The organism is Bdellovibrio bacteriovorus, from assembly GCF_001592755.1.
Lineage (GTDB): Bacteria > Bdellovibrionota > Bdellovibrionia > Bdellovibrionales > Bdellovibrionaceae > Bdellovibrio > Bdellovibrio bacteriovorus_E.
This window is the reverse complement of sequence record NZ_LUKF01000002.1, coordinates 176,939-224,607: the sequence shown is the minus strand read 5'-3', so window position 1 is coordinate 224,607 and position 47,669 is coordinate 176,939. Positions and strand designations below refer to the sequence as shown.

The 47,669-nt window shown below is 45.4% G+C and carries 37 protein-coding genes and 1 tRNA gene (1 of these 38 cut by a window edge); 23 read left to right on the top strand and 15 right to left on the bottom strand.

Going from position 1 to position 47,669, the window contains the following annotated elements:
* Nucleotides 1-235 precede the first annotated feature (235 nt).
* A complete protein-coding gene (locus tag AZI85_RS03855) occupies nt 236-1,438 on the top strand; it encodes a hypothetical protein (protein WP_063242832.1) in 1,203 nt (400 codons plus the stop codon).
* A 54-nt stretch (nt 1,439-1,492) separates the two neighbouring features.
* On the opposite strand, the gene AZI85_RS03850 is transcribed toward AZI85_RS03855, so the two are convergent.
* Nucleotides 1,493-1,963 (bottom strand): hypothetical protein, encoded by a 471-nt coding sequence (locus AZI85_RS03850; RefSeq protein ID WP_063242831.1) that lies wholly within the window; start codon nt 1,961-1,963, stop codon nt 1,493-1,495.
* Nucleotides 1,938-2,366, bottom strand: coding sequence for a hypothetical protein (locus AZI85_RS03845; RefSeq protein WP_155723911.1), 429 nt, complete (start codon nt 2,364-2,366; stop codon nt 1,938-1,940). The genes AZI85_RS03850 and AZI85_RS03845 overlap by 26 nt, the downstream gene beginning before the upstream one ends.
* 195 nt (nt 2,367-2,561) lie before the next feature.
* On the opposite strand from AZI85_RS03845, the gene AZI85_RS03840 reads away from it, so the two are divergent.
* From AZI85_RS03840 to AZI85_RS03830, 3 genes are all read left to right on the top strand, one after another.
* Nucleotides 2,562-2,816 (top strand): hypothetical protein, encoded by a 255-nt coding sequence (locus AZI85_RS03840; protein ID WP_063242829.1) that lies wholly within the window; start codon nt 2,562-2,564, stop codon nt 2,814-2,816.
* Nucleotides 2,817-2,975: 159 nt separating this feature from the next.
* Complete coding sequence (locus AZI85_RS03835; RefSeq protein WP_063242828.1) at nt 2,976-3,851, top strand: hypothetical protein; 876 nt, start codon at nt 2,976-2,978, stop codon at nt 3,849-3,851.
* A gap of 79 nt (nt 3,852-3,930) precedes the next feature.
* Nucleotides 3,931-4,344, top strand: coding sequence for a DUF3617 domain-containing protein (locus AZI85_RS03830; protein ID WP_063242827.1), 414 nt, complete (start codon nt 3,931-3,933; stop codon nt 4,342-4,344).
* On the opposite strand, the gene AZI85_RS03825 is transcribed toward AZI85_RS03830, so the two are convergent.
* From AZI85_RS03825 to AZI85_RS03815, 3 genes are all read right to left on the bottom strand, one after another.
* On the bottom strand, nt 4,345-5,664 hold the full coding sequence (locus AZI85_RS03825; protein ID WP_063242826.1) for a chloride channel protein: 1,320 nt from the start codon (nt 5,662-5,664) through the stop codon (nt 4,345-4,347). It abuts the gene before it with no gap.
* Between the two features lie 90 nt (nt 5,665-5,754).
* Nucleotides 5,755-6,891, bottom strand: a complete 1,137-nt coding sequence (locus AZI85_RS03820) for a mechanosensitive ion channel family protein (RefSeq protein ID WP_063242825.1) — start codon at nt 6,889-6,891, stop codon at nt 5,755-5,757.
* 24 nt (nt 6,892-6,915) lie between these two features.
* Nucleotides 6,916-7,707 carry an undecaprenyl-diphosphate phosphatase gene (locus AZI85_RS03815; protein WP_063242824.1) on the bottom strand — a complete coding sequence of 264 codons (792 nt, stop codon included), beginning with the start codon at nt 7,705-7,707 and terminating at the stop codon, nt 6,916-6,918.
* 173 nt (nt 7,708-7,880) lie between these two features.
* On the opposite strand from AZI85_RS03815, the gene AZI85_RS03810 reads away from it, so the two are divergent.
* From AZI85_RS03810 to AZI85_RS03800, 3 genes are all read left to right on the top strand, one after another.
* Nucleotides 7,881-9,434 carry a S8 family serine peptidase gene (locus tag AZI85_RS03810; RefSeq protein WP_063204585.1) on the top strand — a complete coding sequence of 518 codons (1,554 nt, stop codon included), beginning with the start codon at nt 7,881-7,883 and terminating at the stop codon, nt 9,432-9,434.
* A 576-nt stretch (nt 9,435-10,010) separates the two neighbouring features.
* A complete protein-coding gene (locus tag AZI85_RS03805) occupies nt 10,011-14,831 on the top strand; it encodes a hemagglutinin (RefSeq protein WP_063242823.1) in 4,821 nt (1,606 codons plus the stop codon).
* Between the two features lie 41 nt (nt 14,832-14,872).
* Complete coding sequence (locus AZI85_RS03800; RefSeq protein ID WP_063242855.1) at nt 14,873-15,688, top strand: enoyl-CoA hydratase-related protein; 816 nt, start codon at nt 14,873-14,875, stop codon at nt 15,686-15,688.
* Here AZI85_RS03800 and AZI85_RS03795 read toward each other — a convergent pair.
* The 3 genes from AZI85_RS03795 to AZI85_RS03785 are packed head-to-tail and all read right to left on the bottom strand — an operon-like array spanning nt 15,685 to nt 18,432.
* Nucleotides 15,685-16,500: a DUF6279 family lipoprotein gene (locus tag AZI85_RS03795; RefSeq protein ID WP_063242822.1), complete on the bottom strand. Its 816-nt coding sequence runs from the start codon at nt 16,498-16,500 to the stop codon at nt 15,685-15,687. The two genes, AZI85_RS03800 and AZI85_RS03795, sit on opposite strands and share 4 nt — an antisense overlap.
* Nucleotide 16,501: 1 nt before the next feature.
* The gene (locus tag AZI85_RS03790; protein ID WP_063242821.1) at nt 16,502-17,080 is read right to left on the bottom strand and encodes an inner membrane-spanning protein YciB; all 579 of its coding nucleotides are present in this window, start codon (nt 17,078-17,080) and stop codon (nt 16,502-16,504) included.
* Nucleotides 17,077-18,432, bottom strand: coding sequence for a dihydroorotase (locus AZI85_RS03785; RefSeq protein WP_063242820.1), 1,356 nt, complete (start codon nt 18,430-18,432; stop codon nt 17,077-17,079). The genes AZI85_RS03790 and AZI85_RS03785 overlap by 4 nt, the downstream gene beginning before the upstream one ends.
* 115 nt (nt 18,433-18,547) lie before the next feature.
* Between AZI85_RS03785 and AZI85_RS03780 the strand changes: the two genes are divergently transcribed.
* Nucleotides 18,548-19,525, top strand: coding sequence for a hypothetical protein (locus AZI85_RS03780; protein WP_253720827.1), 978 nt, complete (start codon nt 18,548-18,550; stop codon nt 19,523-19,525).
* Between the two features lie 3 nt (nt 19,526-19,528).
* Complete coding sequence (locus AZI85_RS03775; protein WP_063242819.1) at nt 19,529-20,263, top strand: HEAT repeat domain-containing protein; 735 nt, start codon at nt 19,529-19,531, stop codon at nt 20,261-20,263.
* Here AZI85_RS03775 and AZI85_RS03770 read toward each other — a convergent pair.
* Nucleotides 20,260-20,772, bottom strand: coding sequence for a hypothetical protein (locus tag AZI85_RS03770; RefSeq protein WP_063204577.1), 513 nt, complete (start codon nt 20,770-20,772; stop codon nt 20,260-20,262). The two genes, AZI85_RS03775 and AZI85_RS03770, sit on opposite strands and share 4 nt — an antisense overlap.
* Nucleotides 20,744-22,186, bottom strand: a complete 1,443-nt coding sequence (locus tag AZI85_RS03765; protein WP_063242818.1) for a hypothetical protein — start codon at nt 22,184-22,186, stop codon at nt 20,744-20,746. Before AZI85_RS03765 ends, AZI85_RS03770 begins: the two co-directional genes overlap by 29 nt.
* Before the next feature lie 196 nt (nt 22,187-22,382).
* Between AZI85_RS03765 and AZI85_RS03760 the strand changes: the two genes are divergently transcribed.
* Together AZI85_RS03760 and AZI85_RS03755 are read left to right on the top strand one after the other, a co-directional pair.
* Nucleotides 22,383-22,459, top strand: a tRNA-Met gene (locus AZI85_RS03760).
* 286 nt (nt 22,460-22,745) lie between these two features.
* Entirely contained in the window at nt 22,746-23,441 is a 696-nt protein-coding gene (locus AZI85_RS03755) for an SDR family NAD(P)-dependent oxidoreductase (RefSeq protein WP_081110901.1), read from the top strand.
* Between the two features lie 47 nt (nt 23,442-23,488).
* Here the strand turns inward: AZI85_RS03755 and AZI85_RS03750 are convergent, their stop codons facing one another.
* Entirely contained in the window at nt 23,489-24,151 is a 663-nt protein-coding gene (locus AZI85_RS03750) for a glutathione S-transferase family protein (protein WP_063242816.1), read from the bottom strand.
* A 225-nt stretch (nt 24,152-24,376) separates the two neighbouring features.
* On the opposite strand from AZI85_RS03750, the gene AZI85_RS03745 reads away from it, so the two are divergent.
* The 5 genes from AZI85_RS03745 (at nt 24,377) to AZI85_RS03725 (ending at nt 30,805) form a co-directional block, all read left to right on the top strand.
* On the top strand, nt 24,377-24,844 hold the full coding sequence (locus AZI85_RS03745; RefSeq protein WP_253720826.1) for a hypothetical protein: 468 nt from the start codon (nt 24,377-24,379) through the stop codon (nt 24,842-24,844).
* 81 nt (nt 24,845-24,925) lie between these two features.
* Entirely contained in the window at nt 24,926-25,264 is a 339-nt protein-coding gene (locus tag AZI85_RS03740) for a hypothetical protein (protein WP_253720825.1), read from the top strand.
* A gap of 42 nt (nt 25,265-25,306) precedes the next feature.
* A complete protein-coding gene (locus AZI85_RS03735) occupies nt 25,307-25,735 on the top strand; it encodes a hypothetical protein (protein ID WP_063242815.1) in 429 nt (142 codons plus the stop codon).
* Between the two features lie 170 nt (nt 25,736-25,905).
* Nucleotides 25,906-30,348: an RHS repeat domain-containing protein gene (locus AZI85_RS03730; protein WP_063242814.1), complete on the top strand. Its 4,443-nt coding sequence runs from the start codon at nt 25,906-25,908 to the stop codon at nt 30,346-30,348.
* Between the two features lie 13 nt (nt 30,349-30,361).
* A complete protein-coding gene (locus AZI85_RS03725; RefSeq protein ID WP_063242813.1) occupies nt 30,362-30,805 on the top strand; it encodes a hypothetical protein in 444 nt (147 codons plus the stop codon).
* A 123-nt stretch (nt 30,806-30,928) separates the two neighbouring features.
* Here AZI85_RS03725 and AZI85_RS03720 read toward each other — a convergent pair whose 3' ends face one another.
* Nucleotides 30,929-31,708 (bottom strand): tRNA-uridine aminocarboxypropyltransferase, encoded by a 780-nt coding sequence (locus AZI85_RS03720; RefSeq protein WP_081110900.1) that lies wholly within the window; start codon nt 31,706-31,708, stop codon nt 30,929-30,931.
* A gap of 147 nt (nt 31,709-31,855) precedes the next feature.
* On the opposite strand from AZI85_RS03720, the gene AZI85_RS03715 reads away from it, so the two are divergent.
* The 3 genes from AZI85_RS03715 to AZI85_RS17610 all read left to right on the top strand — a co-directional run bounded on the left by AZI85_RS03715 (nt 31,856) and on the right by AZI85_RS17610 (nt 35,359).
* Nucleotides 31,856-32,122 carry a hypothetical protein gene (locus AZI85_RS03715; RefSeq protein ID WP_063204566.1) on the top strand — a complete coding sequence of 89 codons (267 nt, stop codon included), beginning with the start codon at nt 31,856-31,858 and terminating at the stop codon, nt 32,120-32,122.
* Nucleotides 32,123-32,310: 188 nt separating this feature from the next.
* Nucleotides 32,311-35,025, top strand: coding sequence for a hypothetical protein (locus AZI85_RS03710; protein ID WP_063242812.1), 2,715 nt, complete (start codon nt 32,311-32,313; stop codon nt 35,023-35,025).
* 166 nt (nt 35,026-35,191) lie between these two features.
* A complete protein-coding gene (locus tag AZI85_RS17610; RefSeq protein WP_155723910.1) occupies nt 35,192-35,359 on the top strand; it encodes a hypothetical protein in 168 nt (55 codons plus the stop codon).
* Between the two features lie 28 nt (nt 35,360-35,387).
* On the opposite strand, the gene AZI85_RS03705 is transcribed toward AZI85_RS17610, so the two are convergent.
* Nucleotides 35,388-35,654 carry a metal-sensing transcriptional repressor gene (locus tag AZI85_RS03705; RefSeq protein WP_063242811.1) on the bottom strand — a complete coding sequence of 89 codons (267 nt, stop codon included), beginning with the start codon at nt 35,652-35,654 and terminating at the stop codon, nt 35,388-35,390.
* Between the two features lie 41 nt (nt 35,655-35,695).
* On the opposite strand from AZI85_RS03705, the gene AZI85_RS03700 reads away from it, so the two are divergent.
* The 4 genes from AZI85_RS03700 to AZI85_RS03685 all read left to right on the top strand — a co-directional run bounded on the left by AZI85_RS03700 (nt 35,696) and on the right by AZI85_RS03685 (nt 43,187).
* Nucleotides 35,696-36,997, top strand: a complete 1,302-nt coding sequence (locus tag AZI85_RS03700) for an ABC transporter substrate-binding protein (RefSeq protein WP_063242851.1) — start codon at nt 35,696-35,698, stop codon at nt 36,995-36,997.
* A gap of 146 nt (nt 36,998-37,143) precedes the next feature.
* Nucleotides 37,144-39,999, top strand: coding sequence for a tail fiber domain-containing protein (locus tag AZI85_RS03695; RefSeq protein WP_063242810.1), 2,856 nt, complete (start codon nt 37,144-37,146; stop codon nt 39,997-39,999).
* A complete protein-coding gene (locus AZI85_RS03690; protein WP_063242809.1) occupies nt 39,989-41,425 on the top strand; it encodes a fibrinogen-like YCDxxxxGGGW domain-containing protein in 1,437 nt (478 codons plus the stop codon). Before AZI85_RS03695 ends, AZI85_RS03690 begins: the two co-directional genes overlap by 11 nt.
* 94 nt (nt 41,426-41,519) lie before the next feature.
* Nucleotides 41,520-43,187, top strand: coding sequence for a glycoside hydrolase family 13 protein (locus AZI85_RS03685; RefSeq protein WP_063242808.1), 1,668 nt, complete (start codon nt 41,520-41,522; stop codon nt 43,185-43,187).
* Between the two features lie 12 nt (nt 43,188-43,199).
* On the opposite strand, the gene AZI85_RS03680 is transcribed toward AZI85_RS03685, so the two are convergent.
* Both AZI85_RS03680 and AZI85_RS03675 read right to left on the bottom strand, forming a co-directional pair.
* Nucleotides 43,200-47,246, bottom strand: a complete 4,047-nt coding sequence (locus AZI85_RS03680; protein WP_063242807.1) for a tail fiber domain-containing protein — start codon at nt 47,244-47,246, stop codon at nt 43,200-43,202.
* Nucleotides 47,247-47,352: 106 nt separating this feature from the next.
* Nucleotides 47,353-47,669: the 3' portion of an ankyrin repeat domain-containing protein gene (locus AZI85_RS03675; RefSeq protein ID WP_301335684.1), read on the bottom strand. Its footprint extends 4 nt past the window's final position; the window shows 317 of its 321 coding nt (coding positions 5-321); the start codon falls outside the window, past its right edge; the stop codon is at nt 47,353-47,355.

Genomic DNA, 47,669 nt, shown 5'->3' with positions numbered 1-47,669 from the left:
TGGTCTCAAAGAGAGGCCCGCAATTGTCAGTTATCGTCTAAAGACTAGTCAGCGCAAGATACACAAAAGCGCATTTGATTGGTTTTGACGAAACATTGGTCGTGGCACCGCCGTTGCTTTAGTACAAGTCAACCCCCCATGGCGGCCAGGACCCTCCCCCCCCAATCCTGGTCGCTTTTTTTTTGCCCAAAATTTCTATATCCTTATTGCTGTTAAACATCGTAAGGAGACTCCCATGCAGTTGAAACCTCTTGGTCTACTTCTTTTGGCAGCGTTGATGACTCAAGGCTTACCGCAACATGCGTTCGCACAAGCTGATAGTTCACAGATCGAAGCTGAAGAAGCCACAGCCGACGCTGAAGCCGCCAAGGCCGAAGCCAATGAAGCTAAAAAACGTGCGGAAGAAGACCGCCGTCGCCGTGATAAAGCGCGCTCTGAGGCGCAATCCGCGATTAATAAGGCTCGTTCCCTAGAAAACGAATCTAAGAAAGAACAAGCCGAGTCGGAAAGGGAGTCTGCGAAACTGAAAGCAGAAACAGCAGACCACGAGCGCCAAAAAGCCAATGCGGAGAAAGAACAAGCCGCAGCGGAAGCTCGTATCAAAGCCGCCCAAGAAAAAACTAAAAAAGCCACGCAAGTTCGCGACGAGGCTTTGGCTAAGCGAAAGCAAGCTGAAGATAAAGCGGACGAATTAAGAGATCAGGCGAAAGATCAAGAAAAGCAGGCACAATCCGCAACCGAAGCAGGGCAACAAGCCAGCAAAGAAGCGGAGGAAGCTAAAGCCGACGCTAATAAAGCAGAGCAAAATCTTTCTAAAGCAAAATTGTTGACTCAAAAAGCCGTGGCAGAATCCAAAGCCCGCGAAGCGAAAGCAAAACAAGAAATTGCCCGAGCCGAAGCAGATAAAGCAAAAGCCGAAGCTGAAATCGCTCGTCTGAAAGTTCAAGAAGAACAATCTAAAGCGATGATTGAAAAAGTGGAGGGCGAACTGAAAGCCGCTTTAGCGTCATCTAAAGAAGCTGTTCAACAGGCGGATTCAGAGCGCAAAAAAGTGAACGAAATTAAGTCTCAGGAAGAAAAAGCGAAGCAGTCTGCCGCGAAGGCTCGTCAAGAGCTTGAAGGCAACCGCAACAATCTGAAGAAAGAACAAGCGGCGGCAAGTCTTGAAATCGCGCGAGCGAAAAAAGTGATTGCTGAAAGTGAAGCGGAAAGCCTGCGTGCGGATGCAGAACTAAAACGTTTGCGTGACGAGGCTGAAAAAGCCAAGAACGAGCGCGAAAAGTTAGAGCAACAAATGGAAGTCGCTCAGAACAAAGCCGAAGAAGCCAAGATCAAATTAGATACTGGTAAAGCGGAGGCCGAAGCAGAAAAGATGAAGCTAGAAGCTTCAAAGATTCGTGCGGATGCGGGCCTGACAACGAAGAAGAAAAAGAAATAGTTCAGTCAAAAAAAATATAATAAAAAAAACGCGGGCCTAAATCCTGCGGTTTTTTTATTTGATAGGCTTAATGTTACTAATCACTTTCCAGTGATCCACCTGCGAATTGAAAAAGCCTGACTGGCGATAAGCTTTTTCGATAACACCTTTTTGTTTCAAAAGAGGGACTCCTGCATGAAGAGCGGCAATAACGGACTTCGAGTTCTTAGAAGCCTTCGAAACGCCCCAGACCCGACGGCCTTCAAGAACTATTTTATATCCCGACAAGGGAATGTACTTGGTGTCCTGTATTTGAAATGAAAGATCTTTCTCCGGGCGAAACGAGGACAATAATAGGTCAACGCGATCGTATTTCACCATGCGAATCATTCTTTCCCAATTCCCACCATCAACTATGTTGCTAAAGCCCGCTTTTTTTAAGGCTTGAACATCACTGTTCCAGATGTAGCTTGTAGTGATGCTTCTTCTTTTAAGTTCACTGATCGGTAAGTTAGAAAGCTCAGCAATTTTTTTTTGGTTTGCCATAAAGTCCTGCTACGAATTGCCCGGGATCCACGGTAGAAATAGATTTCCAGGTGGAGGCCTCTGGCAAATCGGTCTCCCAAACCGGATTTGCTGTAGCATCGGCATAACCTTTTTCCAGTTCCGCAATGGCGCGTTGATAAGTCGGCATCGGAATTAGAATCACCGGAGTGTGCAGGCCCCCTTCGGTCAGCGCTTGCTGAAATAAAATCAATTCTATGACATCTCGGCGCGAGTAAGGCCCACTGAAGTCTTTAATAGATAAAGGATTTCGCCCGTTCAGAAAATTTTTGTAGTCTGCCAGAACATCTTCAATGACCACAGCCTTAACAGCAATAGGAGAGTTGGCTTTTCCCGGTGCAGAGAAAAGCAGTAGAGAAAGTATTATTCCACAAACGTACCGCATGTCGCGCATCCTAAACTCAATCACTCTGAAAGTGGGAAATATATGACTGGCTTGCTTAAGTGTAATCCTGATCGTGTTGTGAATGAAATATTTCGTCCTGAGATCTTCGGCCTTTTCACTGTCTATTGTTTACTGTTTAGACAATAGCTTGTGTTTAAAAAATCCTACCGCTAGCATCGGGTCATTGGAGGAGTTATGAAAAGCATCTTATTTGCATCCTTTTTCTTTTTCGTATTGAGTGCCGGCGCCGCAGACACAGATTCTTTGAAATCGCAAAGCTCAAAGCTTATGGCGCAAGGGAAAGCCAAAGCACAAGAGGTGATGACCGCTTGTAAGGAAGATAAAGTTAAACATTGTGATAAGTACACAGAGATGGAAGCCTTGAAAACCTGCTTAGCCAAAAACAAAGAAAGCCTGACGCCTTCGTGCCGAACATCTTTAGGAATGTAACCAGAAAGGCTGGCCGTGATTCTTTGTCACTGCCAGCCTACTCAACGATTCTTCGCGTCCTGGACCCTTCTTAGGTCGTGCGAAGACAAGCCCGTTAGTGTCACGGGACACTTTGATGATAACATTGAAGAATCCTGAACATCTAACCGGAGCTTCTTTGTGAAATTTTTGACTCTTCTTTCGATCGTTTGTCTATCTTCTGCCTCTTATGCTTTTGATAATCCTTCGATGCTCGAAAAATATTATCGGGGCGATTTCAATTTCGACGGCTCAAAAATTCGCGGCAACTCATCGAACACCAGCTTTAATAATTCTGAAAAATGGGTGAAAAGCAAAGAGGGCGATAATCAGTACAGCATGAAGTGGGACACAGAGAACGTCGAAGGATCTGAAGTACTGACTGTCTCTGAAACTTTAGTAACCAACTCTAAAGAAAAAGGAAAGTCTTCGCTTTACGCAAGAACTTCAAGTTTCTATAAAGATAAACTTCGAGCTTCGACAATCTGTTATGGATACTCTGCGGAAGGTTCTTGGGCGAATCCTTCTAAGAATGAATTAAAGTGCGTGACGGCGACTCGCCGCGCTTGTGATCGTTTGATGGATTCTTATTTCAAAGAGGCCGGCAAAAACAATATGATCTCAACGAAAGCGGGCGGCCTGAAGGAAACCCAGAAGAAGGCCGAAGAGTGCTCAAGTTTCCTGGATAGCTATGCAAAAATGGCTGTCGCCTTCGGAAACCAATCCTCTCAGCTTGAAAAACGCCAGAAAGAAGTGATTGATCAGGATGCAGATCGCCTTAAGGCGCAGATTAAAGAGGCCACGGGAAATAAGCTTTGGAATATCACGGATCTAAATTCTGCGAACTCGGCTTCTGCGCTTGATAAAACAGCTCAGAACTTTTCCAGCTCCATGGAAGGAATTCGGGCTTTGAATGCGGCATTAGAGACGTGTGCGAGTGCTTTGGCTGACTTTGGCAGCCCTTCGGCGCAAAATGGTTCTGCAGCTGCGGGAAACTCCGCTGCAGGTCAACGATAATTTGCTCTAGCACAATTTATCCTTCACAAATTTGCTAAAAGTGCGTCCTCCCTGGTACAGTTAAGACTTCGGAGGACCTATGAAAAGCACCATCATCTTGTTACTTCTTTTATCTTCGACCTCTTTTGCTCAGAAACTTGAACCCGGTCTTTGGAAGACGAAAAGTGTTTTAGTCCTTAATGGGTTGCCGCTTCCTCCTGCAGAAGGGGAAGAGTGCATATCTGCCTCCCAAACTAAAAATGTTAAAGAGACAATCGTCAAAGAATTAAAAAAGAACGACTGCAAATTAGACAATTGGAATTTGAAAGGTGAAAACCTGCAAGCCTCTTTAAGTTGCAAAAAGAACGAACTCAACGCGAAGGGGACTTTGCGTGGGAAAGTGACACCGAAAAGTTATGATCTGAACGGCGAGGCCGAAGGAACCTATAACGTGATTCCTTCACAAGCGACTTTAAGACTCACGGGTCAGTGGACCCGCGTCTGCAAAAAATAATCAGTGTTTCTTTTCTAAAAGCTCCGGGGCATTCTGTTGAAGAATGCCGTGAGCGACTTGTTCATAGAATGATTTCGAACTGACAAGTCTCGCTGTCACGTTGGCGATGATGGATGACAGCATCAGGTACAAAATGATTTCGTGAGAGTCGGTCATTTCGAGCACCAACACAAAAGATGTGAAGGGTGTGCGAGTGATTCCGGTTAAGAAGGCCACCATGCCCACCATAATCATCAATTTCACATATTCAAAACCAAATGATTGAGCTAAAAATTGCCCTAGCGTCGCACCGCTAGCTAACGCCGGCGCAAAGACGCCGCCGATAACGCCGCCAATATAAGTAAAAAAGTTTCCAAAAATACGGGCGGCAGGCAAAGTCACATCTGCGGGCGCATTGGGGTTCTCTAACAAGGAGACCATGACACTTTTACCCGCTCCCACGGTGGAAGGACCGCACAGGTAAATCGTTAAACTTAAAAGAGCCCCGAAAATCAAAGTTAAAAGAACTTTGACCCAAAATGATTTTTTACTTCTCCAAGAAGTGACTCTAAAAAGACTTTCTGCAAAGAAACTTCCCGCGACGCCGATCAATGCGGCAATCGCCGCCGTTTGATAAAGGGCGTGCCAGGTATAACTTTGAAAACGGGCGTCCCCCAAATACAGGTAATTTCCTAAGAAGAGTTGTGCCAAAATACCGGCAATGATCACCGCTTGGAAAACGGCCGTGCGAATCAGACTGATATGTGATTTCGACATCTCTTCAATGGCGAAAACAATGCCGCCTAAAGGAGTGTTGAATGCGGAAGCCAAGCCGGCCGCGCCACCTGCCAATATCATCGAGGGAAGTTGCGGCTTCGGAAAGCGCTTCGGCCAAAGCTTAGACAGCTGATAGAATATAGCTGCAGAGACCTGCAAAGTCGGACCTTCTCGACCCGTGACGCCGCCACCAAGAACGCACAACGAAGAGCCCGCGATTTTTGCGACGAGCATGCGCAGGCCCAAAAGCTTTCGTAAAAAGGGATGATCTGAGGGAGACATTTCTGCTGCGGCTAAAACTTGCGGAATTCCGCTTCCTAAAGCCTCTTTAGAAAAAAAGTGTCCTATAAGAAATGAGACTAAAACGGCCAACGGTGCCGTAATGAAAATCAAAGAAGATTGAGAGTTATGAAGAGCCCATTCCTCGCAGATTTTAAATAGCATATTGTACAGAACAGAAACGACGGCAGCGATTCCGGCGGCCAACCAAAAAGGCAGATTGAAAAAGATTTTATCTTGAGCCGACTTAACATGATGATGACGAAGAAGATCTGATGGACGCATCTGTCTTTAGTAGCAGTATTTTGAAACAGGCGCACATCACTGCGCATCGAAACAGTGCGTTAACAAATCTGTGATTTCACACTTCGGCTCCTAGGAAGGAGTCGAAGTGATTTCAGGATTCTTGTAGTAAACAGTTTGAGTCGGATATGCGAAGTCTACTTTGATTTGCGCGGCGATTTTTAGAATCTCGATGAAGATCTGTTGCTGCAATTTGAGTTCGTCAGCTCCCGTAGCGACATTGATGTGGAAGTTAACTAAGACGTCTAAGGACGACGCATTGTAATTGTTAAACGCCACCGTGACTGTTTCAGGATTCACTTCTTTATGCTGAGTCAAAAGATAGCGAACGTGATCGCAAAACTGTTCAATTTTTTCTGGAGGTGTCTCGTAAGCCAGACCCAAGATCTGACGGATGCGTCTTGCCGGGCGAACTCCCATGTTGTCGATGGTTTCTTTTGCCATCATCGCATTCGGAATCGTGATCACGGAATTATAGAATGTGCGAATACGAGTGGAGCGAAAGCCGATCTCTTCGACAGTCCCTTCCATGTCTTTCACTTTCACCCAGTCACCGATTTTAAAGGGATGATCCACTAAAATAGTGATCGAGCCAAAAAGATTTGCCGCTGTGTCTTGCGCAGCTAAAGCAAGTGCCAAACCTCCCAGTCCCAGACCGGCAAGCAGGGACATGACATTCAGACCAAAACTTTGCAGGGCAATCAGAATACCAAGAACAACAACGACCACTTTCATGGCGCGCGAAGCGAAGGGGACGAGTTGATCGTCATAAGTGCTTTCCGTTTTAGCAGCCACATCCATAAAGACACGAGTGATGGCATCCACTGCGTAGTAAATAACGCGAATAAGGTAAAGAGCTACCAAACCACGAAGTACATGATCGTAGTAAGTGCCAAATTTTCCAGAAAGCTCAATGGCATCACCCACCGCGAACCAGAAAAAGATAACTAAAAGCCAAGCGACGGGACGCTCTAGTGGCATCGATAGGAAATAAGCGGTAAATGTGTTCGGGAACTTTTTGATGAAAGGGTTGTGTCGTTTAAACTCTTTCAAAAGAAATTGGAAGACAGGGCGAAGGAGGAATCCCAGAAGGAGGGCGATGGCCAGCGCGCCCCATTTCCAATTTGGAATGACGAAGACTGTCGACTTTAAAGCCACAGTTAAGTCATGAGAGAAGAGTTCGGTCTGTTCAAAAAGAAACTTTTCCATGTATCACCTTTAAAGATGCAAATCTTAAGTCAGCTGCAGGTTGTGTCCGGTATAAAGCATTATAAGGATGATGATGCCAAGGACGATGCGATAATAACCAAAACCTCTAAAGCCATAACGAGCGACGATATTAATAAAGAACTTAATCGCCAACATCGCGACGATAAATGCGACGACACAGCCGACAGCAAGGACGCCGATCTGTCCTGGCTCAATCGTCTTATAGACTTTCAACAACTTATATCCCGTCGCTGCGGCCATGGTTGGAACGGCTAAGAAGAATGAAAACTCAGCTGCTTCTTTTTTATTCATGCCAAGCGTCAGACCGCCCATGATGGTGGCTGCGGACCGAGAAACTCCCGGAATCATCGCGATGGCTTGAAACAATCCCAGCTTCACCGAATCTCCGTAAGAAAGATCGTTGGTTTTGCGCCCCATGGCTGTCAGGTGCGCAAAAATTCGGTCGGACCATACTAAGATGGCGCCACCAATGATCAACGCCCACGCAACCACTTGCACGCTTCCTAAAAGTTGATCGACGATGTCTTTCACTAAGAAGCCGATAATGCCAGTCGGCAGGAAAGCGATGAAGAGCTTTTTGTAGAAGTTCCAGTCGGGAAGGAAGCGTTTCCAATACAACACGAGCACTGACAAAATCGCACCAAATTGGATGATGACTTCAAAGTTTTTAACAAACTGATCGTCGTGAATCCCCATCACGGAACTGGCAATCACCATGTGACCTGTTGAGGAGATCGGTAGAAATTCAGTGATGCCTTCGACAATACCCAGGATGATCGCATGCAGATAATTCATTCGGAAGTTCCCTTGGTTGGCTGTTGGAAATCAGTGGGCTTCATTCTTCAGAATTGCCTCCGTGGGTTCAATATTCGATGGAATGTGTCAAAAAATTTAAGATTTATTTAAGATTTTCCTAACATTTGTGGCTGAAATCTGAATATGATTTTTTCACCACGGAGGGGGTAAAAATGAAACGTGCATTATTATTAGGTGCGTTGTTGTTCGGTTCTCAGGCGTTCGCTGGCGAATACTTGGTGAAATATAAGAACACAAGCGCTCTCAACATGCTTAACACAATGACAATGTCTAAAGTTGCGACTGTTCAAATGACTGATCACAACGCAACAGCAAGTCTTGTGAAAGTGAACATCGTAAAGAGCCACGAAGCACAAGCTTTGGCGAGCCTTCTTTCTCAACCAGGCGTTGAGTACGTAGTTCCAAACTTCAAATTGAAAGCTTTCACAGCTCCTGTTGATGCTGCGGCATTGAAAGAGCAATGGGCGATCGCGAAAGTTCAAGCTGAAAAAGCTTGGCAACGTGCGGGTAACAAAGGAAACCGCAACGTGATCGTAGCTGTTATCGATACAGGCGTTGATTACCGCCATCCAGCTTTGGCTCCAAACATGATCCAAGGTTATGACTTCAAAGAAAACGATGCAGATCCAATGGATAAAACGGGCTTCCAAAATCCAGGTCACGGTACTCACTGCGCTGGTGCAGTAGGTGCGACTGGTTTGGTTGACGGTGGTATCATCGGTTTGGCTCCAGAAGTTTCTATGATGCCACTTCGCTTCTTGGGTGAAGACGGTTCTGGTGACTTGAACAACGCGATCAAAGCTATCGACTATGCGGTAGAAAAAGGCGCGCACATTATCTCTGCATCTTGGGGTGCGGCGGTTCCACGTTCTACAGCAGCTCCTCTTCTTGAGGCGATCAAACGTGCTGATGATAAAGGTGTTATCTTCATCGCAGCCGCAGCTAACGATGGTAAAAACAACGATAAAACTGAGATGTATCCGGCAAACAACGGTTTCCCGAATTCAATCACAGTTGCGGCTTCAGGCGCTTCTGATGCAAAACCATCTTGGTCTAACTACGGTACAGCGACTGTTCACGTAGCTGCTCCTGGTGAAAACATCATGAGCACATTGCCAAACAATAAGTACGGAAACCTTTCTGGTACTTCAATGGCAACTCCGCTTGTATCTGGTCTAGTGGCTTTGATGAAAGCTCAAGATCCTTCACTTACTGGTGCTCAAGTTCGTGCGATTCTTCAAACGACAGGTGCTAAAGTTTCTATCGAAACTGCATGTAACTGCCGCGTTGACGCTTACGAAGCTGTTGAAGCAGTGATGTCTAAGAAAATGGTTGTAGTTCCTGCTGCAGCAACTATCCAACCTTCTTCTACATTGGCACTTTCTGTTCTTCACGGTAAAGCTCCATTCAAGTTTGCTTCTTCTAACGCTTCAGTTGCGACTGTAGACAACAGCGGTACTTTGACTGCGGTTGCTAACGGTTCCACAACTGTGACTGTGACTGATGCTGACGGTAAAACGGCTTCTACATTGAACATCAACGTAGGTGCTAAATCTGGTGGTACAAATCCAAATCCTCCAGACAACGGTGGCGGTCTTCCTGATCCAGGCAACCCTGGTGAACCGGGTGAGTGTCCGTTGGGTGATCCTATGATTTGTCAGATTATCTGCCAACTCCAACCAGATCTACCATTCTGCCAACAGTAATCTTGGCGGTTTCGAAAGGCTCCCGTTCGGGGGCCTTTTTTCGTTTGTGGGTATGGGATTTTGTTTCAAAGGGGGGACTTGCTGATTAGAACCGCGGCTAGGTATAGGCCGCTTCGGTCGGCACGCCTTCCGGCTCAATCGCCGCCGCCCTTTGGGCGGTTCGCGCCGTCGTGGCGCCGGCTAAGGCCGAGCCTTCGGGCCTATACCTATCCGCAGTTCTAATCAGCAAGTCTTTGCTTGAATCTTCAACTCACTCTCTTAAAGAAAATTGGTGTACGGGATTTTTCTTCTGCTGTTGTGTTGGCAGACGAGCGGTATTATTCGTTTTTTTGGGGCTGCGCCGTTGGGGAAATTCGGGGGCTAGATTATTGCGGGATTTTTAGGAAGAGTACCGGGTTTTTTTGGTTTTTTTCAGAGGGGGATTTTGGTCTTAGAACAATTATTCGATGTGAAAATTAAATAGTTGTTGTGTTCGGATACTGGTGGAACATTCGTGATGTCTCTGCTTGAGATAGCGAGTCTGAATCTGATTCGTAGTATTTAGAATCTGTTTCTGTGTTCCGATGAAGTTAATATATGAGGAACGTCGCTGGGATCCTATTTGGAATGTACGTTATTGCTGGGTGTACGCTCAGTGGGAATCTTTTGGATTTTAATGCCCTGACTCCTCCTGTTTTGACGAACTCTTCGGGGGAGCGTCTTGAGTCTTTTGTTATCAATAAATCCTCTGATGTGAATAATGTGAGTGTTCAAGGGGAGTGTTATTACGAGAATCAGAATATTCAGATCTCGTTTGTTCCTGAGAACTCTTCGTTGGCTTTGCATGAGACTCATCAGTATTCCACGCTTTGTACGAATAATAAGTTTGAATTGCAGATTGATACTCAAGATTGGACGGACACGGCCTATAAAGTCGTATTGGCTGTCAAATCAAAAACGGGTGTCCCCTCAAGTACCGAGTCTTCGGTTCTAAAGGACGTCGTTGCGCCTGTGGTTTCTTTTACTTCGGTGTTGCCGGCCCATTTGGGGCTCGATTCTATCTCTTCGATTCCGTTAGCGGGTACTTGTGAAAGTGCTGACGGTGAAGTGCAGATTCTTTCGGGAAGTGTCGTGCTTTCGACGATCTCCTGTCAAAGTGATGGCACCTTTGCGACGACGGTGGCAGGTGATGGGTTGCTCGAAGGTTCCAACGTTTTTACTGTGCAACAGTCTGACGTGGCTAAGAACGTTGGAACAGCGACAAGTGTTAGTTTTAATAAAGATACGATCGCGCCTTTGCTTCTTCCTGGTCTCGGCTCTTTAGGAAGTGCGCTCAGCAATGATGATTCAACACGCTTGGTGTCTGTGACTTTGCCTAGTGATGGTGGCACCCAATATCGCTACGTGATTGTCAAAGATGCGGATTGTTCCAGTCAGTATAGTGCATTAATGGCGACCACTCCTGTGGCGGCGGGGACAGATATTCCATTGAGCTTTAGTGGAGATGGCTCTTATCGTCTTTGTGTTTTAGCTGGAGACCAGGCGAACAACTGGGCTTCTTCATCCGGCGTTTTTGAAAGTGCGGCGGTCGTCATTGATAAAACGGCGCCAGCACTGACGATTGCAGCTCCCATCTCTGGTCAGAAAATTCACTCGACGTTTGCGTTATCGGGAACCTGTGAGCCAGGACTCACAGTGACCGCAAACGGCAATTTTACTCCCTCTCCTTCAGGGCAAACTTGTTCTATCGGTGGCTCTTATTCAATCAACCTGACTTTGTCGGCCGGGGATGGTGCTAAAAATATTTCTGTCACTTCTTCAGATGCCGCGGGAAATGTCTCATCAGTATTAAATCATTCGGTGTTCAAGGATACCCAGATTGTTCCACCGAACGTGACTTTAAATACCTCAGCGACAACGAGTGTGCCTTTGGCAAAGTTCACCGTGAATGACTGTTCGGATCACACGATGATTTTAATGAAAGAGGTCAATGCGCCGCCCGCACTCGGAGATGCGGGTTGGGTCAGTTGTTCAACGGCGGCTCAGAATTATCAATATGATTTAAGTATTTCAGATCAGCAAGGGCTTCGTAATATTCGTTTTTATGCTCGTGACGAGGCGGGGAATATTTCCACCGCGACGGTTTTTACGATCACTTACGACAGTAAAGCTCCCATTATGACTTTGGATGCGGTTCCTACTTTAGCAAAAAATGTGGCGTATCCTTTTGTTGTCAGGGTCACCGAAGCAACAGTATCTTCTGCGGCCACGTTAAGTTTGCAGTATTCAACGGATGGTACGACGTGGACGGCGGCGACAAGTCGTACTTTGGGTCTTGCAGGGCCTATGAATAATAAGTCCTTTGAAGTCTCGTGGACGCCCACAAGCTTTTATACGGGTTTGAAAGTGCGCGCGGTTTTAACGGATGACTATGGCAATATCGGTTACGGTGTTTCAAATACTTTTGACGTAGTCCTCGATGTAACTCCGCCGACGATCACGGCCAATCAATTAAAAATCAATGGCTCACTCACTCCAGATGATACTGTGCGATCCTATGTCACGGTGAGCTTACAAGCACATGATGCAGAAACGGCTGTGAAGGATTTCTGTTTAAAGACGTCCAGCTCTGTTCCCGCGGCGAATGATTCTTGTTGGGTCGGAGTTAAAGCGCCGAAGCCAGGCTTGGAAGAATTGCCAGATTTGATACTTGTCGATTTTGATTTCTTCTTAGGGATTAATTTTGGCTCTTATAACATCTATGCATGGGTGCGCGACGTGGCTGGCAATATTAGCACAAACTCGGCAACACTCAAAAAAGATTATAACACTATTGAATATATCAATGACCCTTCTCCAACGGTGTCGGATATCCTGACTGTGAACTCCGCGACTCCGAATACTCCGCCTATTAACGGTGACATGAATTTTGCCAACAATGCCCCGGTCTATATCAAGTGGAAGGCTTCCGATAATGGCAGTATCACGAAAGTAGAACTGTATTCTTCTTTAGATGGAAGCTCTTATACTTTGATTGATGATTCTTTAGCGAATAATTCTACGAATGGATCTAGTTGTAGCTATTCAGCTCCACACACGGGATGTTTTGTTTGGAATTCAACTTTCCCAAACGATACTTTCTTTAAGTTGCAAGTACGCGTGACTGACAACTATGGCCAGACTGCCCAAGTGACAAGTCCTCCATTAAACAGTGGTCTTTTAAACCTGCTCGCAGGAAATCAAGACCCCGGTCACAATGGAAATGCGAAGCAGACCGTTTTTAATACCGCTGTCGGTAATGACACCGCTCCAGGGACTTTGTTAGTGACGACGGACGGAAAGATTTTCTTTAACGATTCATCCTATGGTTTGATGTACATTGATCCGAAGACGAACAACTCGAAGTTACTTCTTCGTTTAGCCAAAAGCACTGAGGACTCTTATGGTGATGGCATTCCTGTAGAGCAGGCTCGGGCTAAGGCGATTTTAAGAACCACATTAGATTATCAAAATCGCATCTTGGTCTATGATCGCAACATGATTCGTCGGATTGACACAAATGTCGAACCCATGACGATTGAAACAATTATCGGTGCAGATCCCGCAGGGAATCTTGGAACTAATACCGCGGACACAGTTGCCGATCCTCGCGATGTGAAAATCAATCTGACGACCGATCAAACTTGGGCTATTCGTAAGCGCGCTCCGTTTATGGCTCATCCGAATGGAGATATTTATTTTATTTCGGATAACCCCAATAAAGGTAAAGACAATGGCGGACGCATCCGCGTTTATAAAGGATCGCTAGCAGTTCCTCGTGTTGAAGCCTTCCGTTTTTCTGGAACGGGTGCCAAAGATTTGCCAACCTGGGATTTAAACGTCAAAGAATGGTCGTTCTTTAGTTTGCGCTATGATCCGCAGACAAGTCAGATTTTAAAAGCTTATGTCGGTGTCACAAATCCCGTTCCTGGCAATTCCTATGGAAATATGACGGAGCTTGATATTACCACCTGGATCGCGAACGGAGTTCATCCGAATCACCCCTATGGCAATACAAGTCTGAACTATTACGAAGTGCAGTCATTAGATGGAAGAGTGTATCGCTCGAATCGCGCCACGGACCACTCGCTTTCGAGGCTGAATGATGATGGAACTTGGTCGCGTGTTTTAGGGACAGGCGCTTTAGGTTCTTGCGTGGATGGGACTCCAGCCACATCTTGTCCTGTGGCTTTGGATGACGCTTTTGTTGATCGTTACGGAAGAATTTATTTTTCAACTCGTGGAATTATTAAAACTGTCGTCAATGGCAATGTCTATACGCTTTTTGGCCAACGCAAGGATGCGGGTGACGGTGGATCTGCGACCGACATGCGCTTAGCGATGGTTCACTATTTAGATCACGGAGCCGGGGACAGCGTCATTATTTTAGACCATCAAGAAAATAAAATGCGTGAGATTGTGCCGGGAGCTTCTCCTGAAGTTCGTCTGGTAGCTGGTAACGGGCAAAACGGCAACGTCAATTTTGCGACAGCCGCGAACGCTCAGTTGATTCGTTTAGGGAATTGGTGGGATCCAAATCCATTTGCGACAAATCCTGCTAACGGTGACGTTTACATGAATTGCTATGAAAACAGAGTGCAGATCGATGTCAATTCAGCTATTTCATATCACAAAGTCTGTCGTTTAAATAGATCTACAGGGTTGTGGGAAAGCTTGCTGGATGGTGAAGGCACAACAGCGAGCTTCACACAAACAACGATTCCATTGTCGGATCTTTTAATCTCTGGATATTCACCAGAGATCGTCGCCTACCGCAACGGTAATATCTTGATGAATCATTTCCATTGGAATGGAACAGCTCACAACAACAGTCACTTGCGGCTTTTAACTCCAACAACTTCCAACTACATTGCTGGTGTTACCGTACAAGATCAGTCGGGTGATGCCTGTCCGGATGGAAGTTCTAGCAACTGTCACTTAGGACCACGTGCGATGCATTACAAAGGAACGCCCGTGTATTTCGCGCCTCTTTCAGGTTGGCTTTTAAATCCAGTCCGAGACTCTGCCTATGCTGGAGACATGCATGTAGTTTATAGTGGCAATGTGCGAAAGATGTTAACTCTTTCCAAAGCACCGGGCGGATTTGCGTATGATTCCGGAAATATCTATTTCTGCTCTGCGGGAAAAGTCTATAAAGCCGCAATCACAAATCCGGCGGATTTAACATCCACGGCAAATTGGCCACTTGTGGAAAATACTCATTACACTTTAACAGAGCTTGCAATGCCGGCCGATAATATCACATGTGAAGGACGGCGCATCTTAGTTAAGGCCGCGTCCGGAGCAAAGCCGAAGCGCTTAGTCATGATGGCGAAACAAAATGGTCTTCCCGCCGTGATTGAATATTTCATTCCTTGATGACGGTGGGCTCTTCTGATTCAATCGAGTCAGGAGTCACTATGAATTTCTATTCTGAAAAGTTCACGCATCTTAAAACTCAGCTTTCGCGGCATGTGCTTTGGTTGACGCTTGATAATGTCGAGCAAAGCAATGCTATTTCTTTAGAGATGGTGGATTCCTTAACTCGCGTTTTAAGACATGCTGATTTTGATCCGCAAGTCCGAGTGATCGTGATTAAAGGTGAAGGTCCGACTTTCTGTGCAGGCGGCGATGTGAAGGCTATGCAGAATAAAACCGGGATGTTTGCAGGTGAAAGCAATGAGCTTCGCATGCGCTATATTCACGGTATTCAGCAAATTCCCAAATGTATTGAAGACCTTTCCAAACCTTTGATTGCTATGGTGAACGGTCCAGCGATTGGGGCGGGTTGTGATCTTGCGATGATGTGTGATCTTCGTGTTGGAAGCGTAAAATCAAAATTCGGGGAAACTTTTGTGAAGTTGGGGCTCGTGCCGGGGGACGGTGGGACGTTCTTTCTTCAGCGCGTGATTGGTTTTTCTAAGGCTATGCAAATGTCTTTGACGGGGGACTTGATTGCGGGTGAGGAAGCTCAACGCTGGGGACTTCTTAATTATTTTGTCGATGAGGCTCAGCTTGAAGCCGAGACTCTTAAGATAGCTGAAAAGATTGCGAACAATGCTCCAGTGGCTGTGCAGATGACGAAGAAGGCGATGAAGATGGCTTACTTAAATGATCTTCATACTATTTTAGACTTGTCGGCGGCTTATCAAGGGATCACGCAAAGAACAGCGGATCATTTTACCGCGCTTCAGGCGATGAAAGAAAAAAAAGCCCCCGAATTTTCCGGGAACTAGTTGTACTGAGCGATGTTTTCTAAGTCCTCGGCGCGACTGGTGATATTTTCTTTTAGCGTTTCTTTTTGATTTTTGCTGATGGTGCTCCAGAATTCCTCCACCAGGAATTTCTGGAAGGCTTTTTTGTGATTATTCAAGGCTTCTGTGTATGCGGGCAGGCGGACGGATTCATAGTCGTTGAAGAAGTCTTTGACGAATTTCTTTAAAGTTTCCGGATTCTTTTTGGCTTCGAGGAATTGATTTAAAACGTATTCCTTGTTTTCGTTTTGAAGTTTGCTTGGATAAGGATTCTGTTTTAAGAATTTTTGAATCTTTTCTTTTTGCGCGGACGAGATACCGCCAATCCAAAATTCGACGGATTTTTTATAACGCTTTTCTACCTTTTCTTTAGCGTCAGATTCAGATTCATCTTCAATGTCTTCACGGACTTCTTTGGCAAAGTGAAAGACTTGCGATGGCTCCAGTGACAAAGATGTTTTGACGGCGGTTTCGCCAAAATAACTCGACAGTTTTTTAAAGTAGTTTTGAAACTCCATCATCTGAGTGGTGATGACTTCGGAATCTAATTTTTCTTTATTGATTTGCGGCTCAATAGAGCGAAGACTTTTTGCAATCTGGGGCAGAAGCTCTTTGCGAGCGACATCGACATCTTTTTGCAGGTCTTTTTTAAGTTCTTCGCGCTGTTTACTGGTCAGCTCGAAGTAGTCATCGGCTTTTGAGACCGCCAGATCATCAAACATGCGGACCATAACGCCAGAGCGGCTGCAGGCCGAAGAAAGGATAACGAAAGACAGTAGGATTAAATATTTCATACTATCTTTGTTTTAAAACGACCCGACGTAAAAGGATACCCTCCATGATGAGATACAACACGAAACTAATCGTGACGCCTAAACCTTTTAATAGAGCCCACGCGGATGTGCTCCATGCCAAAGCGGCCCAAACGGCAAGGCCCGTGTGAATGGCAAAGAAAAGACCTGATCGAAATGTAATGCCTTTCATCTTATCTTTTATAAAATCGGGAAACTGATGACCTTGTTGTTCAGCGAGGTACACGAGTAAAGGTTTTCCGATAACGACGGAACCCCAAAGTGCTAAGGCAAAGACACCTTCCATGATTGCGGGTTGTAGTTTAAACCACAGGCCCTCTGAAGAAATCAGTGAGATTCCTCCCAAAACCAAAAGCATGCCGTTTCCGAACCAAGTGATCTTAGATACTTTTTTATATTTATAAAGCTCGTAAGAAATTTCGCCGACACCGAAAACCATCCCGGCAATCAGGCCGGCCACGGTTCCGTAATATTCTTCAATCAAAGTAAAAGCGATGACGGGAAGAAGGCCAGCAAAGAAAAGGCTGGCCGCTTGCGCTTTCGGATTTCCGGTAGGATTCATGAACGCGTGTCCTTAAAATTCACGGGCTGACCTTGCGAAGGAAGAATGACTTCGTCATTTTCCATCACAAGCTTTCCACCCACAATCGTGTGAGTCATCCAGCCTTTGACTTGCATACCGTGAAACGGAGTCCATCCGCATTTACTCGCGATCCATGAATTGTCGATGGTCTTTTGTTTTTTCATATCCACAATTGTGACGTCAGCGTCAAATCCTTGGCGAAGATATCCTTTGTTGACGATACCAAAAACGCGCGCTTGGTTTGCCGTCACCATTTCGACAAATCGGATCAGGCTTAGGCGTCCCTCATTCACATGGTTGAGCATAATAGGAACCAGCGTTTGCACGCCGGGAACTCCCGAAGGACTTGAAGGATAAGGTCGGTCCTTTTCTTCTTTCGTGTGCGGGGCGTGGTCTGAGCCAATCACATCGACAGTTCCATCAAGCACGGCTTTCCAGATGCGATCCATATGTCGCTTTTCGCGAATCGGCGGATTTTGTTGCGCGTATGTGCCCAACTTATCGTAACAGTCCGGAGCATACAAAGTTAAGTGCTGCGGAAGCACTTCCACTGTCGCGATGTCTTTTTGATCTTTTAAAAGATCCATTTCTTCACCCGTCGACACATGTAGAACGTGGATCTTTCTTCCCGTTTTGCGAGCGAGTTTCAAAAGTCGAGTGGTGGAGTTTACAGCCGTTTCAACATCTCTCCACACTGGATGGTAATGGGGATCTGCCATTTCTGTCGCGATATGCTTTCTTTCTCGCAAGCGCATTTCATCTTCCGAATGGAAAATTACGCGGCGGTGACCTTGTCTTAAGATTTTTTCTAGCGTCTCATCATCTTCCACCAGCAAAGTTCCCGTGGAACTTCCCATAAAGATTTTTACGCCCGAGCAGTGGGGCAGAAGTTCAAGTTCCGCGATGTTATTCACATTGTCGTGGGCGCCACCGATGAAAAAAGCGTAATTGCAGTGAGCACGGTCTTTGGCGCGGTTGAGTTTATCTTCAAAAGCCTCGGCTGTTGTTGTGCCAGGGTTGGTGTTTGGCATTTCAAAAATGCTTGTAACTCCACCCAGGATGGCCGCGCGAGTTCCGCTTTCAAGATCTTCCTTATGAGTCAGTCCAGGTTCGCGGAAGTGGACTTGGCTATCGATGACTCCCGGAAGCACGTGCAGGCCGGTCGCATTGATAGTTTTTAGGGCAGGGCCTTGAAGGGACGTCGCGATTTTTTCAATGCGGCCATCAATGATACCGATGTCGGCCTGCTGCTCGATCAAACCCGTCGAAGTTGGGTGGGGAAGAAGGCAAGTTCCGCCTTGGATAAGTAAGTCAAAGGGACGTTGAGACATGTATCACCTCGATAGGGCTACCCTAACATTACCTTCATTCAAAGGTCCAGTAGACTTCAATGACGTACATTGGTTGACGGAGGGTGTGGGATAAGGGACAATTTTGACTGTGACAATGGATAAATTCCTCTCCTTCTGGGATCATTATAATACGCGCATCATCGAGGGCTTAGTTGCTCTTGTGATTCTTCTCTCTCTTATCCTGGCTTATCGCAGTTTTTTTGCGAAGAAATCCAAAGGGGACAGTGTTGATGCTGGCAATGGGTTAGATGCCGCTCAGCTTGAAAAAACTCTTCAAAAAATTTTAGAGAATCAACAGTCTGGTGGTGGAAGAACTTCCCGCTCTGCTCATGCCGAAGATCTTAGTACCGATGTTGATTTAGATGCTATGGAGCAAGCATCGGTTTCTGACGCAGGCGCTAGTGATGGCGGTTCTGCAGAATCAGCAGCCGAGGTTGTGCAACTTCGTTCTTCTTTAAATGAAAGTGCTAAGAAAGTAGAAGCTCTTCAGGCGCAGTTGAAAGACGCTTTACAAGCAGCCGAAGCAGCAGCTGCGGCACCCGCGGCGGCCGGTGGTGCTGAAGCCGGTGGCATGAGTGCTGCCGAAAAAGAAGAAATGAACGGAAAGCTTCGGGATCTTGAAGCTCGTTTAGCTGAATACGAAATCATCAGCGAAGACATTGCCGATCTTTCTCGTTATCGCGAAGAAAATGACAACTTGAAAAAAGAGCTTGAGGCCTTGAAGGCGGGTCGAGCGCAACCTGCGGCGGCGGCTCCGGCCGCAGAACCTGTTGTTGAAGCAGCTCCAGAGCCTGAACCAGAACCCACTCCCAGCGAGCCCGTTTCTGTGGAACCTCCTGTTCAAGCCGATGCCGCAACTCCTGATGCTCCGGCAGAACCGGCAGCAACCGGTGGCGCTGATTTGATTGATGATGAATTGATGAAAGAGTTTGCAGCAGCCGTTGAAGGTCAAAAGGCCTTAGATAAAGCGGCGGACAAAGCCGGTGATGGCAGCCAAAAAGCCGCCGCCACCGGTGATGAAACTGACAAGCTTATGAATGAGTTCGAAAACTTCGTTTCTAAAAAGAGCTAAGCGATGAATAAAATTCTTGTGGCCTCTGTGTTGTTTGCTGGACTTTCTTCAAGTACTTTCGCAGTCGCAGCTAAACCTTCATCTAGTACTTTAACTTCGGCGATGGAAGTTCTTAAACTTCCCGGTGAAAACCGTCGCATGGCCATTCAAAGCCAGGGCGATAAACACTACTCTCAATTCATTTCTGTGGCTTTCAATGAAGCTCAACCCATGAGTCTTCGTTGGCGCGCTTTAATGGCGGCGGCGGAAGCTCGCGGTGAAAAAGCAACGCCGGATTTATTGAAGGCGGGATCTCACAAGCAGTGGTATATGCGAAATGCCGCTCTTGTGGCGTTAGCGGAAGTGAATCCTTCGCAAGGTCAGAAACTGGCGGCAAAGCTTCTTAAGGATAAAGCTTTGGTGGTTCGTTCTGCCGCGGTGAGTGCGTTAGAAAACAATCTCAGTTCAGAAAACCGCGATCTTTTGTGGGAAGAACTCAATCAAAAATACAATTTCAAAAACACGCAAAGCCTTTGGATTCGTCATCAGATCGTTGAAGTCTTGGCGAAAAAGCCGGTGGATCATGAGCTTAAGATTTTTGCCGGCCTTCTTTCAGATAAAGACCAACGCGTTCAGTTGCCAGCAGTTCGTGGTTTGGAAAAGCTGACTGGCGTAAAACTTAATAAGTCTGTTGTATCGACGGACGCCTTAGTAGGTCTTTGGAAGAATTATCTTAAGAAAGAAAAGATCGCTCTTTAGTTTGCGCGCTTCAGAGCTTCGTTAATAACAAGCTCACGCTCGATGCGATAGAAAATGATCTTTTCTTCAAGACCATCGGATTCCATTGGCTCTGGTTCAGAAAAGAAATCTCTTAAAATTTCCATTCTTTTATCGATTGTCACACGAGTGGACTCGCGTCCTTGAGTCGTGCCTTTAGCAAAGGTCATAATCAGCTTATAACGAATGCCACTAGAAGGTGGGCGTTGTTCATTGGGTGGCAACCAGCCATCCAGGCCTTTAATGTATTCAGTTTCAATAACGCCGGTGTCTTGGTTTTCTTGGGCGATAGGGTATTTCAAAACGGCGTGCGCGGCTCTCCATACGGAATCGTAAGAGGCATAGAAAACTTTTTGCTTGTTGATTTGTCCCATGCGCTGATGGGCGGAAGGCTTTTTATCAAACAGGCTGCAACCAAATAGAGTGCAGCCTGTGAGAATCACAAGTAATACGAGAATTTTCTTAGAAAGAGACCGAACTGTGTGTGACATGTGTTGCGGCTTCAATCATAGCAGGACCGACAGGCGCTTGGGAAGCAGTTTGGGAGCCAACAAAGTTTACTTCCCAACGTTTTTTGCCTGCGATGGCCTGATCATTAGGCCATTGGGGCAGTTTCATGCGCTCTAGCCAGTTTTGAGAGTAAACTTCCCATTGTGGCTGAAGGATTTTAACTTTGGCGCCACCTTGCTGAACTTCCTCTTCTTTTGAAAGAACAGAGTAAGTCGCAATTGGATTTACTCCCGCAACCGTATTGAATTTTGGCATCAAGATTTCGCCATCGGCCGCAATTGTTGGATCAGCGATCAAAGGAAGCATTTCTGGTTTTGTACCCGCAGTGAATGGCAGAAGAGTCGCACTCATGCGATCGTTTCCGTTTTTCATTTCTGCTGTTCTTTTAAGCACGCCCAAAACTTTTTGATCTGAACCTGTCAGTGCATTGAGGTTTGCGGACTTTCCTTGCGCGATTTTTTTAACGTCAGTAGGAATCATGTAACCAGATTGGTTCGCGATACCCACCGCGATAAACATTTCATCAGCACGGTATTGCGGTGCTGTGATCGCTTTTGTCTCTGTGAAATTCAATTCACGAGTTGGCATGTCGAGCTTCGTTTGACCTGATTTGATTTCGATATCACGAACGGCTCCGCCTGTGATTTTGAAATCGTTGATCAGTTCATAGAACTCAGCGCCGTCGCGAAGAGCATCCACAGTAGATTTGAACGGGAAGCGACCACGAGCCGCGAACACGCGGTTCACACCTTGTTGCCCGTAGTAAATACGATAATTTGGTTTATCCAAAGTGATTGTGAATAAAGAATACTTTTCGCTTTGGCGTGGAAGCGAGATGTTTGCGGGAACATCAATATCTTGTCCCATCGCGGAAATGCGATCTGTTTGCGGGCTGATCACATTATTAATGTCGAACGCCAGCATATCGAGTTTTGTGAAAGCCGGCATCACCAGTGCGAAGTCCACGAATCCATCTTTATCTTGGATTGGAAGACCTGAAGAGATTCCTTTTACTTCGTACTGAGTTTTTGTCGGTTGCGCGCGAAGTTTAAAGCTGATTGGACCTGGTTCTTGCGCGAAATAAGTCGCACGCACATAGCCTGGAGCGGCCACGGTCACAGATTCTACCGTTGTCCAAGCTGTTGGAATTGCCACTTGGCCATTTGCATCTGTTGTCAGGAAGTTGCCTGAAAATGGAGCATTCAAGGCGTCGCCGATTAAGATTTGAGCATTTTGAATTGGGCTGCCATCAACGGTCGTGATCGTGATGACTTGGGCTTCTTGCATCCAAAATAGGCTAGTAACGTTGTCGGATGTCGGTTTTTTAGGCTTATTATCCTTTGAACAGCCAATAAGGACGGCCGGCACGGCAAGTGCCATCATTAGTTTTTTCATAGTATATCCCCCTCCGTGGTTTTCTTACTACACCTGTCATTGCAGTGTGAGATTCCGGCTGGGTCAAGACCTAAGGCGAGGAAAGATAGGAATATTTAAAATTCGCGTTATAACGCAAAGCCCATTATTGACTTAGTGCACTCTAACAATTAAAAATCGTGCCTCACGCGTTGGGAAACCTTCGCGTGATTCGTGTGGTGGGGTAGCTCAGCTGGTTAGAGCAACGGAATCATAATCCGTAGGTCGGCGGTTCAAGTCCGCCTCTCACTACCAATTTTTTGAAAAGGCGGCCGTCGTGCTGCCTTTTTTTTTGTTTCAGACCCCGTTCGTCTTAGAGGCGGACGCGGTTTTGCCGGCTTCGAGCCGGCAAAACCTATGCGGTCCGTCCTTCTGCGCGCAAGGCGCTTCGGCGGACTCCCGCCTGCGTCACGTTAGACGCCTCTGGCGTCCAACGCGCTCGCAGTGCCTCTCACTACCAATTTTACTTTTTTTGGGCCATCGGTGATTGGAAAAAAAAGCATAGGTTGTTTGTGCCTTGTAGTTTCGGTATCGTGAGCGGGTGAATAATCGCACGGCACTTATTATTGGCAATTCATCAGGAATAGGGTTGGAGCTTACGAGGCAAATGCTAGAAGATGGCTTTGCAGTTATTGGGCTTTCAAAAAGCAACACCTCAATTACGCACCATTCTTATCGACATATTTTGTATGACGTTACGGACTTAAAATTCGAATCATTTTTGGGTGAGCTTGTAGCGCAACTTGATAGTATCACAGTCGGAATTTACTGCGCCGGGATAGGTGCAAAGTTTGATGCCGAAAATTTAGAATTCGAAACAAAAGTATTTCAAGTCAATCTAATGTCTGCTGTGACCGCAACGAATATTATTGTGAAAAAAATGAGGGAGCAAGGATACGGGCATTTTATAGGTCTTAGCTCCATTGCTGACGCTCTAACTTCAACAGCTGCGCCCAGTTACGCGGCCTCCAAGGCTGGAGTATCAAGATACTGGGAAGGGTTGGGTTTGGCCCTTGCGAGCAGCAACGTGAAAATCTCTAATGTACGTTTTGGTTTTGTTGACACTAAGATGGCTAAAGCCCCCAGCAAGCCTATGTTAATCGATTCTAAGACCGCCGCAATATTCATTAGGGATGTTATCAGGCGCCCGCGTATTCGTGCTTCAAAGCCTTATGTGATGTCTTTGTGGGCTCATCTTCTCGGACTTCTCAGTCGGATTCGTTTTTTTGGACGGTAATGGTGTCGACAACATGTCACCTCTTCTTTTGGTCCGCTCTTGATTTTTTATCGGGCGCTTCCTCGCGTTATAGCTAGTCGATCCTCGTAGTTATTAAGGACTTTGGTGAATGCGGGGCGGGACTCACAAGTTTGGCGGTATTTTTCGATGTGGGGATACTTTTTTAGGACTTCATTTTTTCTAAGTTCTCGTAACACGCAGGCGAAGGCGATGTCGGCTACTGTGAAATCGGATCCTGTTATGTAGGATTGATTTTTTAACATGGCATCGATGGTGGGGAAGAATCTTTCTAGGATCTCGACGTACCACGGGCGTAGCGCTTTCAAACTGGGATTTGAATCACCTTGTAGATCCGCGAAGAAAATAGGAAGTGCGAAGGGTTCGATGTTGTTTAATGAAGTGATTAACCAGCGATAGACTTGGGCTCTCCCTTGAAGATCCGACGGAACCAACTTTCCTGATTTTTCTGCGATGTAAAGTAAGATCGCGCCGGACTCTGTTAGTAAGTATCCGTTGTCGTCAATCGCGGGGACTTGTTTGAAAGGGGAGACTTCTTCAAACCATGTTTCATCTTGAAGGCCGTTGGGGCCGCAATCCAATCCTACAGTTTCATAGTTGATTCCGCATTCTTCTAAGGCCCACATCGCTCTGATGTCGCGAGTGTATCCCCATAGAAACGGTGGCAGTGATTTGAAGACGTATACTTTCATTTCTGGTTCCTTGCGATTGAGCTCTTCGTTTTTTTTATTCACGAAGTAATATCATTCAAGAAGATACTTGAGATAGCAACCTTTCCAGAATTGCGTTCCACTTCCTGTTTCTTTGTTATTTCACCGCTCAGGCGCACTAATATGTGATTGCTTCGACGCGGCTGGATATCCGGGCCTTTGGGAGCTGAAAGAATCAGCAAGAAAACTTCTCTTGGGGCTGTTTTCTTGTTAGCATTTTTGGATATGTTGAATATTCGATTTAAAAAAATACTGACTGTTGCGTGCGTCCTACTTCTTCAACCTATCTTGAGTCCGGGTTCTTATGCTTTGGCGAAAAGAAAAACTCCACCGAAAGCTTACAGCTTTATCGCAGAAGGTGGAAAAGCCTCTCAAGGGGAGTGTGATGGGGAAAGAAAGCTTCCTCGTTTGAAACGCCAAAAAGAATATGCGAAATTTAGCTCTTATATGGGTTCGGAGTTACAAGATCCAGAGCTAAAAGGTAAAACGGACGATGAAATGTGGAAGCACTTCTTTAGATCAAAAGAGGTCTGTAATTCCGTTTTGGCTAAAACACCCTCATCTGTCGTCGATGAAAATCTAAAGAAGAATAAAGCTGAGCTTCCTCCTGATGATGAGGATGATGAAGAAACAGAACAGCAAAGCCCTTCTGAAGAGGAAACAGCTAGCCCGTAGTTGACCTCCTGTCACAAAAGCTCCTGAAGGCTCCTATTCTAAATTGGGAGCCATGTGCCCACTACAAAATGGAGTATCGAAATGAAATTTCTTATCGCGTTCGCAATGACATTCATGTTTTCGGTTTTTGGATTTGCTTCGGACTGGAAGATCGTTCCAAATAAAGAAGTTTGCATGGTGAACGAAACGCATTTCGCAAGACCCCAAATTCCAGTACCCGTAGCTGGCAAAACCTATTACGGTTGCTGCGAAAACTGTAAAAAGACCTTAAGCGAAAACCAAAATGCAAGAACCGCAAAAGACGCTTTGACCGGAAAAACCGTGGATAAAGCGAGTGCCGTCATTGCCGCGAACCCTGCTGGTAACGTGCTGTATTTTGCGAATAAAAAGAATTTTGAGCAGTTTGTAAAGCGTCGCTAGTAATTCTAGTCGTGCTGGAAACTCATGGCAAACCGAGGGGAAATGAAGTCTCTCTTTAAAGTCGCCTGTTTTATTGTTTTAAGCGTCGGTATCACTTCATGTGCCACCGAAAAGAAATATCAAAAGAAAATTGATGGTTGGATCGGATTTACGCCTCAAGAGCTTGAGAAAGCGTGGGGCGAACCAGCCAAAACTATCAAAAATGATGATGGAACGCAGTTGATCTATTTTCAATTAATAGACTCTGATCTTGCGCCTGCCGCGCCTCTTCAAAAAGTTATCGGTGAAAAACCGCACTATATGATTATGGACTATTATCTACCGTTTGGAAAAGAAGCAGTCTACGAATCTAATGCCGACAAACTTCCTCCTCGCAGTCTTACATATACATGCAGTACCTTTTTTGAGATTGGTGCTAATGGTACAATTTCAAGAGCGGGATTTTACGGTAACAAATGCCGTATTCGATAACTCCGTATCCGATATATTCCTGTAAAGATAAAGACAAAAAAATCAAAAGATTGTTTGTATTAACCGTTTCTTTATACACATCGTATTGTTTAGAGGCGGTTGTTAGTTAGTTTTAGCATTCTGCGCCTTTTTTAGTTACGATCATACCATTCGCAAAGTGAGGAGTGTGTATGTTGATCTCCAAAAGCCATCTGTTACTTGTGCTGCTTTCTTCAATACCTTTCTCTGTGCATTCCCAAGTGCTCCCTGGGGTGTCCACTAGTTCAACCTCTTATTTATACAAGCTCTCCGATCCTTCTACTATTACAACGAATTTTGGAGATGCAATGACGAATGGCGCGGTGAGCGTCGCGAACTGTTCACCACAATCCATTTACTGCAATCCACATACAGAAAGTACTTGCGCTGGAATCGGGTCATCAAGGGGTGCTTACGATGCGTCCTTCACTATTGTTCAACCTAATGTTAATGCGGTTCGATTCATGATCGCTCAAGCAACTCCCACCTGCTATGACGCCAACTATGTTGGTGCTCACTATGAAGTCCATATTACTGCCAACTTAGATGTTGCCCCGGGACAGTCTTATAACTGTATATCTAATGAAGATGCATACTATGGAAGCAATTACATAATTATTGGCTATTCGGTTCCGAATAACTTCAAAGGCAACCTTGTTCCTATTCAAATTGAATGTGATGTGCCAATTAAGCAAATCTGGACATCTGACTATTCAAACGGGATTGCGAACAAACCATTTTATCAATCGTTCGAAATATTCTGGGGACCCGTCAGCCCCATTCCGACAACGTCGGTTGGTTTAGGAAAAGTAGCTAACGAACTGCGCGAAAACAACACGATGACTTGCGGATCAATTGTCCATGTAGACAACCAGATTGTTGGAGAAAGTATCCCTCTTGCAGGGATAGATAAGTTTAAGCTTAATTATTTCTCTCACTATAATAAGAGACCTGGCGACTATAAATTGAAGCTTCCGTTGACTGGAGCAAGTGCAGCTTCCGATACCAATGCTTTTGATGTGACTGTCACATCTGCAGATGGATCCTACAGCTCCAACCTCAATATCCCAAATCAAAGCAATCTAGTATTTTCATTCGATTGGGATGGAAAAAATAAAAGTAATATTGTGGAGATCGGACCACGAAAATTTACAGTTACGGCAAAACAGTATTTGTCTAGTTCTGCTGTGCCCTTTGTGAAAACCCAAGATATAGCACTGGGTAGCTTTAACGCACAAAAAATTGGTTTGAACGGTTTTGTTCCTAGCATCTATCAGTTTTACAGTGACGCGGCAAAAACTCTTTTCAGCGGTGACGGACAAATAAGAAAGGTTCAAGGGAAGGTTGTTTCTGGAATGACGGGGGTTGCTCATTCAGTGGCGGAGACAGATGGAAGTCTGGTTTATTATTTTGATTCGATGGGACGAATTGTTTTTACAAAGCTTGGCCTTACTGGAGCAACCGTATTTACTTTCAACTATGATGCCCAGGGGAATTTGATTTCGATAGTTGAACCATTTAATTTAACTACGCAGTTTAAAAGACTCAATAACAAACTCGATTACATAGTTGCGCCGCGAGGCTTTCAAGATGTTTCTCCCAAAGGATGGGATATCGGGGCTTTCGCAACAAGGTTCAACTACGATGGCAATGATAAATTAAGTAGTACCTATGTATTGCATAATGGTGGTACCCAGTCAGGATATGGCTTTACATTCAATGGACAAAATCTTTTAGCAACTTTTGCTGATTCAAGAGGACTGCTCAATACTTTTACATACGATACAAACGGTAACCTTATCAAGGATGCTAAACCTTCAGGATTTTTCTTTGATTTGATAAAAACAGTCAATTCGCCAACGAACTATGAGGTGGCGCGTATTACAGGAATGAATAGAAGCACGCTGTATAAAATCGAAGATCTTGCATCAGGAATGACAAAGCAAACGGTAACGACGCCTAACGGTATTTCTTCGGTTCGTTCTTTTAACAATTCTCAAGAAATATTTGAGTCAAGTGGCTCAATCCTTACGACGGATTTCTTGCCTGACCCTAGATTTCCTGAATCACGTTATCCTGCTGGCAAAGTACTTGAGCTTCCAAATGGCATCGATATTTCTTCAACCTCCACTCAATCAGTTACGTTGGGCAATGTAAATGACCCTTATTCAATATCAGCAATGACTGTAACTGATACTCTTGGCTCTTTAACTAAAACGACGACTTATAACCCTACAACAAAAACGTTCACGACTGTGTCGCCTGGAAGGCCTACAACGGAGATAAAGATCGATGCATATCAAAGAGTTGTGTCAGAAAAGATCGGTAACTTATTGCCCACCACGTATACCTATTCTAACGATTTAATGACTGGTATTTGGCAGGGGCAAAGAGGTTATACATTCACTTACAATATTTGGGGCGAGCTGGAAACAGTTTCCGATTCCGAATATTCAAATATCTATACTTTGGGTTATGATATTTATGGCAGACTGTCTGCGATGCTAGACAATAACGGTCTTCAAGTTCGTTTCGCGTATGACTCCGCCGGAAATAATACTAAAGTGAGCATAGGAGATTATTCGGCTACAGATAGAATTCATGATTTTTCTTTCGACATAAATGACTTGATTAACAGTTATTCGACTCCTTACGTTGGCGTGAATGGAACTTTTTTAAGAAATACAACTTCATACGTATACAACGCCGATAAGCAATTAACTCAAATTCAAAAGCCTTCGGGGAGAACCGTTACTTACAGCTATGGACTTTTAACGGGGGTATTAACGAAGGTAACGACTTCAGCTGGCGAATATATATATTCGCATAACGCCAACGGTTTAGTTTCTAGCATAATTACTCCTGCTGGGCTCTCTACGGAAATAAGTTACACGGGCAATGTGCCTGTTCAATTTACTTATAAAGATCAGGTCGGGAATCTTATCGGAGCATATTCCTATGTCCTTGCGCCATTAAATGGTTTAACTCAGCAAGACCAGGTAGTAGTAGGGGGCGCAACATCTCAATTAACATATGGGTACGACTCTGGCCTACGGTTATCGAGTATTGGTGGCGCTACTCTTACATATGATTCTAACGGTCAATCTTCGGGATCAATAGTTGATAACGTTACGGAAGAAATTGCACATAACTCTTACGGCGATGTTTCTCAGATATTAGTTAAGCACAATGGTGTGACGATCTATAAAGAAAGCTTTGATATCGAGCTTACTAGAGGCTTGATAGTTGGAAAACTACAGAATCTGGATGGTGTACAAGATACTGAAATTTATCAGTACGATACGAATAGAAGACTAAAGCGATCTTCGAACACTACGGATACCGTTCCGTCAGTAACTAAAATTAATACTTACGAATATGATTTATTCGGTAATGGTATAGTTGTTAATAATGCAAGGCTGACGGCAACCATCAATAATAAGGATATTATATATAGTTACTCTAACGATGAACGCTTAGACTACATGACAATTGACGACACTTTGAATAATAAAACTTATTCTGCACAGTTCACATATAAAAGAGATGGCGAGCTCGAGACGAGAACAGATTATAATGTCACCAGTTGGCCATATGTTTTGCTAGGCACGACAGAATACTTTTATGATGATTTTGGAAACCTTACGAAAGTAATCTTAGCTAACGGTAATATCATTGAGTATGAGATAGATAGTTTCAACAGAAGAACAGGTAAAAGAATAAATGGTGTTTTGCAAAAACGATGGATCTATCAGGATCAGTTCAGAATTGCAGCTGAGCTTGATGCCTCTGGAAATTTAGTAAAGCGTTTCGTTTATGGTTTAAAAGCTAATGTGCCCGAATACATGATTATGGGAACAACTAAATATAAAATCGTAACGAACAGACAAGGATCCCTACGCGCCGTTGTGAATGCAGTTGATGGGACATTCCTTCAGAAAATGGATCACGACGAATTCGGCAATGTACGCCTGGATACGAACCCTGGGTTAGTTCCATTTGGGTTTGCTGGCGGTCTTTATGATGCCGACACCAAGTTTGTAAGATTTGGTGCGAGAGACTTCGATCCGGAAACTGGAAGATGGACAAATAAAGACCCGATTAGATTTAAGGGTGGTGACTCTAACCTTTATGGATATACATTGCAGGACCCAGTTAATTTTGTTGATCCAAGTGGGCTTCGGACTGATGTCCACTGTCGTCCTGTATCTGGATTTAGTGCGGCCTCTCACTGTTATCTTGTTATCACACCAGAATCGGGAAGTTCTCTAGGATCAAAGCCTATTACGCTGAGTGTCTTTGCCGAAGGAGGAATGGGGTTTCTTCCCGGGGCGACTGGAGTTAAAAGTGTCAATGATCCAAGAGATAGCTTTACCAATTATAGTGCGAATGTTAGCCAAGGCATTTGCGGTAGATCGGCCGATGATTTCGACAAAGAAATTTTTAATCAGTTTAGCATATTAACGCCAGGGACGTATTCAAATAATCCATTCGGTTCGGGGATTAATAATAGCAACACGTTCGTATATCGAGTAATCCGCGCAGCTGGAGGGGTTGTACCTTCCAATATTCCCGCAAAAGCTGTAGGGTTCTAAAAGGAGTTAGAATATGAGAAGAAACTTAGTGGTCGGGTCTTTAGTGATAACTGTTGTATTCGCTTATGTTAGTGTATGGTTTTATAAAAGTTTAGCACTGAGTGAGGCCGTTTTGACGCGCGAAGATCAACAATATTACGAGGGCTGTCATTCTATATTCGAAAAAATTAGTAGTTCTGTTAGTATCCCTGCGAGTCCGATTAGTTCAACAGGCAAAGCAATGTTTTGTGAACTACGAATTAGTTTTTTGATGAAAAAATATCTTTATGTGACTATTTATGGAGTTACGGATTTGGAACAGCAGAATGTCGTAAGTAAAATATTACAGCAGAATTCTCCTGACAATTTGCTTGTTAAACTTGTAATTTTTGAAAAAGAAAATTGGAAAAAATCTTCGTCGGGAGATGTCTCCCGTGGAGACGAGAAAAAGATCTTAGAACGGTGGATTGATAGATAGAGGCAAAAAGATAAAACCCAGAAGGCGGCCGCTCGGTCGCTTTAAGTTTTGTCTCTTAATCGTTCTCACAAATCCATCCTATTATCGCAATCGTGCCAACAGATGTTTGCGCGAACTTTTTAGTCATACCTTGAGCAAAACTCTAGATGAAGTCCCCTGGAAGTTTAAGCTAGTTTCTCGATCTACGGAAGTCGGCTTGCGATACCGCTTCGGACTATCAATCTCATCCGCCTTCTTGATAAAACTCAGCTGCAACTCCACCATCGAATCGAAAACATGCAGTAGTCTATCGTGAACTCGCGAAGAGACTTCAAATCCCTGACTCTCGCCCAAAAGTTCAATTGTGTGGTGAATAGCCTCAAGGGTTGAGTAACACGCGCTATGCGGTTGCTTGCGCACGCGGAAGTTGGATGGTTTTTCTGGTGAAAAACAGATGCGGGGTAGGTTCAATAAATTCTGACTTTGTCGCATCATCTTTTTTGCGGTTAACCATGTGCCGTCGATGACGAACAAGGTTAACTTCTTTGAAGGATCAAACAGATTTTTTCTTTCTTCAGCATTCAATGGTGTTAGATTCGTCGAGGTTTTTCCTGGATAGAGGATCATACACTGACGACTTTCATCTGCCAGAATCTGGTTTACCTCATCTACGTTCGTGTAGTCTTGGCCTCGAATTAAGAATGAACCTTCTAAACATAAATGGGACATGCGCCCGGTGGCGATGCGGCGGCGGACTTCTATCGGGTGGATTAGGATCATGAAGTCGATGTTGGGATGGAAGCGTTCAATGTGACGGCAGTAGCAGGAAAATTTGGGTTGGATGCAAGATGTGCAAAGCTCACGATAGTTTGGCAGGGCTTCGCTTTGGCGTTTTCGTTGTTCTAGATAGGTTTCAATGTTCATCAGCTTGCTCCCAGGTGACGCTGATAGCGTCTCATAAGATCGGGCTTCGCAAAATCTTCAAAAGGGGAGGTCTAGGTACCCCGGGGGTTGCCTTTTTACCCTGGAATCGTTACAACCTTCGGACCGTTAAAAGAAAGAAGAACTGTCATGCAAGATTTTATTCCTCCAAAGCCACCGAAATCCTTCCGCATTGTTTTGGAGCTTAATAGATCTGAAAAGCGTTTGGATGCTGTTCTTCTTGCTGCCATCAAAGCGCAAAGTGAAGATTTGAATCTTCGCGAAATCACGCGCACTCAGTACAAAGAGCTTTTCAAAGACGGAAAGATTCTTATCAAAGGACAACGTGCGACGCCTTCCTCTTCAGTAGCTAAAGGTGTTACTTACGTTGATATTCTGGGGTTTAAAAATAAATAGTTGCCCATAAAATGACGTCATTGGATCGGGTGCCTATCGAGGTCGTTTCGAAATATAAATGACCTTATTCAGACATCATCTGGCAGTTTTCACAGAGTGTCTCATCATGAGACTAACCGAACACCGCGGAGCACGAACAAAGGTCTAATTATCGAGAATACTACGGATTTAGCCGATAAGTACTCCATATGACGTATTTGTGGCACGTTTCTTTGCGAGTATTCGGATTGGTTTTTCCGACAATTCTTTTAGGTTGCAGTCTTGATGTGCAACTTTCTCCTGCAACTTCGCTAGCGCCTTACGAATTCAAAGGTGTTTTAGATAGCAGTTACTCTCCTGACGAAAAGCTTTCGGGACAGATTGCTTACAATCTCAATGCGCAAGAAGAACCCTTGGCTGCTTTCGAAGACGGTAACGGCAAAATTCTAGTTGCGTCTCGCTCTGGGGACTCTATTAGCTTTTCTAAGTTCAATAAAGATGGGTCTTTGGTCACAAGCTTTGGCAGCGGCGGTGTTGTTGTGCCCGCTATTGAAAGACTTCCTAACCAAACCCACCCGGGGCTCCTCTACAGTTTTGCTTTGGATTCCCAGGGTCGCATTCTGTTTGCTTCGAACGGCTCTGGTCTTGCATTTTTCGACAACAAGAATTTAAACCTCTATCGATTCCAAGCCTCTGGAGCGCTGGATACGTCTTTCGGTGACAACGGGAAAGCCGTTATTGAATACGATGGTCAAGTGTTACCTCGAAAAATACACGTGGATTCGTCCAACCGTATTTGGGTCGTTGGTTCGCGCATCGTGGATACAAGCACAAGCAGCACACGTGCGATGGTGTGGCGCTTTAATGATGATGGTGATCTAGATACCTCCTTGGCGGGAAGCGGTGAGCTGGTCCTTGGAGGAACAGTGAGTGGTGGAGTCACCTCCGGATTTTCGGGGGGCTTTGATCTTTCCTTCAGTGATGGTGGAACGCGAGCCCTCATTGCGGGCTATCGGGGGACGGCTGCAGGAATGAGTGCCAACGATCAAGCCCAACTTTGGAAAATTAATTTAAATGGAAGCCTTGATGCCACCTTCGGTACAAATGGAATCAGCACTTTTTCTGCACCCGAAGCGCACGCACGCCGTGTTTTGGTTCTTGCGGATGGAAGTATTCTTGTCGCGGGAGATACAGGCAGCTCTAGCAGTGGCGACTTTATTGTTTGGAAACGAACCTCAACAGGTGCGGCGGACACCACCTTCGGGGCTTCGGGCTCTAGAACAGCAGCGTCACTTGGTGCCAACTTTTATGAAACTCCAGATACAATGTGGATCGATGCCAGCAATAATATTTACGTCTCTGGTATCAGCCGCAATTTCGGAACTTCAGTTAAAAAAGGTCTTCTATGGCGTCTTTCTGCGGGCGGCGCATTTGATGCGACTTTTGCCACAGCCGGGATTTTTTCTTGGGATGGCGTCTTCAATCTCAACTACATATATAATTCAAACACGGTTGCAGACACTAGTGCCATCTATGTGATTGACTATGCAGCGCTTACCTACGATGACGCGACAACCACGCTGCCAAGATCAGAAGCCTGGATGAAGAAGCTCAATCTTAATGGGACATGGGATGCTTCGTTCAACACGACGGGGACTAAGGTTTTTGATTTCCGCGTATTAACTCCTCTGCCTGGTCTAATACAAAAAACCGCTATTGATAAAGAAGGTCGTATCTATGTGATGCAGACGGTCTCCGCTTTAGATGACGGTAATATTGCTTATATCAGCCGTTTTAAAACAACAGGTTCATTAGATACAAGTTTTGCGGATCAAGGTCATCTGGCTATTCAAGACGTCGTGTATGGTTCTTTTGATATTGATTCACAAGGAAGAATAGTCGTTGTTGGAGCCGTCTATGATACGGGAGCCATTTCTCGCTTGATCGTTCGTCGTTATTTATCTAGCGGATCCTCTGACGCTTCTTTTACCGGATCAAACAACGTCGATTTTGATACGTACCAACCTCGCATGTATCTAGCCAAGAAATCTTCTGAAATTACTAAAGGCATTGATGTCAAAGCGGATGGAAGTGGCAGCATCTATGTGGGACTTTATATTGCAGAGATTATCTCTAACTTCGAGTATCCGCGTGTCGCCGTTGCTCGTTTAAACTCCTCCGGAGTTCTTGATACGACCTATGGAATGGATGGAAAATTTATTTCAGTTCAACTAGATGGCATGGTCGATCAGTCGTACTTGCCATTCAATCTCTTTATCGATTCAAAAGGAAGAGCTGTCGTAGCCGGTATTTTTCCACTGAGACCCTTCACGTCAGCGTTACCTCCAATAACGTTGCTCCGACTGACAACCGCTGGAGTTTTGGATTCCACATACGGAACAAATGGGGAGTGGAATAGTTCAATTTTAGATCCGAACTTTATGGCATTGATGGGGACCACCTCTTTTCAGATGGATAGTAAAGACCGTGTTGTTATGCCGATCCTGATATTAACTTCACCGACATCGCTAGGAACTTATATTACGAGAATTAACGACAATGGTGTGCTAGATACAAGCTTTAATTCCGTGGGCGGGCTTGAACTTCCTACAACACTTTTCCCGGGAAAATCTCCAACTTATTCTGATATCAGTTTTGATGAAAACAACAATATCCGCTTTTTTACTTATCTTATGAATCAGGACTTAACTGTTGCAGTGACTGATCTGCAAGTAGGATATGCGCAAATCACTGAAGCAGGAGCTATCAAAGGCACGGGTGCTATCAACACGCTTTCTACAGAGTACTATGTTGCGGAGGCGGTCCGGGTGCATTCTTGGTCAGAAGGTGCGGTGGTGCTTCTTCCAGGCGTTAAAGGCGCAGATAGCAGACAGCAAAGAAATATAGTCGTGAAATTTGAGTAACTAACAAAAGGTCGTGAAGGACCTCTGTTGGTTTGCTCTTCGTCATAATCAAAAAAAATGATGTGCGGATTTGAGCACTCCCAATAGTGCAAAGCCACAAGACCTTGAATCAAAAGTTTTTTGGCGTCAATCGTCGTGAGAAAATGGCCTTCATCAAGGAGGATCAATGAGCACAAAAGAAAGATCTCGCGACGCCGACGATGTAAAGCAAGAAGAAGCCGCAAGGCATCCTGAAGTTCACGTCAACAGCGGACCGGGTCCGCGTTCAACCAGCAAGATCTCTGATAAACCAAATCCGAATCAGAAGGATAAGAATCATCAAAAGGCTCGATAAGTTTATCTGAGCTCTTCTTTGATGAATTTTAGTTCGAGATATATTTGGTGATTTCTTTGATCTCGTCCAAATCAATATTTTTATGGCTGCCGTCTAGGCAGTGTTCAATGTGATCGTGGATATAAACACTTTTCGCGGCAGCAATGGCTTTCGCAACGGCATGAAGTTGACGGGCGACGTCAACACACTCGCGTTCGTCTTCAATCATATTGATGACGGTCTCAAGATGTCCTTTCGCTCGCTTCAGCCTCTTTGAGACCTCTTCATGACTTGTGTGTTGCTTTTTGTGTGACATGTGCTAAATATCCCCTCCCCGGGGATAGGATGTCAAGACTCATGAAAAACTTTTTAAAGACCGAAAATCAGCTTTTGTTAGGACGTTTACTGACCAGATCAGGTGATCAGGCATGGGACTTCGTTATTCCTTTTGCGCTTCTTCACGTATTTCCGGGTAAGATCCAAATCGCCGCTCTTTATTATTTAATTATTAAAATCGGCAGCTTCCTTTTAACTCCCTGGGTGGGAAGATGGATTGATGCCAATCAAAGAATTCGTATCATAAAGATCGGAGTGTGGATTCAATTCTTTGCTGTATTAGGAGGCGTGACGACATTCTTTGTTTTAGATGAGGTCGCCCACAGCGCGTCGCTGTCTCACATCAGCGGTTCATCTATAATTCCTCTTTTTGTCTTGCTTTCAATCTTTGGGATTATGGCTTCGTTAGGTTCCGTCATTACTGATATTTCGGTTGGAAATGACCTAGCACCGTCTATCGTTCCTCCCGAAAAGCTAACGGATTTTAACAGCTGGCTTCGCCGCATTGATTTAGGAACTGAAGTGGGTGCTCCTATTTTAGCGGGGGCGATTTTTGCTTTAAGCTCCATCTACAGCCATCACTTTGGATTGTTATTGATCGCTCTATGGAATCTGATCTCGTTCGTTCCGGAATATGTTCTTCTGATTAACGTGGTTCAGAAGTCGAGACTGAAATTAAAGGAAGTCAGTTCCGTGAAATCCTGGAAAGAGCTTTTTCAATTTAATATTAAAGAAGCTGTTGCCAATCCGATCTTCTGGTTGATTTTCAGCTATGCCTTGCTTTGGTTATCGGTGTTAAGTCCTCATGGGGTGTTGTTGGCGGGATATTTAAAAGACCGTATGTCATTGCCGGAAGCAGAGATTGGTTTATTCCGAGGATTGGGCGCGATCTTTGGTCTGATCTCGACTTTGACGTTTCCGTATCTGGTTAGAAAAACGGGGCTCATTGAAAGCTCGAAGCTGCACTTAGGATTTCAAGGTCTGACTTTAATTTGCGCGATCTTTGCGTTTTCGATGGGAACGTCCTGGGGAATTTATGTCTTTTTGGCGTGTATTCTTCTTTCACGCATCGGCCTTTACGGTTTTTCCAATGGAGAATTTGAATTGCGGCAAAGAATGATTCCCGAAGGTAAAAGAGGAGAGCTCAATTCCTTCAGTCATCTGACCACAACGATGGCGACGTTGATACTTTTTGGTGCCGGAAGTCTGCTTCCAAGTACTGAAGATTTCAAGTTTCTCGTCTATGCTTCTTTAGGCGCCGTTTTGTTAGCGAATATCGTTTTCTTGAAGTGGTCATCCTCTCACAGTGATTCCCTCCGCTAGTATGATTTCCCTCTGAAAATGGTTATTTTCAGAGGAAAAGTCTGGTTCCAGCAGTTTCCACCTCACATCAAATTTACAACGTGAAGAACCCAAGTATTCCCATATTGTAACTAAGGTTTCCTTATCAAGATTCCGACAAGATAAGTATGAAACAGGCAGGAACGTTACTGGTATTAGCTCTGTTATCCTACGGTGGATCCGTGCATGCGGCTCCAGCGGCCCTCACATATCAGGGACGCATTATTAAAAGCTCTGGCGTTCCATTAGAATACAACGCCGTCGCATTTCAGTTTGAGATTCTTGCTCCCAACAAAGTTTGCGTTCTTTACCGAGAGCAACTGAATCACATCGATATGACGAACTCAAGCGGTGTGTTCGATGTGAAAATCGGCGCTTCGCATAGCTATCCTTTAGCACCGACGTTTACAATCCTGGATGCGTTCAGTAATGGAGCTGCTTTAACTTGTGATGGTGGTTCGCCCTACAACCCCGGTTTAACGGACGGTCGCTTTTTAAGAGTGAAATTTCACGACGGATCTCAGTGGCAGACGATTTCTCCTGATAGTGAAATTCGTTCTGTTCCTTACTCGGGTTTTGCCGCTTCTGCTGCGACTTTAGGTTCGCATGTTTCAACTGATTTTGTTTTAAAAACGGAAGTGAATGACAATCTAAATTGTTCGGCTGGAAACTTTTTAACTTGGGATGCAACCACCAAAAAATTTGGTTGCGCCGGAGTATCCGGTGCAAGTGGGGGGACCGTTCAAACCGTCACCGCATCTGCAGGAAGCTCTCCTTATCTTTCCGTATCCGCAGATACGGTGAATCCTGAAATTACACTGAATGTAGGCACGGTGGCAGGTACTGTGGCTGCCGGAAATGATGCGCGTTTCACGAACTCTCGACCTCCAAATGGAGCTGCAGGTGGTGCGCTTTCTGGGACCTATCCTAATCCGGGTATTGCAAACGGAGCTGTGCAGACGGCACACATCGCAGATGCTGCAATCAGTACCGCGAAATTGTTCTCTAACCCAGGAGTGAACCGTCTTGTGATGACGGATTCTTCGACGGGCGACACGTTGGCTCCTTTATCTTGTGCCGCCGGTCAGTTATTAACTTGGAATGTGACGACAGGTTGGCAATGCACGAATGCATCAAGCTTAAGTGTAGGCAGTGCATCTACTGCGACAACAGCAACAAGTGCGACGACAGCTGCAACAGCGACGAACTTTACCGGAAGTCTGGCGGGCGATGTTTCGGGAACTCAAGGTGCCACGAGTGTTGATAAAATCAAAGGTTTGCCTGTTGATTTCTCTGTCGCTCCGACAAATGGTCAGTTCTTAAAATATGATGGAGCTAAATGGGTTCCTTCTTCTGATAATAACGCTGGCGGAACAATCACGGCTCTGACAGGAGATGTCAGCGCCAGTGGTTCTGGTTCAGTGGCCGCAACAGTCAATTCTGTTGGCGGATCCACGGCCGCTAATATCAATACGGCAACAGTCGCGGCAAACGCGGCGACGAATTTAAATACGGCTTCCACGATTGTGAAGCGCGATGGCTCTGGAAACTTCAACGCCGGCAGTATCAGTGTAAGCTCTTCCGTTTATCGTGATTCAGGAAGTAACACAGTGATGGTCCAAGCACCGACGGCGGTCACAACGTCTTATGTATTAAAGTGGCCGACAGCGGTTGGCTCCGCAAATCAAGTTTTGGGCACCGACGCTTCGGGAAATCTTTCATGGGTGACTCGCTTAAGCACGGTTAATTTAGATGATATCAAAGCGACGATCACTCCTTTTGGTGGAGTGTTTGCAAACTCGGCTTGTACGTCTTCACAGACGCTCACGTATCAATCTGCGACTGATACGTTTGTCTGTCAGGCCATTTCAGTCGGGGCTTCTAACTTCGCCAATCAAGCTCAGAATACCGTATTTGCGGGACCTGCTTCGGGAACGGGAGCACCAGCCTTCAGAACATTGGCTTCTGCGGATTTACCGAAAACAGGAGCAGATGGCGTTTTCGTAAATGGTGGAAATAACTTTGGCGTGGCGACCTCCTTAGGGACTACGACGGCGGCAAATTTAGATATCAAGACAAACAATGTGGCACGGATCACAGTCTTGTCATCGGGTGAAGTCGGTATTGGAGTCACTCCTGTAGCGAATTTGCAGGTGAATGGTCCGGCTATTTTAGGTAATAGCAATACCAATTTCACGAACGCTTCAAACTGGATCTTCGGTGCTTCGAACTCGATCACTAATTCGGGCGGCGGAAATGCCAGTAGTATGAATATCGTCGGATCTAGCAATACGATATCGACCACACTTGCTAACTTCTCTTATGGATTGGACTTGTTTGGAAGAAGCAATACGGTGTCCAACGCTGGCAATGCTTATATTGCCGGACGAGGCAATACGGTGAGTGCGTCTAACTCGGTGACCATCGGTTCTGGTATAACGAATTCAATAGCCAGTTCTTTACAGATTGGTGCAAGTAATACTGCCAAGATTACGATTCTAAGCACAGGTAACGTCGGTGTAAATACGACAGCACCGAGCGAAGCCTTAGAAGTGAATGGCAACGTAAAAGCCACGGCTTACCTTTATACTTCGGATGCGCGTTTGAAAAAGGACGTTGTTACTTTACCTGAAGCTTTGGAAAAACTATTAAAACTTCGCGGCGTGAATTTCGTCTGGAAAAACACGAATGAAAAAACAGTCGGTTTCATTGCCCAAGAAGTTGAAGCGGTTTATCCTGAATTAGTGAAGACCGATAAAAACTCTGGATATAAAGCCGTACAGTACGGAAACATCGTCGCGATTTTAGTCGAAGCATTGAAGGAAGAGCACCACCAACGTGTTCAAGCCCAGGCGCAATGTCAAAGAGGTATCGCATCGGTGAGTGCGCAGTCCGAAGAGAGATTCGAACAGCTCGAAAAAGAGAATCAGGAATTGAAGGCGCGCCTTGAAAGATTGGAAAAGGCACTTCTCAATGGCAAGTAAAATCAGTCTTTTTCTAAAATCATCTTTATTTTTAGTTCTAGGTCTTTCCCTGATGGGAATTGATACTGTCGATAGTGGTTTTAAAGTTTTGCGAGGAACCACAAAAGCTATTTATGCTCACAACGTCTGCAAAAAAGTAGTGAATGCGCACGCGTCACGAGATTACTTCGTACCTACCAAAACGGCGGCAGAGTGGACCGCGTTTCGTGCGGCCTCGGTTCCGAGTGTCACACTTCAAAACTGTAAGTCCTGTTGGGATATTTTGAATAACGGTGGGTCTACAGGCGACGGCATTTATCACATTGATCCTTCGGGTTCTTCTCCGTATCCGGTTTACTGTGACATGACGACCGACGGTGGGGGCTGGACGCGTGTCTTCAAACATCAGCATGCTTCAGGATTTTTTGCGAGCAATGCAGATGCGGACTCTAAAAATACTTCGGACCCGAACAATGGACTGTATTCCATCTTAAACCAAATGGACTACTTTCGAACTCCGACCAATCGTTATCACTTCCGTTTAACTTGGCCGGGGGAAAGTTTTAAAAACTTATGGTGGCAGACAACGAGTCCGCGCGCTGACGTGGATGTCGCAGGCTACACGACTGAATTCGTTCAAGCCTATTCCAACTATTGGGGAGGCTTAGAGCTCTCGGGCGGAACCCATGGTTTAGCAAGTACATCCTCCTACATTGATGGTTCGGTTAATCATGGTAATTGGTACTATGCGGTTGGTTCTTTCGTAACGTGGGGAACGACTCCTCCAGGTATTCCAGCTTCAGAGGATATGGGCGCGTCCCATGGCGTGGCTGAGGTAAATCTGTGGATGAAGGAAACCGACACGCACACGGTGTATTCATCGTGCAAAGCGATCTTAAATGCCGGGGCCTCAAAGGGAGACGGTATTTATACAATTGACCCCGACGGTGCGGGAGCCGGCGCTGCATACGAGGCTTACTGTGATATGACGACGAGTGGCGGTGGCTGGACACTCGTTGCGCATTCTAATGGAACAGTGACGGCTTCTACTCCGAATGATTTTATGGTCAATACCTACAGTCTTGCCAGTGTGGCAAAACCCGCCGTCGCGAACACCCAAGCTTCTTTGAATCCAGAGCAGTTTTCGACATTGGTGAATACAACGGATGCCATGTTTATTTCGCCTCAATACAACAGTGGAGCCGCGATCATTGACCTTGCCGGTGGAAACTGGAATTACAACAGTACAAAATGTGCCGGGAATCTACGTCACACCAGTCGAACAGCAGGATGTGCGGGGCAAAATGCCAATGACAATTACAACTCTTCGGATGCCTTTAATATTGCCTTCTTATCTGGCAACGAAGGTGTCGTTCCTGCCTATAAAGCCACCGAGGTCTGTTACAATGGTAAGGGCTCCTGTACTTTCAAATTTTTCTTAAGATAATGTATAAAAGCCTCTGACAAGACACGGCAGCAAGTGACACCTTGCTGCTTTTTTGTTCTTATCAGTCCCATCGGTCTTTATAAAAGGTGGGAACATGGCGCCGTCCAAAAAATGGTGGAAAGAATCTGTCGTCTATCAAGTTTATCCTCGCAGTTTCATGGATTCTAACGGCGATGGCATGGGAGACCTCCAAGGTGTCATTTCAAAATTAGATTATTTGAAAGAGCTTGGCATCGACGTCATTTGGATGAGTCCGATGTACAAGTCCCCGCAAGACGATAACGGCTATGACATCAGCGATTATCAAGACATTCATTTTGAATTCGGTACGATGCAGGACTTCGACACTCTTTTAAGCGAGGTACATAAGCGAGGAATGAAACTTCTGATTGATCTCGTCATCAATCACACAAGTGATGAACATCCTTGGTTCATCGAGTCTCGTTCGTCCAAAGACAATCCCAAAAGAGATTGGTACATCTGGAGAGATGGCAAAAACGGCAAAGAGCCTAACAATTGGGAAAGCATTTTCGGCGGTTCTGCTTGGAAATATGATGAATTAACCAATCAGTACTTCATGCATATTTTCTCTGCGAAGCAGCCGGATCTCAATTGGGAAAATCTAGGCATGCGCCAAGAAGTTTACAAGATGATCCGCTGGTGGTTGGATAAAGGCATTGATGGTTTCCGCGTCGATGCCATCAGCCACGCAAAAAAAGAAGAAGGATTGGCAGATATGCCAAATCCAAAAGGTCTTGAATATGTGCCTTCCTACGATAAGCACATGAACGTCAAAGGCATCCAAGAATATCTGACGGATCTTTGTAAGAATACGTTTTCTCACTACGATATCATGACGATTGCAGAAGCCAACGGTGTCTCTGCAGAAAATGCGGACGAGTGGGTAGGAGAGTCGCAAAAGAAATTCAACATGGTCATTCAGTTTGAGCACGTTGGTTTGTGGGATCCAAATCCCGAAAAACGCATTGACCTTTTAAAGGTCAAAGAGGTTTTTGGACGTTGGCAGAAAGAGTTAGACAACAAAGGATGGAATGCTTTGTTTGTAGAGAACCACGATGTGCCTCGTATTATTTCAAAGTGGGGAGACGCTAAAAATTACTGGCGCGAAAGTGCGACGTCTATCGCGGCGATGTATTTCTTAATGCAGGGGACTCCGCTAATCTATCAAGGTCAAGAAATCGGTATGACGAATACAGTTTTCAATGGACCTGAAGATTTCAACGATGTCTCGGCAAAAAATCATTTTGCGATCCGCAGAAAGCAGGGCGCATCCGACGCGGAAATCACGCGTGAACTCGCCAACGCTTCTCGCGATAATGCGCGCACGCCGATGCAGTGGAGTGCCGAAGCCAATGCGGGCTTCACAACGGGTAAACCGTGGCTGAAGGTCAATCCGAACTATAAAGAGATCAATGTTGAAAAGCAGCGCCAAGATGTGAATTCAATTTTTAACTTCTACAAAAAATTGATTCAGCTTCGCCGCGAACATCAAGTTTTTATATATGGAAGTTATCAGCTTGTGATGGAAAAAGATCCGCAAGTTTATGCCTATGTGAGGACTTTAGAAGGTTCAAAGATGCTAGTGATCTGCAATATCTCGGATAAACCTGCGAAGTTCAGCGAAACCGGTATGACCTTGAATTCGAAAAACATGCTTTTATCCAATTATCAGGTCGCGGAACATGCAAACCTAGAGCAGGTGGATCTTCGTCCTTACGAGACGCGTGTTTACAAGATTTAGTTCCTAAAAAGCCTACTTAGAAAGACTTTTTTCGATTCTTTCTAAGCGGGCTTTCATTTCTTGCAGTTCTTTTTCTTTTTGAAGATTGTCTTTTTTGACTCGCTCAAGCTCTTGCTGCGTTTGTTGAACATGCCTTTTTAAGGAGCTATTTTCCTCTTGGATGGATGCTATTTCGCGATCAATCTTTTGACTGTGGTTTGACCACTGCGCATAGAACTCTTGAAGAGCCTTAATGATCGGAGCTACGAAATTTGAGTAAGCCACCGACTTATTTCCATCACGGTTGTTTTGCACAAGTTCCGGATAAATTTTTTCAACTTCTTGAGCAATGAAACCAATTTGTTTTTCTTTGCTGCGACTTTCCTCTTTCCAGTGATAAGTCACGGGGCGAATTTGAAGAATTTTATTCAATTCTTCAGGCATTGTCTGAATGTCTTTTTTTAGTCGAACATCCGAGGCTTGAGTCAGAGTCCCTTTCAGCCAGCCATTTCCCGCAGCAGTAATGGACAATAAAGTCGTACCGGCGCCCACGGTGCCGTTAAACAAAGCGAAAGTGCCATCCACTTCGTGGGTCATATGAATATTGTTACTGCCACCATCGTTACCTAACATAATAGCGGCATAACTGTTTGCACTCGTTATGTGAAGCTGCGCTTGAGGTGTCACAGTTCCTAACCCGACAAATCCTGCGGCAGGATCGGTGACCAGCGCGTATCTGTTCGTAACAGTTCCCGCACCCGATGGGGCTCCAATGGAAACGCCTCTCCAAGTATTTAGCGTCACCCCGGTGGCTACGATGGGACCTTCGACATTTACGCCGCGCAGGTTGTAAGGTGCATTGGAATTGATGTTTGCATTTGCCGCGGTAATCAAAGCATCAAATGAAGTCGGCACACCGGTGGCCGCTGGATTTCGAATATACTCGACACGAAGAACCTGATTCGAATTAGAATTGGCGGTGCTGTTATCGACGTATTGGTAAAAGCCTGCACTATTGATGTTTGAAGTTGCCGTCGAAGTCGTGTTCGTACTGACTACTTTCTGAGTCGTTGCGCTTCCAGTGAGTAAGTTGCCTGCGATGTGAAAATTCGCCGACGGATTGTTCGTGCCGACCCCGATAAGTCCCGCCGAAGTGAAGCGCATTCTTTCAGATGCGGCAGCGCCCGAACTTTTGTTAGTGGAGATTGTAATAGGTTGGGCTAAATGGGTACTTATATCAAACGTGTTCGTGGCCGTTGATTGAAGGTAAGTGACCATGCCTGCTGGGGACGTTGTACCCCAGGTGCCTAGATAAACTTGATTTGTGCCTACGGCCAGAGTGATCGATGAAGAACCGGCAGTATTTGTATTCGTTGACTGAAATCCATTCGAAGTCGTCGTATTAAAGTTCAATTCAAGTACGCGAGTTGGAGTAGCAGTTCCAATACCAACATATCCATTCGAATTCTGAATAGTCATGCGAGTCGTGCCACCAGTTTCAAACCCAAGGTTGTAAGCATCATTGGTTCCAATAACGGCGTTACCACCAAACGAGTTCCCACCGTTAGCATAAAAAGGAAGGGAAGCATAAGTTGTACATCCCATCACTCCCGAAGCATCAAAAGTAATAAGCTGTCCCATCGCACAGTTAAACTCACTTACAGCCGAACCCGTGGCATTACTGACAAGCAAACGATCTGCCGTCAAAGTGCTGACGCCAGTACCGCCTTTAGAGACGGGCACGACAGGAAGTTGTGCTGTCGTCACGCTGCCCGAAAGATCTGCAAAACCTAAAGCTGCATTGACCCAGTTTGTACCATCATAACGCAAAGTCTGTCCTGCAGCATAAGCTGCTGGCGAAACGGATTTGCCTTTGATGCGATCCACACTCGTAGTGCTTGAAGTTCCGCTGACGTCTCCGGCAAATGTTGAAGATGTTCCCAATTTGCTGTTGAATGTATTCCAATCAGTAGAGCTTAAATAGCCGTTTGTATTCGTGTCAGCTTGAGCGATCGTGATATTTGGAGTCGTACCTCCGCTGGATGCCAATGGCGCACTTGCCGTGACCGCCGTCAAAGCTCCAGCAGTTCCAGTTCCATCTCCAATTTTCACCCACGCAGAACCTGTGTCGCGATAAAGAGTGTTGTCATCAGACCCAACGTAAAGTCGGCCGGCTGTTCCCGCTGCAGGTCGAGCAGCGACTGTTCCTGTTTGCACGCTGGGTGTGGCCCCGGCGTTTTGAAGGGCATCCGTGACGCCGTAGCCACTTAAAGTCGTTGGCTTACCGGAGGTGATTTTGGACCAATCTAAATTTGGAATATCCGAAGCAGCAAGCGTACTTCCGGAGGTCACTCTTCCTTGCGCATCCGTGGTCACTTTTGCGTAGGTGCCAGCAGTGCCCGTGTTCTTCAAAGTGATAGCGCCATTAGCGGCCATCGTCGCATCGCCACTTAATGATACCGGCACATATTGTGTTGAACCATCATAGACCAGGAACTGAGCAGATGTGGGAGCCGTTGCAGACACACTGCGACCTTTGATTTTATCAACGCTTGTTGAATTATAAGTGCCCGAGATATCGCCGCTAAAACTTGAAGTCGTACCTAGTTTACTATTGAAAGCCGTCCAATCCGTTGAAGATAAAAGACCTGTTGTTGTTCCGCTGGCAGTCGGGATCGCTGCATTTCCGGCGGAGGTCAATCGACCCTGAGCATCGACAGTGAAAGTAGCCACTTGAGTAGCACTGCCATAGCTTCCGGCACTCACAGATGTATTTGCCAATGAAACAGTTCCGGTCGTAGTGATCGTTCCACCTGAAAGGCCCGTTCCTGCTGTAACACTTGTCACGGTCCCTCCAGCATTGCTATCACTCGCCGGAGCCCATTTCGTGCCATCGTATTTTAGAACTTGTCCCGTGGTTAATCCTGTCGTATCGACATCAACGCCTTTGATTTTGTTGACGGACACGGCACCAATACTGCCGCTGATATCACCGGCAACGGAAACATTGATCGCCTGACATTGAAAAGAACTGCTGACGGAATTCCAATAAGGAGTTTGGTGACTTGCGCAGTTCCCTGAACCGACAGCTGAATTAAATGCCGCCATGGTTAAATACGTTCCTAGTGTTGTTGTCAGATTGTTGACATCACTAATAGCAATGGCCGCTCCGGCCCAAGAGGTTCCGTCGAATTTGAAATATTGGCCGCTTGAAGGAGCCGAACTTGCAACGGCTGTGTTCTGAATTTTTTGAACTGTGGGATTCGGATAACTTCCGCTGAGGTCTCCGCCAGCGCTTCCGTTCGGGGGGCGAGAATTTGTAAAGCGAGAATCATCGCCAGCCGCGACGGTGCCCGCGGTCGTGCCGACGTTTAAAGTTAATGCCGGAGTCGATGTGCCGTTAGCTACATTTAGATATGAATTCGTCGAAGTCACGTTGGTGACGGTCCCGCCACTGGCTCCGCTGACGGCAGCACAAGTTAGGGCTGCTCCATTCCAAGTTAAAAACTCACCGGCATTACAAGTCGGAAGACCTGCCTTTAAAAGAAAGTCTGAAGCGACATTGGTTCCAAGTTTATTTGCAGAGTGAGAAAATGCAGAGTAGGGCACAGAGCGAATCACGTTGTCCGGAGAAATCAAACGCCAAGCCGTGCCGTCGTGAAATTGCACACGCAACAATCGACCATCTGTTTGAACAGCGTTGTAAGTACTTGTGCTGTCGGTACAACTATAACCACTGCAGGCTCCGCAAGTGAAAGGAGACGCGTTGTTAAAAGCATCAAGAACCGTAAAGCCACCACTTAAAGGATAGTTCACGCCGCCTTTTCCGATGGGAACATCAAAGATGCCTTTGGAATTCTCCATATTTACGCCGGTCACTTGCTCTTGATAAATCACACAGTGACCTGAAGGATCTGTGATTTGAAAAATAAAGCTGACGTTAGAATACTCTAAGGGGGTTCCGTCCGTTTTTAAAATGCGTCCCTGAAAAGTCAGAGCCGGCGGAGCTGCAAGTGCGCTTGCGGATAAAAACGATATTAATAATGAGATGGTTATACCAGTGACGTACCTTAGTTCCATGCTTTACTTATCGGCATATACTAAGGACTACAGTGTGAAGTGTTCGTCACAATTGATGAATGTGAGCTGCGTTCTGGTCCGTGAGCGGTTGTATTCGAGACGGCTTTTACTTCGCCAACAAACGATTGATGATTTTACCAAAGAAAGATGGGTTTGTCTGAATTCCACGTTTTTTAAGTTCTTCGATCACTGTCTCATTCCTGTACCTAAGGGCGGCCTCTACGGCCGTCATATCATCAAAGAAGGATTTCAGATTTGGATCTGCTTTGTTATCTATTAGATAAAGCGCGATATCCGTATGACCTGCACAGATTGCCGCCACCAGCGGAGTCGCTAAAATTTCGGGATGTTGATAATTAGGATTTACGCCATTTTCAATATGGTACCGCACCAGGTCCATGTTCCCTGAGGAGGCAGCAGAAT

What these genes read in the sequence shown, in the direction of transcription:
- AZI85_RS03855 (WP_063242832.1), top strand. Translation starts at nt 236, where the DNA reads ATGCAGTTGAAACCTCTTGGTCTACTTCTTTTGGCAGCGTTGATGACT.
- AZI85_RS03850 (WP_063242831.1), bottom strand. Translation starts at nt 1,963, where the DNA reads ATGGCAAACCAAAAAAAAATTGCTGAGCTTTCTAACTTACCGATCAGT.
- AZI85_RS03845 (WP_155723911.1), bottom strand. Translation starts at nt 2,366, where the DNA reads ATGCGGTACGTTTGTGGAATAATACTTTCTCTACTGCTTTTCTCTGCA.
- AZI85_RS03840 (WP_063242829.1), top strand. Translation starts at nt 2,562, where the DNA reads ATGAAAAGCATCTTATTTGCATCCTTTTTCTTTTTCGTATTGAGTGCC.
- AZI85_RS03830 (WP_063242827.1), top strand. Translation starts at nt 3,931, where the DNA reads ATGAAAAGCACCATCATCTTGTTACTTCTTTTATCTTCGACCTCTTTT.
- AZI85_RS03825 (WP_063242826.1), bottom strand. Translation starts at nt 5,664, where the DNA reads ATGCGTCCATCAGATCTTCTTCGTCATCATCATGTTAAGTCGGCTCAA.
- AZI85_RS03820 (WP_063242825.1), bottom strand. Translation starts at nt 6,891, where the DNA reads ATGGAAAAGTTTCTTTTTGAACAGACCGAACTCTTCTCTCATGACTTA.
- AZI85_RS03815 (WP_063242824.1), bottom strand. Translation starts at nt 7,707, where the DNA reads ATGAATTATCTGCATGCGATCATCCTGGGTATTGTCGAAGGCATCACT.
- AZI85_RS03810 (WP_063204585.1), top strand. Translation starts at nt 7,881, where the DNA reads ATGAAACGTGCATTATTATTAGGTGCGTTGTTGTTCGGTTCTCAGGCG.
- AZI85_RS03805 (WP_063242823.1), top strand. Translation starts at nt 10,011, where the DNA reads ATGAGGAACGTCGCTGGGATCCTATTTGGAATGTACGTTATTGCTGGG.
- AZI85_RS03800 (WP_063242855.1), top strand. Translation starts at nt 14,873, where the DNA reads ATGAATTTCTATTCTGAAAAGTTCACGCATCTTAAAACTCAGCTTTCG.
- AZI85_RS03795 (WP_063242822.1), bottom strand. Translation starts at nt 16,500, where the DNA reads ATGAAATATTTAATCCTACTGTCTTTCGTTATCCTTTCTTCGGCCTGC.
- AZI85_RS03790 (WP_063242821.1), bottom strand. Translation starts at nt 17,080, where the DNA reads ATGAATCCTACCGGAAATCCGAAAGCGCAAGCGGCCAGCCTTTTCTTT.
- AZI85_RS03785 (WP_063242820.1), bottom strand. Translation starts at nt 18,432, where the DNA reads ATGTCTCAACGTCCCTTTGACTTACTTATCCAAGGCGGAACTTGCCTT.
- AZI85_RS03780 (WP_253720827.1), top strand. Translation starts at nt 18,548, where the DNA reads ATGGATAAATTCCTCTCCTTCTGGGATCATTATAATACGCGCATCATC.
- AZI85_RS03775 (WP_063242819.1), top strand. Translation starts at nt 19,529, where the DNA reads ATGAATAAAATTCTTGTGGCCTCTGTGTTGTTTGCTGGACTTTCTTCA.
- AZI85_RS03770 (WP_063204577.1), bottom strand. Translation starts at nt 20,772, where the DNA reads ATGTCACACACAGTTCGGTCTCTTTCTAAGAAAATTCTCGTATTACTT.
- AZI85_RS03765 (WP_063242818.1), bottom strand. Translation starts at nt 22,186, where the DNA reads ATGAAAAAACTAATGATGGCACTTGCCGTGCCGGCCGTCCTTATTGGC.
- AZI85_RS03750 (WP_063242816.1), bottom strand. Translation starts at nt 24,151, where the DNA reads ATGAAAGTATACGTCTTCAAATCACTGCCACCGTTTCTATGGGGATAC.
- AZI85_RS03740 (WP_253720825.1), top strand. Translation starts at nt 24,926, where the DNA reads ATGAAATTTCTTATCGCGTTCGCAATGACATTCATGTTTTCGGTTTTT.
- AZI85_RS03735 (WP_063242815.1), top strand. Translation starts at nt 25,307, where the DNA reads ATGAAGTCTCTCTTTAAAGTCGCCTGTTTTATTGTTTTAAGCGTCGGT.
- AZI85_RS03730 (WP_063242814.1), top strand. Translation starts at nt 25,906, where the DNA reads ATGTTGATCTCCAAAAGCCATCTGTTACTTGTGCTGCTTTCTTCAATA.
- AZI85_RS03725 (WP_063242813.1), top strand. Translation starts at nt 30,362, where the DNA reads ATGAGAAGAAACTTAGTGGTCGGGTCTTTAGTGATAACTGTTGTATTC.
- AZI85_RS03720 (WP_081110900.1), bottom strand. Translation starts at nt 31,708, where the DNA reads ATGAACATTGAAACCTATCTAGAACAACGAAAACGCCAAAGCGAAGCC.
- AZI85_RS03715 (WP_063204566.1), top strand. Translation starts at nt 31,856, where the DNA reads ATGCAAGATTTTATTCCTCCAAAGCCACCGAAATCCTTCCGCATTGTT.
- AZI85_RS03710 (WP_063242812.1), top strand. Translation starts at nt 32,311, where the DNA reads ATGACGTATTTGTGGCACGTTTCTTTGCGAGTATTCGGATTGGTTTTT.
- AZI85_RS17610 (WP_155723910.1), top strand. Translation starts at nt 35,192, where the DNA reads ATGAGCACAAAAGAAAGATCTCGCGACGCCGACGATGTAAAGCAAGAA.
- AZI85_RS03705 (WP_063242811.1), bottom strand. Translation starts at nt 35,654, where the DNA reads ATGTCACACAAAAAGCAACACACAAGTCATGAAGAGGTCTCAAAGAGG.
- AZI85_RS03700 (WP_063242851.1), top strand. Translation starts at nt 35,696, where the DNA reads ATGAAAAACTTTTTAAAGACCGAAAATCAGCTTTTGTTAGGACGTTTA.
- AZI85_RS03695 (WP_063242810.1), top strand. Translation starts at nt 37,144, where the DNA reads ATGAAACAGGCAGGAACGTTACTGGTATTAGCTCTGTTATCCTACGGT.
- AZI85_RS03690 (WP_063242809.1), top strand. Translation starts at nt 39,989, where the DNA reads ATGGCAAGTAAAATCAGTCTTTTTCTAAAATCATCTTTATTTTTAGTT.
- AZI85_RS03685 (WP_063242808.1), top strand. Translation starts at nt 41,520, where the DNA reads ATGGCGCCGTCCAAAAAATGGTGGAAAGAATCTGTCGTCTATCAAGTT.
- AZI85_RS03680 (WP_063242807.1), bottom strand. Translation starts at nt 47,246, where the DNA reads ATGGAACTAAGGTACGTCACTGGTATAACCATCTCATTATTAATATCG.